Source organism: Nonomuraea sp. NPDC054003 (assembly GCF_055585125.1).
Genome location: NZ_JBVJKR010000011.1, coordinates 224,752 through 282,422, shown reverse-complemented (window position 1 = coordinate 282,422; position 57,671 = coordinate 224,752). Strand labels below are relative to the sequence as shown.

The following is a 57,671-nucleotide window of genomic DNA, read 5'->3' as shown; positions in this document are numbered from 1 at the left end:
GTGCTCCTTGAGGGTCTGCGCCCTGGCCTGGCCGGCGGGGACGATGTGCGTGTTGCGCGCGTCGTCGGGCATGTCGAGCACCCATCCGGGCCTGATCAGGTCGGCCATCCGCAGGCGCGCCCCGTCGGGCTGCTCCTTGTGCTGGTTGAGCCGGAAGATCTCGGGATAGCGCCGGCCGTCGCCGAGGCACTTCTCGGCGATCTCCCACAGGCTCTCGTGGTGACGGCCGTGCGGGGGCTGCACCACGTACACCTTCTTCGTCCGCTGGTTGTCGACCACCTGCTGCTCGACGACCGGGGCCGTGAACGCGACCGCCGTCACCGGCGGCATGGTGGGCGGCGGGGTGGCCAGCCTGGCGATCGGCGCCATCGCGGCGCCCGTGGTGAACAGCACGAGCGCGGCCGTGACCAGCTTGTTCACCAGCGCCTGCGTGCCGCCCGACAGCGGCACCCTGGCCGGCATCCCGACCCGGCGCACGCCCGCGTACACCTCGACCACCACGCAGGCGAACAGCTGCAGCCAGGCCAGCCAGACGAGCAGGATCAGCACCGCCGTGATCGTGCTGGGCCCGATGCGGGTGGTGAGCAGGTCCAGGTCGAGCAGCTCGGGGCCGATCGGCGGGCCGACGAAGAGCAGCAGCGCGTACGGGACGCCGCCGACGAGCGCCAGCAGTGACGCGAGCGCGCCGAGCCCGGCCAGCACATCGCCCAGGCGGCGCCTGCGGGGTATGCGCGCGGGCGTCCGCCTGCGCGCATGCTGGGCCGGACCTGACATCGTCACTCCCCTTTCACGTCCAGCGTCCCGACTCGCCGGTTTCTTCTCCACCGACCGGCCCGAATCGGTCTGGCTCACCGCGCCTCAGGAGCCGCGGCGGCCTCGGCCTCCATCTCGGAGCCCGGAAAGCCGATGGCGCCCAGGAAGAAAGCCGTCCAGGGCACCCGGACGGCGACCACGGCCTGGTCTCCGTCGACGGTGCAGCTCGCCAGCGCGATGCCGTCGTCGCCATGCGCGTCGAGCACCTCGCCGGCCCTGGCGCACACCTCGGCCTCGCCGAGCAGTTGGACCTGGCCGCCCTCCCGCAACTGGTCGACGTCCACCTGGTCGGCGGCGGCCCTGGCCGCCTGCTCGGCGATGTCGGCTGCGCGCAGCCGGGCGTTGATCGCCGCCCCGCCGTCCACGAGCAGCCCGGCCAGCAGGAACACCACCACGGAGAAGAGCACGGTGAACACCGACATCGACCCGCGCTCACGCCGCCTCAATCGACCCTCCTGAACTGCTCCAGCGGCACCACCGCGGTGCCGGTCATGGTCTTGGCCGCGCCGAACCCGAGGAAGCCCAGGTCCAGCTCGCAGGTGACCTCGGCGCGCACCTCGCCGCCCTCCTCCCAGCGGGAGCCGTCGAGCGAGACGGCGGGGCCCGCGCACTGCCCTTCGAGCGCGGCGGTGGCGATCTCCTCGGCCGCCGAGCGGGCCTCGTCGAGCGTCCGCTGGACGGAGGCGGCCCTGGCGGCGTCCCTGGCCGCGCCGTTCACCTCGCCCTGGGCCTCGACCAGCCGCCCGGCCCCGGCCAGGAACAGCAGGAACAGCACGAAGATCGGGGCCAGCAACACGGTCTCGACCGCCATCGAGCCGTGGTCCCCGCCGCTCAACCGCAGTCCTCTCCACCGTCGTCGGGCCGGAAGCACTCGACAGGGCCGCCGGCGGTGGCGGTGATCGTGAAGGCCAGCTCCGGCAGCAGCGGGATGACCTGGACGGCGCTGCCGGTCACGGTGACGTGGCGCTCGTCGGGCTCGCGTTCGGCGGTGGTGATCTCGGCGCCGGACAGCAACCGCGGGCCGATGGCCGCGACCACGTCCCTGGCCTGGGCCCTCGCCTGCTCCTCCCAGCCGTCCGAGTCGGTGGGGGCGGCGCGCGCCACACGGGCGCCCTCCCGCGCGGCCGCCTCGGCGACCTGGCGGCCGTGGAACCAGAGCGCCACCTGCACGATCAGCAGCACCACGGCGAGCACGACGGGCATCAGCAGGGCGAGCTCGATCACGCTCGCGCCGCCGTCGCGCCGCCGGCTCACTCGTCGCCACCGCCACCGCCACCGCCGCCCCCGCCGAAGGAGCCCTCGATCTCGGCCTGCTTGCTCTCGACGAGTGACCTGATCAGCGTGGCGAGGCCGAGCGCGACCCCGGCGACGATGGCCGTGATGATGACCCACTCCACGGCGGAGGCGCCGCGGCTCGGGGCGGTGCGGGCGCGGTGGATCCGCACGTGCAGCAGCGCGACGGTGTAGACGATCCACGGATGGTTCATTTATGACCCCAACATCTTCATAGCGGCCGGGAAACTGAGAAAGATCACGAAGCCGGCGCAGAGCAGGAGCTGGGCGACCAGCATCGACTGGGAGCGCTCGCCGGCCCGGCCCTCGATCTCCGCCAGCTCGCGGCGGCGCAGCGTGGCCGCCCGCGCCGTCAGGGAGGAGCGCACCTTGGCGCCGTCGTCGGCGACCAGGCCGAGCGCCGCCGACAGGTCGCGCAGCTCGTCGATGTTGATCTCCTCGCCGAGCTGGCCGAGCGCCTGCCAGGGGGTGATGCCGACGATCCTGGCGCCGCTGAGTGCGTCGCGGATGCGGGCCATGGCCCAGTTGGGCTGGTCGCCGCTGACGGAGACCGCCATCATGAGCGCCTCGGGCACGCCGCGGCCGCCGGCGAGGTTCATCGACACCAGGTCGAGGAACGCGCCGACGACGTGGCGGAAGTCGCGCCGCCGCGCCGCGGCCTCCTTGCGGACCTGCAGGTCGGGCAGGAAGAAGAAGACGGCCGCCGCCAGCACCGCCACCCAGAACGGGACGGCGGGCGACGCGCCCCACCCCATGAGCAGCAGCCAGCCGAACAGCAGCGGGAACGCCAGCAGCCCGCTGGCCGCCAGCAGCGCCTTGGTCGCCAGGAAGCCCTCGAAGGAGCGGCCCACCAGCGCCAGGTCCGCCCTGACCGACCGGGCCTCCCAGCCGCGCGCGGCGTACAGCGCCGCCAGCCGCGCGCCGAGCCCGCGGCGGAACGCGCCGACCGACTCCTCGGGGAGCAGCAGGCTGATGCGCGGGGCGTCGGTGCTCTCGCGGACCGCGTCCAGCGCCAGCAGCCGCGCCACCAGCCCAGGCCGGGCCGGGAAGATCGCCCGTACGAGCAGGAAGAGGCCGAGGCCCGCCAGGCCGCCGGCCAGCACGCCCTCAACCATGGTCGCCTCCCATCAGCAGCCGGCTGGGTTTGTCGAACCTGGCCAGCCGCCGCATCCAGGCGAACCCGGCGCCGAACAGGCCGGCGACCACCACGAGCACGGCCTGGCCGAGGGCGTTGTCGTACTCGTTCACGTACGAGGGGTTGAAGACGACGAGCAGGGCCGCGAAGGCGAGCGCGGTGCCCACCACGATCTGCACGCTGCGGCGGGTGGCGCGGCGCTCGGCCTCGACCCGGCGGCGCATGTCGAGCTCCTCGCGGGCCGACACGGCGAGCGCGCCGAGCACGTCGCGCAGGCCGGGGCCGCGCAGCTTGGAGTTGAGCACGAGCGCGGCGACGACCAGGTCGGCGGACGGGTCGTCGAGGTCGTCGGCGAACCGGCTGAGCGCTTCGGGCAGCGCCATCCTGGTGTGCAGGCGGTCGATCAGCGCGCGCAGGTGAGGGCGGAGCGAGGGCGCGGCGGCCCTGATGGAGGCCGGGATGGCCTGCTCCAGCCCGGCCGCGCCGGCGATGGTGTCGCGCAGCGACTCGGTCCAGGCGGCCAGCGCCTCCAGGCGGCGCATGGCGGCCCGCTCCTCGGCGGCGCCGCCGGACAGGCCGCGCCAGGCGAACACCAGCAGGACCGTGCCGACGGCCACCACGGGCCACCCGGTGACCACCAGGACCACGAGGGCGGCGATCGCGGCCACGGCCGTGCGGGTGGTCAGCTTCTGTACGAGGTGGCGCTTGGGCTGCGCGGGCCGGGGGCGCATCCCGTACAGGGAGACGATGAGCAGGAACAGGCCGCCCCCGGCGGCGGCGCCGGTCAGCAGGGCGAGCGGGTCGAGCCCCGGCATGGTCACCAGCCTCCCGGGTGGTAGCCGTGCGCCATGAGCTCCTCCAGGCAGGAGACCGGCGCGTGCGGCAGCCCGGCGCCGTCGGGGCCGGGGACGAAGATCTCGCTGGACAGCACGCGGCCGTCGCAGCCGTTGACCTCGCGGATGCTGGACACGTAGCGGCGCAGGGTGCCGCCGCGGTGGTAGTCGTTGCGCTTCTCGATGAAGACCACGAAGTCGATCGCGCCGGCGATGAGCATGTGGGTGGCGTCGATCGGCAGCCGCTCGCTCGCCTGGAGGGCGTAGGTGGCGATGCGGTTGAAGACCTCCATGCTGGAGTTCGCGTGGATGGTCGACAGGCTGCCGTCGTTGCCCTGGGTCATCGCGTTGAGCATCGTGACGATCTCGTCGCCGAGGACCTCGCCGACGATGACGCGGCTCGGGTTCATCCGCAGGGACCTGCGGACGAGCTCGGCCATGGTGATCTCGCCCTGGCCCTCGGAGTTGGGCAGGCGCTGCTCGAAGGCGACCACGTTCGGGTGGAGCTCGGCGAACTGGTCGAGGCCGAGCTCCAGGGCGCGCTCGACGGTGATGAGGCGCTCGCCCGCCGGGATCTCGTTGGCCAGCGCGCGCAGCAGGGTGGTCTTTCCGGCATTGGTGGAGCCGGCGATCATGATGTTTTTCCTGGCGGCGACGGCGGCCGTCAAGAAACGCCCGATCTCCGGGCTTATTGTGTTATTTCCGACTAAGTCAGAAAGAAAGACTTTGCCGAGCCGGGCACGCCTGATCGACACCGCGGGCCGTACCGTCACGTCCATCACCGCGCTCAACCGGGACCCGTCGGGCAGGCGCAGGTCGAGTTGCGGGTTGGCGGTGTCGAACGGCCGGCTCGACAGCCCCGAATAGGCCGCGAGGATCTGGATGAGCTCGGTCAGCTCCTCGTCGGACTCGGCCACCGGGTCGTGCATCAGCTCCTGGCCGTCGGCGTAGCTGACGAACACGCGGTCGCAGCCGTTGATGTCGATGTTCTCCACCTCGGGGTCGTCGAGCAGCGGCTGCAGGCGGCCCACGCCGAACAGCGCGGCGTGGATGCCGGCCGCGAGCGCCTCCTCCTCCTCGACGGTGGGCGGGGTGCGGCCGAGGCCGATCTCACCGCGCGCGTGCTCCTCCAGCACCTGGGAGATCAGCGCGCGGGCGAACTGGCGCTCGTCCTCCCCGGTCATCGGGGGCATGCCGTTGGCCTGGTCGAGCCTGCGCTGGTGGGCCAGCCGGTCGCCGACCTCCTGGCGGAACCTCTTGACGAGGGCGTGGTCGATCATCGGTGGGTCACCAGCCGTCCGGCGAGGTCGCGTGCGGTGCGGATGAGCAGCGAGCGGTCGAGCCTGCCGCCCCACTGGCCGCGCAGCAGCTCGGCGCCCTTCGGGTCGTGGGCCAGGCCGTGCACGAAGCCGACGTACGGGCCGACGATGCGGCGCACCTCCTCGATCGAGGCGCGGTAGCTGCGCGGGTCGGCGATCACCACGACGCCGTGGGCCTTGCTGATCGACAGGCGCTCGCGCAGGTGGGCGACGTGGTCGAGGGTGGCGCGGGCGAGCAGCACCACCTGGTCGGCCTCGGCCATCAGGTCGCCGAGCTGCGGGTGGGCGCCCAGCCGGCCGCAGTCGGCGATCACGTCGGCCTCGGGGATGCCGGCCAGCGCCCGGCCCAGCGGGCCCCACAGCCAGGTGAGCCCGGCCGCCTGCTCGCCGTGGGTGAGACCGACCAGCACGTCCAGCCCTCCGATCACCTTCTGCGTGTGTGCGGGGATCTGCGCGGGGTCCAGGCCGCGCCGGGCCGTCGCGCCCAGCGTGAGCAGGCCCTTGCCCGGGTTGAGCACGCCGCCGTCGACGGCCGGCAGCCGGTAGGCCAGGTCGCCGCCCGCCGGGTCGCACTCGGCCAGCAGCACCGGGCGCGGCCACACCGCGGCCAGCGCCGTGGCGGCGGTCGTCACACCGGGGGCGCCCTTGTCGGCGGCCAGCACGATCAGGGCCACCTCAGCGTTCTCCCGGCAGCTCGGCCACGGCGACCTCGCCGCTGGAGGCGAAGCGGAGCACCACCGGCGACACCTGCGTGTCGACGATCACGGTGATCTGCCCGGCGCCGGTGCGGCCGCGGTCGCCGACGCTGTGGACCAGGGCGTTCTGTACGAGGACGCGGCTCTCGTCGGCCGAGCCGCGGGCGGGCACGTACACCACCTGGACGCGGTCGCCCTCGCGCAGGCCCGTGGGCATCTGGCCGGGCTTGAGCGCCAGGCCCACCACGGCCTTGCCGGGGCCGAGCTCGGAGCTCTCCTTGACGCCCATCGCGTTCGTCAGGAGCGTGCCGGGCAGGATCGTGACGGCCGCGAAGCTGTCGAGCACCTGCTCGCGCTGCGACCAGCTGACGAAGTCGACGCCGGTCTCGGCGACCTGGACCTCTTCCAGCGCGTCGGCGGTGAACTGCTGGCCGGCGCCGATCTGCTGGGTGACGCGGATCGCGGAGACGCGGTCGCCGCTGCGCAGCACGAGGAGAGTGGTGGCCAGCGCGCCGCCCAGGATGAGGAGCACGGCGAGGGCGGCCAGGGCGGGCTTGCGCTCGCGCGGCGGCACGGGAAGCTTGCGCGAGGCCGGGCCTGACAAACCGGCCGTGGTGGCGGCGGGCTTTTCACTGGTCCTCAATCGGGCTCCCACGGGTGAATTGTCGTATGTCCGCCATTATGTGCATTGGGTTGCGGAAGTGGGGGGTGAATGCGAGGAACCATGCTGGTTTCGCAGGAGTAGGTGTGTCAACCAGTCATAATCAATGCCTATTGTTTCTACCGGGTTGACGGCTGTGATTGATCTGGCTATGGGACGCGAAGATATTGATCAGTGCTTTATTGCGGGACTTTTTGTGTTTTATCCCTACAACGTGCTCTGGCGTCGGCGGCGGTTGTCCACAGGGGCGGGAATCCATGCCATTGCCGTCAACCCGGGGGCCTAGCCTCGCTCCGGGCGTTACCTTGGCGCCCGAATCCGACCGAGGAGACGGCCCATGCGGATCATGCTCACCGTGCTCGGCGAGCAGGGCGACCGTGACGTCGTGATCGACGGCGACGACGACGCCACCGTGGCCACGGTGAGCGAAGCCCTCGGCGACCGGGGGCCGCTCGCCCCCGTCGTCCGCCTGCCCCGAGCCCGCGCCCCCTACGGCATGTCGCCCGCCGACGATCCACTGGGCCAGGTCCCCGGGCAGCGACGTCCCGCCCACGACGACCACCACCGCCCGCCCACCCCCGACTGGCCCCCAGGCGCCCCGGGCCACTTCCCCGGAAACCCCTTCCCCGGAGATTCCGGCACTGGGACCCCGTTCCCGGGCGATCCCGGCAGGTCTTCTGCGGACCCACCCGGCAGGTCTCCTGGGGACCCGTACGGGAGAGCTCCCGGAGCGGCCTCCGGCAGTCCCGGCCGTCCTCCCGGGCACCGTCGCCCCGGCACCTCCCCTCCCTACTCCGGCTCCCGCAACGGTTCAGGCGGCGCACCCCCACCGAACCCCCAACGGCCGGACAGTGCGTCCCCGCCGGGCTTCCCCCGACGGCCGGACGATGCCACGCCCCCGCCGGGCTTCCCGTACGGACCGGACAGGGGCTCGCGTTCGCCGGAGCGTCCCCACGCGCCGGACGGGGCCGCGTCCTCGACGGGCGTGCCCTACTGGCCGGACAAGGGCTCGCGTTCGCCGGAGGGTGCCGCGTTTCCGCCGGACTTTCCCTATGGACCGGGCGAGAGCTCGCGTCCGGCGGATGTTTCCGGTGCGGGGGCTGTCCCGTCGGGGCCCTTGGTGTTGTGGCGCAATGGGCGGCCTCTTGATCCGCGGGCTCCGGCGCGGGCCGTGCTGCGGGACGGCGACAAGGTCACGCTCGATGCGCGGCTGGCCCGTACGACGATCGTCGAGGAGCCCGCGGGGGTCGCCGAGGTGCGCGTGGTCGGCGGGCCGGCCGCCGGGGCGGTGCACCGGCTCGGCCTGGGCGCCCACGTCATCGGCGCCGACCCGTTGTGCGCCATCGCCGTGGCCGATCCCGAGCTCGCCCCCGAGGCGGTGACCGTCCGGGTGACGCCCGACGCCATCACGGTGGAGCGGGCCCTGCGCGCGGCTCCCGAACAGGCGCGGCTCAAGCTCAAGGGCCGCTGGGCCGACGAGGTCGCCGAGCTGTCGGCCCGGGTGGCGGAGCGTGAGGCCGCCGAGTTCGCCGCCGAGGCCGGCCGTCCGGCGCCCGAGCTGGGCTCCCTGCCGCTCGGCGAGGCCGTCGAGTGGCCGGAGGACACGCTGCTGGCCTGCGGCTCGTCGCTGTTCACGCTGACCGCCATCGAGCCGCGCGACGCCCACCTGACGCCCCGGCTGGAGGGCGGCGTCGCCTACAACCGCCCGCCCAGGCTGCGCCGTCCCGAGGGCCGCCGCACGTTCAAGAAGCCCAAGGAGCCCACCCGCGCGGAGGGCATGCGGCTGCAGCTGCTCGCCGCGTTCCTGCCCGCCGTGATCGGGGTCACGCTCGCGTACGTGCTCGACCAGTGGTACTTCCTGCTGTTCGCGCTGATGACGCCGGTCATCATGGTCGGCCAGTGGTGGAGCGACCGCCGCCACGGCAAGAAGCAGCACCGGAAGGCCATGAAGGAGTACCGCGCGCTGCTGGCCGCCCATGACGAGGAGGTGGAGGCGGCCAGGGCGGACGACGAGCGGCGGCGCCGGTCCGACTCGCCCGACCCGGCACAGGTGCTGCTGACCGCCATCGGCCCGCGCAGGCGGCTGTGGGAGCGCAGGATCCACGACGAGGATGCGCTCAGGCTGCGGATCGGGCTCGCCGACCTGCCCGCGAACCTGGAGCTGAGCGAGGAGCAGGGCGGTCCGATCGACCCGCCGGTCTGCCGCGCGGTGCCGGTCTGCCTGCCGATGCGCAGGCTCGGGGTCGCGGGCGTCACCGGCCCGCGCGACGCCGCCACCGGCCTGGCCGGATGGCTGGTCGGCCAGGCCGCGACCCTGCACAGTCCGCGCGACCTGGCCATCGTGATCCTCTCCGCGCACCCCGACGGCGAGCGCCGCTGGAGCTGGGCGCGCTGGCTGCCCCACTGCGCCCCGCGCGGCGGCGAGGAGTGCGTCGCGCTGATCGGCGCCGATCCGGAGTCGGCGGCCAAGCGGGTGGGCGAGCTGGCCGCCCTCATCGACGAACGCCAGAACACCTCGATCCCCGAGCTCGGCAAGGTCCCGACGGGGTGGGACGACCTGGGCGGGCCGGAGCCTCCGGCGTTCGCCGCGTTCGACACCCGCCCGTACGACGTGCTGGTCGTGGTCGACGGCGCCCAGGCGCTGCGTGGCCTGCCGGGCATGCCCCAGGTGCTGCGGCAGGGGCCCCGGGCGGGCGTCTACACGGTGGCCGTCGACGAGGACCAGCGGCTGCTGCCCGAGGAGTGCGCCACGGTCGCTGCCTGCGGTTCCGACGGCCGGGTGGTGCTGCGCGGCGGCGGTCTCGACGTCATCGGGCCCGTGCTGACCGATCTGGTGTCGGCGTCCTGGTGCGACCGCCTGGCCAGGTCGCTCGCCCCGATCCGCGACGTGAGCAGGCAGGACACCGAGGGCAACCTCCCCGACGCGGTGCGCCTGCTCGACCTGCTGGGCCTGCGCTCCGCCACGGGCCGGGAGCTGGCCGCCCGATGGCGCGGCCGGGGCTCCACCGAGGTGGTGATCGGCATGGACTCCGAGGGCCCGTTCGCGGTCGACCTGCGGCTGGACGGGCCGCACGCGCTGATCGCCGGCACCACCGGCGCGGGCAAGTCGGAGCTGCTGCAGACGCTCATCTGCGCGCTGGCCGCCGCCAACCGGCCCGACCAGCTCACGTTCGTGCTGATCGACTACAAGGGCGGCGCCGCCTTCAAGGAGTGCACCCGCCTGCCGCACACGGTCGGCATGGTGAGCGACCTCGACGGCCATCTGACGCAGCGCGCCCTCGACTCGCTGGCCGCCGAGCTCCGTCGGCGCGAGCGTCTCCTGTTCACCTCCGGCGCCAAGGACATCGAGGACTACGCGGGCTCCGAGCCGCTGCCCCGCCTGGTGCTCATCATCGACGAGTTCGCCGCGCTGGTGGCCGAGCTGCCGGACTTCGTCACCGGCCTGGTCGACATCGCCCGTCGTGGCCGGTCGCTGGGCATCCACCTGATCCTCGCCACCCAGCGGCCGGCGGGTGTGGTCACGGCCGACATCCAGGCCAACACCTCGCTCCGGATCGCGCTGCGGGTGACCGAGCCGGCCGAGTCCTCCGACGTGATCGACCTGCCGGACGCGGCGCACATCTCGAAGACCACGCCGGGCCGCTGCTACGTGCGTTCGGGGATGGGGGCGGCGAGCGCCGTGCAGACGGCTCGGGTCGGCGGCCGTGCCCCCGCGTCGGTCACGGGCCCCCACGACAGGCAGTCCGCCGCCGTCCGGGTGATCGACGTCGGCTGGCGCATGGTGGGGCGGCCGCTGCCCCGGCCTCCGGAGCCCGAGGAGGAAGCGACCGTCACCGACCTCACGCTGCTGGCCGACGCCCTGATCGAGGCGGCCCGCCTGGCGGGCGTCCCACCCCAGCCGAGCCCGTGGCTCGAACCTCTCCCCAGCCGGTTCGTCCTTCCCCTGCCGACAGACACCGCTCGTGACCTCGGTACGGGTGACGGCACTGCGGCCCTCGGCCCGAGGAGCGGAGCGGACACCGCTCGCGGCCCTGGAGCGTCCGGAAGTGCGGGACCGGTCTCCCTCACGGAAGGAGGGGGTGCCCAGAGTCCGGGTGGCCGCCAGACGGCGGCCACCCACCTCGCGGGGAGCGGGGACGCTCGCGGTCCCGGTGCGGGCGACAGGGACGCCGCTCGGGGTCGCGGTGCCGGTGACCGGGAGGTGGCGGCTTCCTCGGGCGGTGGGCGGGGGGTTCCGTTGCAGGCTTCGGGGGTTCCGTTCCGGGAGTTCAGTCCCGGCCGGGTGAAGGGGGACGGGGTGGTGGCCGAGGTGGCGCCGGTGGCGTTCGGGATCACCGATCGGCCGTGGGCTCAGGATCGGCGGCCGCTGGCGCTGGACCTGGCGCACGGCGGGCATCTGCTGATCGCGGGTGCCGCGCGGAGCGGCAGGTCGACGGCGTTGCGGACGATCGCCGGGTCCATCGCGGCGCACGTGTCCCCCGCCGACGCGCACGTGCACGCGATCGACTGCGGGTCGGGGGCGCTGCTGCCGCTGGTCGCGATGCCGCACTGCGGGGCGGTGGTGACCCGTGACCAGCTCGACCGGGTCGAGCGCCTGCTCGCCAGGCTCAGGGCCGAGATCGGCCGCCGCCAGCAGCTCCTCGCCGAGGCCGGGCACGCCTCCCTGGCCGAGTACCGGCAGGCGGGCCACCGGCTTCCCTGGATGGTGTTCATGCTCGACCGCTGGGAGGGTTTCGTGGCCGCGTTCGAGGGCTACGACTACGGCCGCCTGATCGAGGCGCTGCTCCAGCTCCTGCGCGAGGGACCGGCCGTGGGGTTCCGGGCGGTGATCACCAGTGACCGGTCGGGGCTGCTGGGCCAGGTGTCGACGGTGTTCGACGACCGGCTGCTCCTGCGCCTGTCCGATCCCTCCGACTACGGGCTGGCCGGTTTCCCGATCAAGGGCCTGCCCGCGTCGATACCGCCGGGCCGGGCGTTGTCCCTCGGCGACCACGGCATCGTCGAGCACCACATCGCCCTGCTCTCCCCCGATCCGGCCGGTCCGGCGCAGGTGGCGGCATTGCAGGCGCTCGCCCGTACCGTCAGTGACCGGATGCCGGTGGGCGGCGCGCCAGGGGCGGGACTGTCCCGTGCCGCAGGGCAGGGGCCGCTGCGTGTGGACGCGCTGCCGATGCGCATCACCGCGGCGGAGGCCCTGGAGCTCGACCCGTCGTTCAGCCCGCCGTCGCCGCTGTGGGCGCTGGTCGGGGCGGGCGGCGACGCGCTCGCGCCGCTGGGGCTCGACCTGCTGGCGCACGGTCCGGGCGCGGTGATCGCGGGCCCGGCCCGTTCCGGCCGTTCGTCGGCGCTCATGACGGCGGCGCGGTCCCTGATCGCGCGCGGCACCTCTGTCGTCGCCGTGGCACCGCGGCGCAGCCCGCTGCGGGAGCTGGACGGGGCGCTGGCGGTGCTCGACGGGAACGCGGACAACCTCGCCGAGGTGGTCGCCGACCGGCGTCACTACGTCGTGCTGGTGGACGACGCCGAGCTGGTCAACCCCGACTCCCCGCTGGGCGCCGCCCTGGAGGAGGTGCTCCGGTCCGGGAGGGACGGTGACCACGGCCTGCTCATCGCCGGCACGACCGGGGATCTGGCGGTCGCCTACCGCGGGTTCGCGGCCGAGACCCGGAAGTCCCGTACGGGGCTGCTGCTGGCGGTGCAGGGCCAGGCCGACGGCGACCTCTTCACCATCCGGCTGCCACGCGGCACGGTGGGCGGGCCGCCCGGTCGGGGGTTCCTCGTGACGACCGGCACCATCACGCCTGTCCAGGCGGCTCTGCCGGGCGACGCCTGAGGGGTCAGCCGATCCTGCTGTTCACCGAGCCGGTGTCGTCGCCCCACACGTCGTCGTCCTCGTGCAGCCACGTGGTGGACTCCCGGTCCCGGGAGTCGCCGCCGCCGCCCCCTCCGCCCATGCCGCCCATCGGGAGGAAGGGCATCCCGGCGCCGGTGCCGGAGCGGGTGCCGAGGCTGGTGCCCTGGCCGGGGCCGAGGGCTCCGCCGGTGCCGATGCCGGTGCCGCCGTAGGTGACGGGCGTGGCCGACGTGGTGGGCGTGGTGTATCCGGGGGTGGTCGCCGTCGTGGGCGTGGTGCCCGTCGGGGAGTAGCCGGACGTGGTCGGGTTGTAGTCCGCCAGGCTGGTGGTGCCGTCGGTGCCGGGCGGGTTCCGGTTCAGGCCGGCCGTGTCGACCGACGGCTGCGTGCCGTTGTCGGGGCCGGTGGTCGAGCCGACGGGGACGGTGCCTCCCGGGACGCTGGTTCCGGGGGGATAGTTGCCGTTCGGGTCATAGCCGTTGGGGTTCGTGCCGTTCGGGTCCACGCCGTTCGGGTTCGGGAGGCCGGTGCTCGGGTCGTAATCGGCGAAGGAGGGGCCGCCGGGGTTGCCCGTGCCGTCGGTGCCGCCGTTCAGGCCCAGGCCGGTGTTGGAGTACGGCGAGGGGTTGCCGGTGGGCAGGCCCGTGGGGTAGTCGACCTGCGTGGGATCGTCCTGCGGCATGCCGGGAGGCTTGATGTCGCGCAGGCTCTTGTCCACGGTGTCCGGGATGGCCTGGTGGACGACCACGAGGTCGTTGGTGAACGTCTGCAGGTGGAGTCCGGCCAGTTCGTCCGGGGAGCCGAAGTCGGTCTTGGCCTCGTTCAGGACCTTGCCGTCGCCGCCGTAGTAGCCCGCGTAGGCACTGTAGATGTCGGGGATGCTGTCATCCCAGGTGGCGCCGGTTCCTCCGCCGTTCGTCCAGGTCGGCAGGATGCCCTTCCACGAGTCCTCGACGAACGCCTGGTGCTCGCGGACCACGCTGGCGAGGTTGTCGACGGGCGTGTGCATCGCGCCGAGCTTGGTGGCCAGCTCGCCCATCGTCACGTAGAGGATGCCGAGGGCCGTCTGCGCCTCGACCGACGCCTCGCCCTCCCACACCTCGGCGAGCTTGATGGCCTGGGTCTTGATGGCCTCCCTGGCCGTCTCGACCGCCGTCTTGGCGTCCTCGTACGAACTCGCCGCCTGCGTGATGCTCGTGAGGTTGAAGCCCTTGATGAAGGTCACGACCTGCTCGACGCTGCGGCCTCCGGTCTCGACGGCCCAGCTGCCGCAGGAGGGCTTGATCAGGTGGATCTCGTGCTTGGTCCCACCCATGCCCCTCACACCCCCTGGTTGACGATGTCCGTCACTCTGTAGGTGCCGGCTCCGGCTTCCACCAGCGCGATCGCGGTGGAGAAGTTCTCCAGGACGTCCTCGTAGACGTCGAGGAACTCCCGGTGTGCCGTCTCCAGCGTCGTGGCGAACGACTCGGTGCCCTGGTTGCGGTCGATGCTGCGCAACTGGGTGCGCACGTCGGAAAGCGAGCCGTTGATGCTGAGGTCCTGGATCGAGCCCTGGTGCTCGCCGTAGCCGCCACCGTTGATCGGCTTCATGATCTCTCGCAACGCCTCGGCGACGTTCGTGATCTTCGTGGCGTCGTACCCGACGCCGTCCCGTTCGGCGACCAGGCCCGGCCAGTCCTCGGGCGGTTTTGCTGCTCCCACGAGACCTCCCCCCTTAGGGCACTCGATCATGCACCTTACTCGAACAGTTCCTTTTCCGTACAGAAGACACAGAGTCAACTTGCGTAACATATGGCGCTATGCAGACCCAGAAGGATCTCTATCAAGCGCATCGCCTCATGACACTGCGCCTGGGTCTGGCGCTGATGCAGGGGGAGCCCGATCTGCCCGAGTCGCCGATGCGCCGGCAGACCGTGGCGACGTTCGGAGGGATCCTGATCGCGATCCTGGTCGTGGCCGCGTTCGGGATCTGGGGGCTGCTCAGCCCGGGGAACGCCACCAAGCTGACCGACGCCGGGCAGCTGCTGATCGAGGAGGAGACCGGCGCCTCCTACGTCTACAACCAGCAGAGCCGCAAGCTGCAGCCGGTGGCCAACTACGTGTCCGCGCGGCTGCTGCTCGGCAACGACGAGATCAAGGTCAGGACGGTCTCGGCCGAGTCCCTGGCCGGTTTCGCCCGCGGGCAGAAGGTCGGCATCCAGGGGGCGCCGGACTCGCTGCCGGACAAGGAGCGGCTGGTCAAGGCCCCGTGGTCGGCGTGCGTCGCGGAGGGGACCGACGCGGCCGGGACGCGCAAGCCGTTCGTGACGCTGGTGGCCGGCACCGACCTCGGCGGGACGCCGGTGGGCGACGAGGCGCTGGTCGTCAGCGACGGGCAGCAGAACTGGGTGCTCTGGGCCAACCACCGCATGCGGGTGGCGAACGTGGCCCGGCTCACCGACCAGACGCCGCGCCGCGTGCCGGCCTCGTGGATCAACGCCATCCCGGCGGGGGTGGACTTCGCCGCGCCGAAGATCGCCCAGCGCGGCGACAAGGTCCGCGGGCCTGACGGCAGGGCGTCCAGGGTGGGACGGGTGTACAAGGTGGAGTCGGTGGCCGGCGCGGCCGAGCGGTGGTACGTGCTGCTCGCCGACGGCCTCGCGCCGATCGACCACACGCAGGCCATGCTCCTGCTCCTGGACCCGGCCAGCAAGCCCGCCTACGGCAGGCTCCCGGTCCGCGAGACGGTGATCGACGCGGCGACCGCCAACGCGGCCAGGGCGTCCGCGCGCCGCCTGCTGGACAGCGGGCTCCCGGCCACCATGCCGAGCTTCCGCTCGCCCGGCATGTCGGCCCCGCTCTGCGCGGTGTACGAGGACACCGTGAAGGGCTCGACCAAGGCGGTGCTGACCACGGGCAGCCGGATGGGCCTCCCGACCCCGGGGACGAGCGCCGGCGCGGACAAGGTCGACCAGGTGCTGCTGCCGCCGGGCAGCGCCGTGCTGGCGGGGACCCTGCCGGGCGAGGGGCAGCTGTCGTCGGTGCAGCAGTACTGGCTCGTCACCGACCAGGGCAAGCGGTTCCAGCTCACCTCGGCGGACACGGTGGGCAAGCTCGGGTACGAGGCCGCGGACGTCGCGCCGGTGCCCGCCCACCTGCTGCGGCTGATCCCGGACGGCCCCGCCCTGGACGAGGCGGCGGCCCGCACGCCGGTGCAGGACGTGCAGCCCATCCAGCAGGCCAGCCAGTGACGGCTAGACCTGCAGGTTGGTGTCCGGGCGGAGCTGACCGGTGTCCTCGTCGTAGACCAGGCCGTCGTTGGTGAACGGCTGCCGCATGCTCGTCGGGTCGCCGGTGTTGAGGACCGACATCTCCGACGGGATGGGGTCGACGGTGGGGAACATCTGGCCGGTCATCTGGGTGTACTGGACCGCCAGGAACATGATCCCGGCCAGGATCGCCGTCTTCTTCCAGTTGCTCGCCACGATCTTCTTGGTCGCGGCGAGGATGGCCTTCCCCAGAGCGGCGCTCATCCCGTACACGGTCACGGCGGAGACCGGATGCCATCGGGTCGCGAAGCAGAAGATGCCCCAGGCGAGCATGACGCCGGCGATGGCGAGCACGATATAGGAGACGATCTTCATGAAGTCGGCGGTCGAGGAGACGGCGTTACCGGTCTCGTCGCGGATGTTCTTGAGCTGCCCGATCGACTCGACGAAGCTGCCGTGGACGCCCGAGAACGACTGGAAGGCGCCCCCCTCCCACTTGCCCTCCTCCTTCAGCTGCGTCTTCAGCGCCTCCAGCTCCGTCACCAGGTTGTCGAGCTCGGTGGTCACTCCGTTCTGGTCCGTGGAGCGCCAGTTCGTGGCGGAGTCGTCCATGCCTTCGGGGTTGGAGACCAGCGTGCCGAAGGCGGCCGCGACGTAGAAGGCCCACGGTTGGGCGATCATGACCGCCGCCGTCAGGGACATCATGGCGGCGGCGCTGAAGGCGTCCTTGCCGTTCACAGCTCCTCCTGGCCGATCACCTGAGGCGCGATGTCCTCGTCGCCGCCCCAGACGCCCTCGTCCTCGGACAGCCCGACGGTCTTGTCGCGGTCGCGTTCCTCCCCGCTGCCCGCGCCCCCGCCGCCCATCGGCATCATGGGCATCATCGGCATGCCCGGGGCGCCCGCTCCGCCGCGCAGCCCGGCCGCGGCGCCCGGGGCGAGCCCGCCCCCGCCGGAGCCCGCGCCCATGCCGGTGCCGGTGCCGGGCACGCCGCCGAGCTGGTTCCCCGTACGGGTGCCCAGGCCGGTCGCGTTGGGGTCGAGGGACGGCACGTTCGGCGTCGTGGGCTGGTAGGACGACAGGTCGGTCTTGTTGGGGTTGTTCAGGGCCGAGTCGAGGTCGGGGACCCGCGTGTCCACCTGGTCGGTGTTGGGCAGGCCGGTGTTCGGCAGGCCGGTTCCCGGCAGATCCGTGCCCGGCAGGCCGGCCGACGGGTCCTGGGTTCCCGGCAGGTCGGTCCCCGGGAGATCAGTGCCGGGGAGATCGGTGCCCGGCAGGTCCGTCCCCGGCAGGTCCGTACCGGGGAGATCGGTGCCGGGGAGGTCGGCGCCGGGAACGTCGAGGCCGGGCACGGCGGCGCCCGGGATCTCGGGCTGAGGGCCGTCGAGTCCGGGCATCTTGGGGGCGGAGACCGGGCCGGGGCCGCCGGGGAGGTCGGGACCGCCGCTGTTGTCGTCGGCTTCCTTGTAGTTGTCGTCGGCCGCCCTGAGCGCGGGCTCCCAGCTCGCCAGCGCCTCCCTGGCCCGCTGCAGCGCCTCGCGCTGGGACTCGATGGCCGATTCGTGCGCGCCGTGCACGCCCATGCCGAGCACCCCGAAGTGGGGCCAGGGCACGCTCAGGTCGCCGGTCCTGCCCCCGAGGGTCTCGAGATAGGTGACATGGCCGCCGATCTGCCCCCCGGCGCGGTCGAGCTCCCCCTTGGTGAAGGAGACCCCGGACGACGGCGGGCCGTCGGAGCCGGGCGTGGGGAAGGTAGGCCAGGTGTTGCCCATCAGCTCATCCGATCACGGGTTCCGTCGTGTCATGGCCGGTCGTCCAGGAGTTGGGATCCTCGGAGAGGTACGTGGTGCGCTCGACGTCGCCGTAGTCACCACCGCCGCCGCCCGCGCCCCCCGCGCCGCCCATGAACGGCATGAGCGGCATGCCGCCCATCGGCCCGCCGAGTCCGCGCCCGGCGGCGCCCAGCGCGGACTGGCCGCCGAGCATGCCCGGGGAGCCGATCACCGAGGGGACGCCCGGGGTCGAGCCCACGGGAGTGAGGACCGAGGGCGGGGCCACCGTGGTGGTCACGGGCGCGAGCGTGGTGGGCGTGAACGTCAGGGTCTGCGGCGTGACGGTCGCGAGGTCGGTCTGGCGCGGGTCCGTGCGGGTCCCGCCGTCGGTGGTCGTACGGTCCTCGTTGCCGATGACCGACGGCGCGGTGCCGTCGCCGGTGCCAGTGCCGGGGTTCCGGCCCGGGTCCTGGTTCCCCGGGGCGCCGGGGTCAGGGGAGCCGGGGTTGTTCGGATCGTTCGGGTTGTTGGGATTGCTGGGGTCGTTCGGGTCCGTCCCGCCGGGGGTGGAGCCGTCCGGGTCGGTGCCTCCGGGGTCGGAGCCGCCGGGGTTCGTCCCGCCGGGGTTGGTGCCGCCCGGGTTCGTCCCGCCCGGGGCTCCGGCCCAGCCGCCGGAGCTGTCGTACGCCGTCGAGCCGAAGGTGGGCCCCCGCGTGCCGGAGCCGGTCGGGTAGCCGGGGTTCTCGTACCCGCCGCCCGTGCCGGGGAGGCTGACCGTCGGGAGCTCGTACATGATGTAGTCGGGGACTTCGCTGTCGAAGATCGTGACGATCTCCGTGTTCAGCTTGTGGATCGCGTCCTGCGCGATCATGTTCTTGGCGGCCTGCTCGATGTCGGGCTTCTCGGCGCCGGTCCCCTGCAGATGGTTGCCGTCGATCTCCGCGTCCGTCGGCGCGCGCTTGGCCTCCTCCCTGGCGGTCTCCAGGTGGCCCGCGTACGACTGCAGCGCGGTGCCCATCTGCTGCATCTTGGTCGACAGCTCCTGGCCGGAGGCGTGCAGGAGCTGCAGCGCCTGGCGGGCCTTGGAGGCGTCCGGGCCCTTCCAGATCTGGGCGATCCGGCCGGCGTGCTCCTCCAGGGAGCTGATCGCCTGCTCGACCTTGCTCGACGCAAAGGTGTACGTCTGACCGGCGCCCCGGACGTAGGCCGGATCGGTGCTGTTCAGCCAGGAGTTGATCTCCTGGCTGGTGGAGCAGGGCCGATCGCCGAAAGGCGCGCTGGCGTAGGACGTGATGGTGACGATTTCCTGCTTGCTCACCAGGCGATCATCCCTCGTTGGCCTGGCGCGCGCCGTCGTGGTTCGCGGCGCTGGCCTCCACCGCTTCGACCACGTCCCGGTACGCGTCGATGAACTTCTGGTAGACCTCGGCGAACTTCTGGCCCGCGTTCTGCGAGCCCACGGTCGCGGCGAGGGCCGAGGCGTCGTTCCACTGACCGATCTGGGAGGTGGTCAGCGGGATCTCCTCGTCCGCCGGACGGTCGCCGGTCGCGATCTGGTTGACGTTGCCGTTCGGCCGCTCGCCGTTGCCCAGCATGGCTTCGAGGCTGGCCCGCAGCTCCTGGGCGATGACCCGCATGCTGGCCGGCGAGTTCTCCCTCGCGTCGAACAGGTTGGGGTCGACCGGCAGCTCGGCACCGCGTTCGTCCGGCAGGGCCATACCCGTCATTCCTTTCCGCTAGCAGCAGTCCTCCCGGCCACCGGTCCGCGACGATGACCGAGAGGGGGTACGAGCCGGGCTAGTCCATCCAGATGCTGATGTTGCGCTGCTCGGCGGACTGGTAGTTGCCCTTGGCGACGTTGACGGCCTCGGCGGCCTTGAACAGCTGCTCGCCCATGGCCTTCTCGTGCTGGTTCCACTGCTGGCGCTTGGTCTCGAAGTAGGTTTCGGCGTCACCCTGCCAGCTCGCCCCGAGCTCCCGCTGGATGTCGGCGTAGAGGTCGTCGGTGGCCCTGTCGAGCTCGGTGATGACCTTCTTGAGCTCCTCGTAGGCCTGCTCCATGGAGCCGAACCGGACAAAGGTGTAGTCGTCAGGCATGGTCATGGCGTTGTCCGTCCTGCTCAGCGGTTGGCGTTGATGAGGGAGTCGATGCGACCGGCGCCGCCGTCGCCGACGAAGCCGCCCGCGATGTCCATGTTCTGGTCGGCCGCGTTGCGGTAGACGCCGGCACCGATGTTGAGCCGGTCGTAGATGTCCTCAAGGATCTTGATGACGCCCTTGAACTCCCCGTCCCACTGGTCCAGCGCCGCGCCGAACCGCTGCGCGGCGCCACCCTGCCAGCCCTGGCTGGTCAGGTCGGCCTTGATCTGCTGCACGCGCTGGCGCATGCCCTCGATGTACTGCGCGGTGTCCTGGCAGTAACCCGCCGCGTTGGTCAGCTGAGTCGGACTTGCCCCGTACAGAGCCACTGGACCTCCAAGTCGACATGGCGTTGTCCGTCACGTGGGCGCAGCATGCAACTGACCCCCATGAACAACATCAAATGCCATGTTAGTCAACATCAACCCCAGGATTCCCAGAAACATCAGATTACGGATTGGTCGCGCTGTGGCGTCGTTCGAGTGAACGCCCTGGTGGCGGAACCGCGGCTTTCTGACCCGGAGGACGTGCGGCTGTGGTGATCGGGGTCAGATCTCCAGCCGGCGGCGGATGCGGTCGAGTTCGCCCATGACGTCCGTGAACGCCCGGTCGTAGGCCGCCTCCGCATTCTTGATGTCGTTCAGCGCCGAGCTCGGGTCGGTGGCGAGCTTCATGGGGTTGCCCCGCTCGCCGAACGCCTCGCCCGCCATCTCGGTGAACTTCACCTGGAAGTCGGCCACGGCCTCGGCCAGCACGACCTTGATCAGGTCGGCCAGCTCGCCCGACGCCAGCCGCATGGCCTTGGGGTGCAGGTTCAGCTCGCGCAGGCCGGTCTGGTCGTACTCCACCGTGACCAGGCCGTCCTCGTCCTCGGCCCGGCCCACGCAGTCGCCGGCGCCGCGCTGGAACTTCTCCAGGCGGGCGATCTGGTCGTCCATGCCCTTGAGCAGCTTCTCGATGTCGATGTTGGCGAAGTCGCCGAACTCCTGCATGCCTTCAACCTCCCGTACGAGATCAGCCGGACAGCCCGCGCACCCACGTGTAGACCTCCAGGACCCCCAGCGCGAGCGGGAAGAGCTGGACGATCAGCGCCACGTCGAGGATGTCGGCCGCGCGCCCCCAGAACGGCGACGGCCTGCCCGTCGCCAGCCACAACCCGATGCCCACCGTCATCAGCGCCAGCCACAGGATCCCGGTGGCCACGGCCACCGAGCCGACGATCTCGCCCTGGCCGACCATCGACATCGCCAGCATGGCCAGGCCCGCCAGGCCCGTGCTGATCAGCCAGACGCGCTGGCCGAGCCCGCGGAACACCCGGGCTCGCATGATGAGTGTGAGCGACAGCGACACCGTCATGACGTCCGCCACCCAGCCGTCGGCGAGCACCAGCAACGCCAGGGCGATCAACGCCGAGAGCGCGATCGCGGCGACCATGCCGGTGGCGTAGCCCTGCGCGATCCGCGTGCGCTCCTGGATGGCCGGCGCGTCCAGGCGCTGGTTGTCGTTGCGGAGCTCCTCCGCGGTGGTCGGCATGGCCGGCAGCGGCACCTTGGCCAGCCGGAACGACAGCGTGGGCACCAGCGGGCTGAGCGCCAGCAGCAGCGCGATGGCCACCGCCGCCACCCCTGCCGGCGGCGGCGACCACACCATCACGACCGCCGAGCAGATCCCGCCCACCGTGGCCACGCCGGCCGTGCCGAGGAAGCCGGGCACGCCGTCGGAGATCAGCGCGCCGCCCACGGCGGCCACCAGGGCCAGGCAGGCCAGCGCCGCCAGCAGGTGCGGCGCGCCGAACCCGGCCGAGGTCCCCGGCGCGAACAGGCCGGCGACGAACCCGTACGGCAGCGCCGAGTGCCCGATCAGCGCCCCGGCCATCGAGTCGCCGACCGCCCTGGACAGCAGCGTGCCGGTGACGATCAGCAGCAGCGCCAGCAGCCCGGCCACGATGGTGACGGTCAGCGCCGGCATGCCGGACAGCGCCAGGCCCACCGCGCCCAGCACGAGCAGGGCCGTCGCGCCGCTCGCTCCCATGACCCTGGTCTGCGTGGCCGACCAGGCGCCGCGGCCCTCGCGCACGCCGGTGGCGACCACGTCCGCCACGTCGTCGAACAGGGCCGGCGGCAGGATCGCCTCACGCGGCCTGAGATAGAGGATCTCGCCGTCGAGCACGCCCAGCGAGCCGAGGCTCTGCCCCAGGTCGAACGGCTGGCCGCCGAGCCGCTGCAGCGTCCAGCCGGGCGCGGCGGCGGAGTCGCCGTTCACCTCGCCCAGCGCGCGCAGCAGGCTGGGCAGCACGTTCGGCAGCGGGATGTCGGCGGGCAGGGCCAGGTCGGCCTTGCGCCGGGGGCCGACGATCGTCACGTGGCACTGGGCCGGCAGCGGCACCGGAACCTGCGACAGGGCGCCCTGCTGGATCGGCCCGCGCGGCGGCCCCGGCGGCCCGGCGTATCCGGCGGGCCCCCGCGCGCCGGGTGGTGGCCCGTGCATCGGCGGCTGTCCAGGTGGTGGCCCTGGGATCGAAGCCGGCGGGCCGGGCAGAGGTCCCTGAACGATCTGTCCCATCTCTACTCTCCGTCCCCACCAATGGTCACGGACAACAGAGAACATATCGGGTCTCTTCTGGTAAGAACGTCTCGATGAGCATCGTCGTCGTACGCCGACCAGAACGCCGCCCGGGACCCAAACCGCCGCGCGGCGAGGTCCTGCTCGAATCTCCGCCCGAGATTCCCGAGGTCCAGCCGCAGGGCTTCTCGATGGCCCTCACCTACCTGCCGATGCTGGCGGGCGCGGCGGCGATGGCGCTCATGTTCACCGCCTTCGGCAACGCCAACCCGATCATGTACGTGGCCAGCGGCCTGTTCGCGCTGTCCATGGTCGGCATGACGGCGGGCCAGCTCACCCGCCAGCTCGGCGAGCGCAAGTACAAGCTCAACGGCGCCCGCCGCGACTACTTCCGCTATCTGGGCCAGGTGCGCAAGAAGACCCGGCGCGCGGCCAGGCAGCAGCGCGAGGCCCTGGAGTGGAGCGGGCCCGAGCCGGACGCCCTGTGGTGGATCGCCATGGGACCCCGGCTGTGGGAGCGCCGCCCGCGCGACGAGGACTTCGCCACCGTGCGGCTGGGCACCGGCGTCCAGAAGCTGGCCATCCAGCTCATCCCGCCGGACTCCAAGCCCGTCGAGGACCTGGACGCGCTGGCGGCAGGCGCGCTGCGCAGGTTCATCAGGGCGCACTCCACCGTGGCCGGGCTGCCGGTCGCCGTGGCGCTCGGCTCGTTCGCCAGGATCCGGATCGGCGGCGACCCCGGGACCGTGCGCGACCTGGTGCGTGCCATGATCGCCCAGCTGACCGTGTTCCACTCGCCCGACGACATGCGGATCATGGTGTGCGCCGGGAGCGAGTGGATGACGTACTGGGAATGGGTCAAGTGGCTGCCGCACGCGCTGCATCCCGAGGAGATGGACGCGGCCGGCCAGGTACGGCTGATGACCGACAACCTGGGCGAGCTGGACCGGCTGGTCGGCGGCGAGCTCAAGGAACGCGCCCGGTTCCGGCCCGGCGCGGCGGCCGAGTCGCTCCCGTACCACGTGCTCATCCTGGACGGCGGGCACGTCCCGCAGGACTCTCAGCTCGGCAGCGACGCCATCCAGGGCGTGACGGTCATCGACCTGTCGGGCTCGTCCGCCGACGTGGAGGAGAAGAGCACGCTGCGGCTGGACGTCCAGCCTGACGGGTTCCACATGGTGAAGCTCGACCACGCGGGCAAGGAGCACAGGACCCGGCTCGGCGATCCCGACGGCCTCGACTACCTGCGGGCCGAGGGCCTGGCCAGGCAGCTCGCGCCGTTACGCACCTCGGCGTCCGGCGGCGGCGACGCCGAGGACGTGCTGGCGGCCAACACCACGCTGACCGACCTGCTGGGCGTGGGCGATCCCGGCCTGCTGGACCCGGCGGTCGCCTGGCGTCCGCGGGCCGGCCGCAACAGGCTGCGGGTGCCGATCGGGCTCGGCGCCGACGGCCGGGTCGTGGAGCTGGACATCAAGGAGTCCGCGCAGGGCGGCATGGGGCCGCACGGGCTGGTCATCGGGGCCACCGGCTCCGGCAAGTCGGAGCTGCTGCGCACGCTGGTGCTGGGCCTGGCGGTGACGCACTCGTCCGAGATCCTCAACTTCGTCCTGGTCGACTTCAAGGGCGGCGCGACCTTCCTCGGGCTCGACTCCCTCTCCCACGTCTCGGCGGTCATCACCAACCTGGAGGACGAGCTCCCGCTGGTCGACCGCATGTACGACGCCCTGCACGGCGAGATGGTGCGCCGCCAGGAACTGCTGCGGTCGGCGGGCAACTACGCCTCGCTGCGCGACTACGAGCGGGCCAGGGAGCAGGGAGCGGACCTGGCGCCGATGCCGACGCTCTTCGTGGTGCTGGACGAGTTCAGCGAGCTGCTGTCGGCCAAGCCGGAGTTCGTCGAGCTGTTCGTCATGATCGGCCGGTTGGGCCGCTCGCTCGGCGTGCACCTGCTGCTGGCCTCGCAGCGCCTGGAGGAAGGGCGGCTGCGGGGCCTCGACACCCACCTGTCGTACCGGATCGGCCTGCGGACGTTCTCCGCCATGGAGAGCCGGGTCGTGCTCGGCGTGGCCGACGCCTACGAGCTGCCCTCCGCGCCGGGCAACGGTTACCTCAAGTTCGACACCACCGGCATGACCAGGTTCAAGGCCGCGTACGTGTCGGGCGCCTACCAGGCGGACGGCCGGCGCGTGAGCGGCGACGACGGCCACACGATCCTGCGCCAGGTCGTCGAGTACGGACCGGCGTACGTGCCGCTGCCCGTCAAGCCGAAGCCCAAGGAGGCCCCGGCGGCGGAGGTGGACGAGCGCTCCCCTTCGCAGACCAGCCTGCTCGACATCCTGGTGCGGCGCCTGCAGGGGCACGGACCCGCGGCCCACCGCATCTGGCTCCCGCCGCTCGGCGAGCCGCCCACGCTGGCGCACCTGCTGCCGCCGCTCTCGGTGACCCCCGAGCTCGGGCTGTCCACGCCGGGCTGGAACGGCAGGGGGACGCTGCACGCCGTCATCGGCATCATCGACAAGCCGTTCGAGCAGCGGCGCGACCCGTACTGGCTGGACCTGTCCGGCGCCGCCGGGCACGTCGGGGTGGCCGGCGGCCCGCAGAGCGGCAAGAGCAACGTGCTGCGCACGCTCGTCACCGGCATGGCGCTCACCCACACGCCGGCCGAGGTGCAGTTCTACTGCCTGGACTTCGGCGGCGGCGGCCTGGGCGCGCTGGAGGGGCTGCCGCACGTGGGCGGCGTGGCCACCAGGCTCGACGCCGACCGGGTACGCAGGACCGTGGCCGAGGTGTCGGGGATCCTGCGGCAGCGGGAGCGGGGGTTCGCCGAGCGCGGCATCGAGTCCATCGCCACCTACCGCAAGATGGTCGGCGAGGGCAGCGCCCAGAGCGACGGCTTCGGTGACGTGTTCCTGGTCATCGACGGATGGCTGACGATCAGGCAGGAGTTCGAGAGCCTGGAGGCCGTGATCACCGACCTGGCGGCCCGCGGGCTGGGTTACGGCATCCACGTCGTGGCCACGACCAACAAGTGGTCGGAGTTCCGGCCGGCCATCAGGGACCTGTTCGGCACCAGGATCGAGTTCAAGCTGGGTGACGCGTACGAGTCGGAGATCAGCAGGAAGGCGTCGCTCGCCGTGCCCGAAGAGTCGCCGGGACGCGGCCTGACCAGGGACGGCATGCACTTCCTCGCGGCGCTGCCGCGCATCGACGGGCGGCGCGGGGCGGACGACGTCTCCGACGGCATGCGTTCGCTGGTCGAGAACGTGCGCAAGGCGTGGCAGGGGCCGTCGGCGCCGCCGGTGCGCCTGCTGCCGTCGCTGCTGCCCGCGGCCGACCTGCCGGGGCCGGAGCAGACGGGCCCGCGCCGGATCGCGATCGGCATCGACGAGGACGCGCTGGCGCCCGTCGCGCTCGACTTCGAGACCGACCCGCACTTCGTGGTGTTCGGCGACAACGAGTGCGGCAAGTCCAACGTGCTCAAGCTGATCATGGAGGGCGTGGTCGCGCGGCAGACGCCGGGCGAGGCCATGATGATCGTGATCGACTACCGGCGGTCGCTGCTGGACACGGCGGTGACCGACCACCGCATCGGCTACGCCGCCTCCAGCACCGCGGCCAACGACCTGATCAAGGACGCCCGCTCGGCCCTGCTCAAGCGCCTGCCGCCCGCCGACCTCACGCCCGAGCAGCTCCGGTCGCGGAGCTGGTGGCAGGGCGCGGACCTGTACATCGTGGTGGACGACTACGACCTCGTGGCGACCTCCAACGCCAACCCGCTGGCGCACCTGGCCGACCTGCTGCCGCAGGCCCGGGACATCGGCCTGCATCTGGTGCTGGCCCGTCAGAGCGGCGGCGCCAGCCGGGCCATGTTCGACCAGGCCGTGCAGCGCCTGAAGGAGATGGCCAGCCCGGCGCTGATCATGTCGGGCAACCGGGAGGAGGGCCAGCTCTTCGGCAACGTCCGGCCGCAGCAGCTGCCCGTGGGGCGCGGCTTCTACGTCGACCGGCGGAACGGCTCGCGCCTGATCCAGACCGCGTACCTGGAGCAGGAGCAGCGGTGACGCCCTCCTGACGGCGAGGGCCGGGAAACGCCCGGTTACATGATCGTGAACGGCGAGCGCCTATTGCCCTTCACCTGGGCGAATGCCGATTTTTCAGGCTTATTCGGGTGGTACAAAGATCACGTGTCGACCGAAGAGGCATCCCCGCTGAGCCCGTGCCCGCACAACCCCGCGTGCCCGCCGCCCGTCTGCCTGCCGCCGTCGCTGCGGCCCACGGCGGCGACGGCGACGCCGGTCCGTCACGACCCCGCGGGCGGCACGAACCTGCCAGGCTACGAGACCCGGACCGGCCACATCGACGGGTTCGCCGGCACCATGAGCGGCACCGCCGACGGCGTGGGCCTGGTCAGGGAGCGGACCCCGCGCTTCGAAGGCTGGAACCTGGTCCCCCTGGCCGGCGTCCCCGTCATCGGCCTGATGTTCGTCAACCGCCTCAACACCATCTCCGACACCTGGCGCGACAGCGCGGGCATCCTGCGCGACGTGCTCCGTACGGACGCCGCCAAGGTCAGCAGGGCGGCCGCCAACTACCGGCAGGCGGAGAACCCCGGCGGGGAGAACTGAGAGATCATGGCGCCTGACCCCCGGCTGATCCTGCCCGGCCAGACCACTCCCCCGCAGGGCACCCAGCAGCTCCACCTCGCCAACAACCACGGCAACGTCACCAGGACCGTCCAGGTGCCGCCCGCCGCCACGCGCACCGACCCCGGCTTCTTCAAGCGCCTGGTCACCCAGCTCAACCCGCTGAGGCAGACGACCAGGGGCGCGATGATGCTCTCCGGCCTCGGCCTGGGCGCGCTCGCCATGGACGTCGCGGCCACGGCCAACCTGGGCAACCCGTTCCTGTTCTACGACCGGCGCGAGACCTGGAAGGAGATGTCCGGGTCGCTGGAGGGCAACCGGTCCAACCTGTGGCGTGGCTACTTCGACGACATCTCTCCGAACTGGAACGGCCAGGCCGCGGGCATGCTGCAGCAGTACGTCCGGTTCAACGTCAACGGCCTGTTCAGCCAGCTCGGCAAGGTCAGCGACGAGATGAGCGGCACGATGCACGGCCAGTACAAGGAGGTCCTGGAGTACGACCTGTCGGTCATGGGGCTGTACGCCGCCTCGGCGCCGATCCTGCGGACCCTGGCCGCCATGAGCGCGCACCCCGTCGCCAAGGTCGCCCTCGCGACCCAGGTCGGCGTGTTCACGACCGCGCTCGGCAACCTCGTCAAGCAGTTCGCCGACATCTACAACTCGTACGAGGGCGATCTCAACAAGCTGGAGCTGAAGCTCAACGACCTCAGGGGCGCCTTCTACAACTCCGGCGACCCGAATCTCGGGGCGCGCGAGCTGAACCTGTCGGACGCGATCGAGGACGCCACGGTGGACGACATGTGGGTGCCGGCGGTGCAGGACTGATGGGCGAGATCGACGCGTTCGCCGCGGGCCGGGAGGGCGACCTCGCCGCTCTGCTGCGCGAGATGGACGGCTGGACCGCCAGGGTCACCGGCATGTTGGAGGAGCTGGCGAGGGAGCGGCTGGAGGGCGCCGACGCGAGCGGCGTCGTCCGGGCCAGGGTCTCCGGCACGGGACGGCTGCTCGGGCTCGACATCGACGCCAGGGGCCTGCGCGACCTGGACCACGAGCGGCTGGCCGAGGCCGTCAAGGAGGCCGTCGGGGCGGCGCGGACCGCCATGGGCGACCGGCTGGCGGAGCTGACCGGCGATCCTGCCTCGGCCGCCGATCCGCTGGCGCCCCACGTCGAGCGCGTCATGCGGGAGGGCTGAGCGGTGCGGGAGATGGAAGAGGCGATGGCGCGCCTGGACGAGCTGGTCTCCACGGCCCGGCGGGCCGAGGAGGCGGCGGCCGAGTGGAGCGCGCGCCGGTTCACCGGGCGGGCCGACGAAGGCCGCGTCGTCGCCACGACGGACGCCCTCGGCGTCCTGCTCGACCTGCGGATCCATCCGGTGAGCCGGAGCCGGCTGGACGCCCGCCGGCTCGCCGACGAGATCCTCGCCGCCATCACCCGTGCGGAGGAAGAAGCCGAGAACGCCAGATCCCGTCTCCTGCCCGGCCTCCACTGACAGGAAAGAAAACCCCCTCCAGGGCCTCCTGGAGGGGGTTTCTGATACTCATCCCCCTCCGGCATCGCCGGTGGGGGTTTTCGCGTACCTGTCCCCCTCGGGCGTCAGCCGGTGGGGTTTCGAGTACGAGTCCCCTCCGGGGGTCACCCGGAGGGGGTTCTCGCTACCTGGGTCAGCCGCAGTTGCCCCAGCCGGTCCTCATGCCTTCGTCGCCGACGCTGCCGGCGAACCGGACGCACTTGCCCCTGGCGGGCAGCTTGATCGGTCCGGCGTAGTACTCGTAGTTGCCCAGAGCGGTCTTGGCCTCGCCGCCCTGCACTTCCAGCGTGACGCTCACCTCGGAGGCCTTGCCGACGTTCACCCGCTTCAGGGTGACCGCGCAGTTCTCACCGGTGGCGTTGTTCCAGAGCTGGTAGGTCTCGCCGCCCTTGAACGCCTGCTGGCGCTGCACGACGAAGCCGGAACCGCAGACCTGGACGGCCGTGTACGGGTTCTTCGCCGAGGGCGTCGCGGTCGGCTTCTTGGTCGGCGTCGCGGTCGGCTTGACCGTCGCCGTGGGCTTCGCCGTGGCCGTGGGCTTCGCCGTGGGCGGCGCGGTGTCCGCCGGGGGCGGCTCAGGCGTGGCGGTCTCCGTGACGGTCGGCGTCGGCGTGACCGTCACCGTGACCGTCGGGGAGGGCGTCGGGGTCGGGGTCGGCGTCTGCGTGACGGTGACCGTCGGCGTCGGATGGACCATGTCCTCCGACTTCGACGGGCGCGGCCTCGACCTCTCCGTCTGGGTCGCGTCGGAGGACTCCGTCACGGTCACCGTCGGCTGCGCCTGGGTCGGCTGCGTGACCGACTGGGTGGCGATCTGCACGGGCGTCGGCACGGTGCTCAGCTCCGGCGGCGCGGGCGACTGCGACTCCCAGTCGTTGGGCAGCACCATGGGGCCGACGTCGTTCGGGTTGCCGTTGGTCGGGCTGGCCCACGGCACCGTCACCTCGGGCTGGCTCTGCTGAGGCTCACCCTGCGGCGGCGGGTTCTGCTCCGCCTGCGCGACGCCGTTCTCCACCTTCTCGCTGCCGGAGCCCCGCCCGTCGGCCTGGTCCCCGGCCGCCGCCACCGGCTCGAAGCGCTGGGTCGAGGCGTACTGGTTGGCGCCCCAGAGCCCCACACCGGACAGCAGCGCCAGCGCGCCCACCGCGGCGACCAGACCCGCCGGGAACTTGCGCCGCGGGCTGGAGGACACCGTCTGCCCCGCCACGGGCGCCTGCCGCGTCTGCTCGCGCGGCGGCTCCCAGGCCGGGGCCGGCGGCGGCATCGGCACGCCCTGCATCGGCTCGGCGCTCCCCTGCAGCGCTCCCTGCGGAGGCACGCCGGGGTGCCCGCCCTGCTGGGGCACGGGCGGCGGCCCCCAGGACTGCTGCGGAGGCACGCCCTGAGGCGGCATCATCTGCGTCGGCACGCCGTCGAGCGGCACCCCCTGCACGGGCACGCCCTGCAGAGGCTCTCCGTCGGCCTGGGCGCCCTTCTGTGCGACGACCCCGCCGCGCTTGTCGCCGAGGAGCTGCAGCAGCGCCATGTACGTGGTCGGCCGCTGCGCGACGTCCTTGGACAGCGCCGACATCACCACCCGGCGCAGCGGCTCGGCCAGGTCGCCGAGCTCGGGCTGCGCGTTCAGCAGCGCGTCCTCGTCATGGCCGAACGGCGGCTGCCCGGTCGCGGCGAACACCACGGTCGCCGCCCAGGCGAACACGTCGGCGTAGGGCCCGTACGCCAGGCCCCTGACCTGCTCCGGAGCCCGGAAGCCCAGCTCGCCGACCGGCTCGCCCTGGTCCAAGTCGGTCACACGGGGGCCGTCGGCGCCGAGGATGACGTTGTGCGGGGTGAGACCCCGGTGGGTGATGCCGGCCAGGTGGACCGCGGTCAGCGCGGTGAGCACACCCACGGCCACCCGTTCCAGGCCGTCGCCGTCGAGCGGGCCGTCCTCGGCCACCACCTCGGCGAGCGTGCGGCCCTCGACGTACTCACGGGCCACGTAGAGGTGGTCGCCGTGCTCGCCGGCCTCCAAAGTCCTGGCGACGTACGCGCTGGACACGCGCTGCACCCCGGTGAGCCTCGCGACGCCGTCGTCGCCGCCCTCCGGCACTGGAGGCAATAACTTGATCACTGTCAGCGGCGCGTCATCGGACTCCTTGCCGAGGAACACCGCTCCGCGCGGCCCGTCAGCCAACCGTCCTGAGATGACGTACGCGCCCAGCTTTTCGGGATCACCCGGCAGCAGGGGGTGCATCTCCATCCCTTCAGTAAAACCATGATCTCGAAGGGACATTCAACCGCATCTACCACTTTTGCATCAGTAGTTTCACCGACGAATTGACAATTCACCCACAGGACAGCCTCAAGACGTACGGCCGGGCCGCCAGCCCCGGCGCCGGCCCAGCGGCACGAGCAGCGCCAGCGCCACCGCCACCATGGCGGCGAGCAGCGCCCCGCCCCCCACCGCCGTGGCGATGCCGATGGCGGTCTCGTCGCGGGGCGGGACCTTGGCGATGGCGTCGGCAGGCAGCGCGGTCGGCGGCGGATCGGCCACCACGGGCGCGTTGGCGGCCTCGTACGGCAGCACGGCCGTGACCGCGAGCACCGGGTTCACCATGCCCGCGCCGGTGCCCGCGCCGGCCGTGCCGTCGGCGGTGGCGATGATGCGCCGGCGCACCTGCTCCTGGTTGAGCCCCGGGAAGCGGGCCCGGACCAGGGCGGCGGTGCCGGCCACGTACGGGGTGGCGTAGCTGGTGCCCTCCAGGCCGCGCTTGTAGGCCTTGCCCGGCCAGGGGGCGGTGATGTCCGTGCCGGGGCCGACCACGCCGACCGGGGTGGCGGCGTTGGAGGAGTCGACGCGGCGGCCGTCGGGCGCGGCCCCGCCCACGGACAGCACGCCGTCGTAGGCCGCGGGATAGGCGGGCACGCTCTCGTCGTCGGGGCCGGTGACGTTGCCGGCGGCGGCCACCACGACGGCGTCGCTGGCCAGCGCCCGCTGCACCGCGGCCCGCAGGGACGTGTGGTCGGAGGCGCGCACGGAGACGTTGATCACATCGGCCCCGGCGTCGACCGCGTGGTTGATGGCGTCGACCAGCTTGCGGATGTCGCCGTCTCTCTTGTTGCTCTGCTTGAGCACGACGAGCCTGGCGTCGGGCGCGACGCCGTGGAAGGGGACGCCGGCCACGTAGCGGGCGGCGATGATGCCGGAGACGGCGGTGCCGTGGCCGACGCAGTCGTGGTGACCGGTGTGCGTCTCGTCGACGATCTTGGAGACGCGCAGCTGCGGGTGGCCGTAGTCGACGCCGCTGTCGATGACGGCGACCGTCACCCCGGCGCCCCTGGTCAGCCGCCAGGCGTTCTTGACGTCGAGACGTTTCTGCGCCCACGGCTCGCCGGCGGGCAGCTGGAGCGTGCCCTTCTCCGGTCTGCAGTCGTCGGGCGCGGCCGCCGCGGGAACCGCGGCGAGGTGCAGGGCGAGCAGGCTCGCCAGGAGGGCGCGACCGATCATGTCGGGAAAGCGTAGCGCGCCCGGGCCGGCGCGCGGAGGCCCCGACCCCGGACCGGGGCCTCCGCGGCGCCGCCGTCAGCGGGTCGCGGACTCGATGTTGCCCCGGTAGGTGTCGATGACCCGGGACGCCTCGACGAGCTCCTCGGTCATGCGCTGGAAGGCGGTCCGGTAGTTCTGCCAGGCGCCCTGGAACTTCTGGGCTCCCGGGCCGGTCCAGGCCGTGCCGACCTTGGCGGCCTCCTTGTCCAGCGCCGCCATCGTGGCGCGCACCGCCTCGGACTGCTGCTTGAACTGAGCGGACATCGCCTGCATCTCTGCAGGGTCGCCGCCGAGCATGCTCTGGCTCACGCAAACCTCCTGGTTGGGGACCTGGTTGGGGACGCTGAGTCGGACGGGGAAGCGCCCTCACCCTAGATGCGCCCCCACCGCCTCGTCGGCCTCCATACCGAGCGGCTATGGCCCCCTACGACCCGACCCACCTGCGGATGATCGATTTGCAGCACTTACACTCCCCTCAGTGCTCGCCGAGGAAGGATGGATGTCGGTGCAGAAGGTTCTCATCGCCAATCGCGGCGAGATCGCCGTACGGGTGGCTCGCGCGTGCAAGGACGCCGGGATCGGGAGCGTGGCCGTCTACGCCGAGCAGGACCGGGACGCCCTCCACGTGAAAGTCGCCGACGAGGCGTACGCGCTGGGCGGTCAGTCGCCCGCGGAGACCTACCTCGACTTCGGCAAGCTGCTCGACGTCGCGGCGCGGTCGGGAGCCGACGCGGTGCACCCCGGTTACGGCTTCCTGGCCGAGAACGCCGGCTTCGCCCAGGCGGTCATCGACGCGGGCCTGATCTGGATCGGCCCGCCGCCCTCCGCCATCGCCGCGCTCGGCGACAAGGTGCAGGCCAGGCACATCGCCCAGAAGGTGGGCGCGCCGCTGGTCGCCGGCACCAAGGACCCCGTGTCCGGGGCCGACGAGGTCGTCGCGTTCGCCGAGGAGCACGGCCTGCCGATCGCGATCAAGGCCGCTTACGGCGGCGGCGGGCGCGGCATCAAGGTCGCCCGCCGGCTGGAGGAGGTCGCCGAGCTGTACGAGTCGGCGGTGCGCGAGGCGGTGGCCGCCTTCGGCCGGGGCGAGTGCTTCGTCGAGCGCTACCTCGACCGGCCGCGGCACGTCGAGACCCAGTGCCTGGCCGACAGCCACGGCGACGTCGTCGTGGTCAGCACCCGCGACTGCTCCCTGCAGCGCCGCCACCAGAAGCTCGTGGAGGAGGCCCCCGCGCCCTTCCTCGACCAGGAGCAGCTCGACATCCTCTACGCCAGCTCCAAGGCCATTCTCAAGGAGGCCGGCTACGTGGGGGCCGGCACCTGCGAGTTCCTCGTCGGCCAGGACGGCACGATCTCCTTCCTGGAGGTCAACACCCGCCTCCAGGTCGAGCACCCGGTGACCGAGGAGGTCGCGGGGGTCGACCTCGTACGCGAGATGTTCCGGATCGCCGACGGCGAGCCGCTCGGCTACGGCGACCCCGAGCTGCGCGGCCACTCGATCGAGTTCCGCATCAACGCCGAGGACGCGGGCCGCAACTTCCTGCCCGCGCCGGGCACCCTCACCGCCATGCGGGCGCCGTCGGGTCCCGGCGTGCGGCTCGACGCCGGCTACGAGACCGGCATGACCGTGCCGGGCGCGTTCGACTCGCTCGTGGCCAAGCTGATCGTGACCGGCCGCACCCGCATGGAGGCCCTGGAGCGGTCGCGGCGCGCGCTGGCCGAGTTCGAGATCGACGGCATGCCGACGGTGCTGCCGTTCCACCGGGCGATCGTGTCGGACCCGGCGTTCACCTCCGACCCGTTCACCGTCCACACGCGGTGGATCGAGACCGAGTTCGACAACACCATCCCCCCGTACGCGGGAGAGACCCACGCCGACGAGCCCGAGCCGCGCGAGACGGTCACGGTCGAGGTCGGCGGCAAGCGGCTGGAGGTCGTGCTGCCCGCGGGCCTCGGCGCGGCCGCCCCGGCCGCGGCGGGCGCGAAGAAGCCCCGGCGCGCGGCGGGCGGCGCGAAGAAGGCGGCCGCGAGCGGCGACGCGCTGGTCTCCCCGATGCAGGGCACGATCGTCAAGGTCGTGGCCGGCGACGGAGCCACGGTCGCCGAGGGCGACACCGTGGTGGTGCTGGAGGCCATGAAGATGGAGCAGCCGCTGACGGCGCACAAGTCCGGCGTCATCACCGGTCTCTCCGCGGACGTCGGCCAGACGGTCACGTCCGGGGCGACGATCTGCGAGATCAAGGACACGTGACGGCGATATCGGGCCCCAGGCGGGCCCGATATCGGCGATGCCGGAAGTGCGGACCACCCGGCGTTCCCCAGATCCGCCGGGGGGCTCGCGCGCCGGGAGGGCTTCTGGCGGGTAACGTGCCCAGTGAGGAACTTTGCCGACCGCCCGTTCGTCCTCATGGGCGAAGGAGGCTTGCTGCCAATGACACATCCGCTGCGCCGCGCAGGGGCCGCGATCGCGGTTCTCGTCGCCGGTCTATTCGTCACTCTTGCGCTGTCCCCTGCGGCCATAGCCGCGGCGGCGCCGCCCGATGCCCAGACGGTGCTCTCCCATTGGAAGGGCGGCGACCCACTCTATGTGCAGTCCGGGTCCGCGCTGAGCTCTGACCAGCAGTCCGAGATCCGCGACGCGCTCAAGGACTCCAAGAACGACATCTATCTGGCCGCGCTGCCCGACGACACGGTGACCGACCCCGCCGGCTACATCAAGCAGCTCGGCGACGCGGTGTCCGAGGCCAAGAAGTCCTCGTCGGGCGGCCAGTGGACCGTCGCCGTGCTCGACGGCCCGACGCTGTTCGCCGCGTCCAACTTCGGCAAGGCCGGCATGACCGACCAGCTGTCGAAGCTCGCCGTGCGCAACAACGACGACGTCGTCTCCGGCATGGAGGACTTCATCGCCCGGGTCAACCTCATGGCCGAGGGCAAGACGCGCTCCGCGCTCGACTCCGGCCCGGTCAACGACGGCAGCGGCTTCGGCGCGCTGGCCACGCTGGGCGTGCTCGCGGTGGCCGGCGGTGGCGGCTACTTCCTCTACTCGCGCAACAAGAAGAAGAAGCAGGCCATCCAGGACGCCAAGGACCTGGCCGCGGTCAAGCAGACCGTCGAGGAGGACGTCACCAAGTTCGGTGAGGAGATCACCGCGCTCGACACCGACGTCGTGCTCTCCGGCGAGGGCGGCAAGCACATCGACGAGTGGGCGCAGGCCCTCGACTCCTACGAGAAGGCCAAGACCCAGCTCGCCGCGATCGAGCGGGCCGACCAGGTCCGCGAGGTCACCGGGACGCTCGAGGAGGGCCGCTACGCCCTCGCCGTGGTGAAGGCCAGGGTCGACAACCAGCCGGTGCCCGAGCGGCGCGCCCCCTGCTTCTTCAACCCGCAGCACGGCCCCTCCCTGCGCGACGTGCGCTGGGCCCCGCCCGGTGGCGTGGTCCGCGACGTGCCCGCCTGCAAGGCCGACGCCGAGGCGGTGGAGCGCGGCTTCGACCCGCAGATGCGCGAGGTCATGGTCGACGGTCAGCGCCGTCCCTACTACGACGCGGGCCCGGCCTACCAGCCGTACGCCTACGGCTACTACGGCGGCTTCGGCGACATCATGACCGGCATGTTCATCGGCACCATGATGGGCTCCATGATGGGCTGGGGCATGGGCGGCATGATGATGGGCGGCATGATGGGCGGCGGCTACGACGCCGGTGCCGGCGGTGACTTCGGCGGCGGTGGCGACTTCGGCGGTGGCGGAGACTTCGGCGGCGGTGGCGGCTGGGGCGACTTCGGCGGCGGCGACTTCGGTGGCGGCGACTGGTAGCCCACCCTCACTCACCAGCATGAGCGCGCTCCCTTCGGGGGGCGCGCTTTTCGCTGTCCGTCGCGGCGTTTTGGGGATACTCCGAAATTACGTAATATCGGAGTTATGAAGCGAGCAGCAGCCCTGGCCGCCCTAGTCGTGGCCGCCCTCGCCCTGTTCCCGGCCCCGAGCCCGCCCGTGCTGGGCCGGGCGACGACCGGCGACCCCGCCCTGGCGAAGCTGGTACGGAGCGCCGCCGGAGAGGGCGGATACCGGGGGCTGTCGGTCGCCCTCGTCGAGGACGGCCGGATCCGCCACGCCGGGGTGGGCGACACCGGCGGCCCCGACCCGCGCCCGGTGGACGAGCACACGTCCTACGAGCTCGGGTCGATCGCCAAGCCGATGACCGGGATGCTGCTGGCGAGCCTGGCCGAGGAAGGGCTCTCCCCCGGCACGCCGGTGCGCGAGAAGCTGCCGGGCGTCCGCTTCTCCGATCCCGCCGTCGGGTCGGCCACCCTCGCCGAGCTCTCCTCGCACCGCGCGGGGATGCCCAGCGTCCGCGTGACGCCGCTCTCGTTCCTCCGCTCGTACCTGTACGTCTTCGCCGGCCAGGACCCGTACGGCGCGGCGGGGACGCGGAGCATGCTGGACGACGCCGCGGCCGTCTCCGCCGAGGGCCGGGGCGAGGTCGCGTACTCCAACCTCGGCGTGGCGCTGCTCGGCCAGGCCCTGGCCGAGCACGCGGGCACCGGCTACGAGGACCTGCTGCGCGGGCGGATCCTCGCCCCGCTCGGCATGGACTCGACCGTCGTGCTCGGGCCGGACGAGCCGCTGCCCGCCGGTCACGCGCACGGCGAGGAGAAGAACGGGCTGCCCATGGAGCCGTGGCGCGACCACGGCCACGCGGGCGCGGGCGGCGCCGTCTGGTCCACCTCCCACGACGTGGCCCGGCTCGTCCAGGGCGTGATGGCGGGCTCCGCGCCGGGCGCGGACGCCGCGACGCCACGCTTCGACGCCGGCCGGGACGAGCGGATCGGCTACGGCTGGTTCACCACCCGGCACGGCGAGCGGGAGATCACCTGGCACAACGGCGGGACCGGCGGGTCCCGCACCTACGCGGGCTTCGACCGGGCGTCCGGCCGGGGCGTGGTGGTCATGGGCAACACCGGCACGCCGGTGGACGGCGTGGGCCTGCGCCTGCTCGGGGTCGAGGCGCCGGACGACGACGGCCCGGAGATCCGGCCGCTGGTCTTCGCCCTGACCTTCCCGTTCGCAGGGCTGGGCCTGCTCTATTCGGCGTTCCGCACGCCGGGGCTGGACCGGGTGTCGGTGGTGAGCCGCGTCCTGTACGGGATGCTGTTCCTCGGGCTGGGGCACACGGCGGGCGCCTGGGGGGTCGTCCCGCCGTTCGTGTGGGCCCTGGGGGCGGGGGTCCTGGGCGCGGCCACGGCCGCCGCGCTGACCCGCTGGCCCGGCCTGCCGCTCAGCGCGAAGCCGGTGAGGTGGCACACCTGGCTGTCCCCCGCGATCCCGGCCGCCCTGCTGATCGGTTTCGCGGTCGTCCTCGTGACCTGAGGTCAGGTGCTGGCGCGCAGGGCCAGGTGGGGGGTGAGCAGGGTGGCGTCGGGGGCGGGCTTGCCGTCGAGCTTGTCCATCACCAGCCGGACCGCCTCCCGGCCCACCTCCTCGGCCGGGATCAGGACCGAGGTGAGCGGAGGGCTGGCACGTTCCGCCACGTCGTCGGGGCAGATGGCGACCACCGCGACGTCCTCGGGGACACGCCTGCCGAGCTGGCGCAGGGCGCTGAGCACGTGGCCGACCGCGGCCTCGTTGTGCACGACGAGCCCGGAAAGGTCCGGCTGGTCCCTGAGCAGCCTGCTCAACGTCGAGTACACCTCGTCGAACGTCTCCTCGCACGGCAGCGCCACCCCGGTCACCCGGTGCGCGGCGACGGCGGCGACGAAGCCCTCGCGGGTGCGGCGGGCGAAGCCGGTGCCGCGCTCGTAGACGACGGCGGGCGCGCCCAGCAGGGCGATCCGGGAGTGGCCGCGCTCGGCCAGGTGGGCGACGCACTGCGCGCCGGCGGCGGCGAAGTCGAGGTCGACGCAGGTCAGGCCGGCGGGTTCGGCCGGGAAGCCGATGAGCACGCTGGGCTCGGCCAGCTCGCGCAGCAGCGGCACCCGGCTGTCGTCCAGCTCGACGTCCATCAGCACGAACGCGTCGACCAGCGCGCTGGCCGCCACCCGCCTGATGCCGTCGGTGCCCTCGTCGGCGGTCAGCAGCAGCACGTCGTGGTCGAAGCGGCGGGCGGCGGTGACGACGGCGCTGGCGAAGCGCATCAGCACCGGCACGTGCATGCCGGCGCGCAGCGGCAGCACCAGGGCGATCACGTTGGACCGCTTGCTGGCCAGCGCGCGGGCGCCGGCGTGCGGGTGGTAGCCGAGCGCGTCGATGCTGTCGAGCACCCGCCGCCTCGTGCCGGCCGAGATCGTGCGCTTGCCGCTGAGCACGTACGAGACGGTGCTGACGGCCACGCCGGCGTGCCGGGCGACCTCCGTGATGGTGACCGTGCGCCCGCTCAAGTCGCCGCTCCGAAGTCGATCTGGCTCAGCGTGACGCCCTCGTTCTCGAACACCACATAAAGATCGTGCACTCCCCGCGTGGCCGCAAGGGAGGTGACGATGGCGTGCAGGTCGTACCGTCCCGTGCGGGGCACGGGCAGGGTGGCGATCGGCTGCCCGTAGAGGGGGTCGCCGATCCGCAGCGTGATCATGCCGCCTTCGGTGCTGCCGAGCACGGCCAGGCAGGAGGCGGCGCCGTTGAGGTCCACCTGCCGGAACAGGATCCAGGCGCCCTCGGCGTCGGCGCGGACGGCGTCGCCGTTCTCGCGGCTCGCCTCGGTGAACGTGACCGCGTCGTACTCGTCGTGGTCGACGGCGCGCAGCAGCCCGCGGCGCGGCGGGATGGTCTCGCCGTCGACCTCGAAGCGGGCGGTGACGCGCAGGTCGGTGGCGCTGCGGCCGGCCATGAGCCGGTGCGGCGCGCGCTCCACGACGAACCGGCCGCTGGTCACGTCCCAGCAGGCCAGCTCGCGCACGGGCAGGTCGAGGCGGACGACGCGGCTCTCGCCCGGCGCGAGCCGCACCTTCTCGAAGCCGCGCAGCCGGCGCAGCGGCTGCTTGACGCGGGAGCGCTGCTGGTGGGTGTAGAACTGGACGACCTCGACGCCCTCGCGCGGCCCGGTGTTGGTCACGGTCACCGAGGCGCGCACCATGCCCCCGGGGTCCACCTCGACCGTCAGGCCGGAGTAGCCGAACTCGGTGTAGCCGAGCCCGTGCCCGAACGGGTAGCGCGGGATGCCCCGGAAGTACATGTAGGTGGCGTCGGCGGTGATGATGTCGTAGTCGAGCAGGTCGGGCAGCTCCTGCTCGGAGCGGTACCAGGTCTGGGTGAGGCGGCCCTCCGGGTCCGCGTCGCCGAGCAGCACCTCGGCCAGCGCGTGCCCGTACTCCTGCCCGCCGTGCGACGACCAGAGCACGGCCGGCACCCCGGAGGCGCCCCAGGTGAGCGGGTAGCCGCTGCTGATCACCATGACCGTGCGCGGGTTGGCGGCGAGCACGGCCTGGACCACCGCGTCCTGGGCGGGGGCGAGCGCGAGCGTGCTGCGGTCCTCGGTCTCGCGGCCGTTCACCAGCGGGTGGTCGCCCACGACCACGACGGCCACGTCGGCGGTCGCGGCCAGCTCGGCGGCCTGCCGCGCGCCGCTCCTGACCACCTCGGGCACCAGCCAGAGCGCCTGGTCGGCGTCGTCGACCAGGCGGAGCGTCCCGTCGGCCGCGGCGCCGACGTAACAGCCGGTGGAGATGTGCCGCAGCGCCACGGCCCCGCGCGGCCGCTCCTCCATCCGGAACGTCTGGCGCACCTCCCAGCCGTTCGGCCCCGGCTGGTCGTTGACCAGCACGCCGTCGTCCACGGACACGAACCGGCCGGTGGCCACCGCGCGCAGCGCGTAGGCGCCGCCGCCCCAGTCGAACACGTCGAACGTGCCGGGCTCGGACCCGAGGCTGAGCGGCCCGCCCGCCGGGTCGGCCGTCACGCAGCCCGCCTCGGCGGTCATCGTCACCCGGTCGACGCCCTCGCAGAACACGGTCGCGCACCGCTCGGCCAGCCCGGCGCGTGCGGTGACGGCGTACGGGAGCGTCCCGCTGTACCAGTCCTCCATGAGCGTGTCGCCGAGCTGGCCGATGACCGCGACGGTGGCGACGTCACGCAGCGGCAGCAGCCCGTCGTTCTCCAGCAGCACGAACGAGCGCCGCGCCGCCTCGCGGGCCAGGTCCTGGTGGCGCGGGCAGTTGACGACTTCCTCGGTGACGTCGTCGTACGGGGTCGCGGGGTCGAACTCGCCGAGCCGGAAGCGGATCGACAGCAGGTGACGCACGGCGGCGTCGATGTCGTCCTCGGCCAGCAGGCCGCGATCCAGGGCCTCCCTGACGTGCCCGAGCGTGGCCTCGGCCCGGTCGTCGTCCTGGGTGAAGCTGTCCAGCCCCGCTCTGATCGCGTGCGCGTACGCCTCGGCGGCGCTGTCGTGGTAGCCCTGCAGCGTGACCAGGTTGCCGGGCGCGTAGGCGTCGCTGACCACGAGGAGGTCGTCCGGCGCCCAGGCGCGCAGCGCCTCGCCGATGAGCGGGCTGAGGTGCGCGGGCCGGCCGTTGACCAGGTTGTAGGAGGGCATGACGGCCACCGCGGCGCCCTGCTCGATGGCGGGCCTGAAGGCGGGCAGCTCGTACTCGTGCAGCACCCGGGGCGGCACGTTGCTGGAGGTGACGCAGCGGTCGGTCTCGTTGTTGTAGGCGAGGAAGTGCTTGAGCGTGGGCGCGGTCTTCAGCACGTTGGGATCGCTCCCACGAAGGCCCCACGCGTACGCCGCGGCCAGCAGCCCGGTGAGCCACGGGTCCTCGGAGTAACCCTCCTCGTTGCGTCCCCAGCGCGGGTCGCGCAGCGGGTTGACGACGGGGGCCCACACGTTGCGCCCGGCGCCCGTCGGGTCCTTGTGGTGGAAGGCCAGCACCTCGTCGGAGGTGGCCTCGCCGACGCGGCGCAGCAGCTCCGGGTCCCAGGTGGAGGCCAGCCCGACGGCCTGCGGGAACACCGTGGCGGGGCCGAGCCAGGCCAGGCCGTGCAGGGCCTCGGTGCCGGTGCGGAACGCCGCCACGCCCAGCCGGTCGATCGGCGCCTGGTACTGGTGGAGCAGGCCGATCTTCTCCTCGAGCGTGAGCCTGCGCGACAGGTCGGCGATCCGGTCGGGAAGGGGGATCTCGGGGTCGCGGAAGGGTTCGTGCATGGCCATCCTCTGGGGGGAGTGTCGAAGCGCTTCGATGACCGGCCGGTGGAGTTACGTCGGTGTTTCTGGGGGTTTCATGAAGGGTGCACGCGTCTGTGAAGCTAGGTCAAGTGGTTCGTGAGATTCCGCCGGGCAATCTTCCCGAATCGAGCGAGTCGAGCACCCGCGCCGCCCCGCCCAGCGCCGCCGCGTCGTGACCGAGCGTGGAGGCCACCACCTCGCAGCCTCCGGCCTGCGGCGCGATGGAGCCGTCGCGCACCGCGGCGCGCACCGGCGGCAGCAGCCACGGGGCCAGCGCCACGTAGTAGCCGCCCAGGATGACCACCTGGGGGTTGAGCAGGTTGGCGATGATCGACACGCCCCTGCCCAGGCCGGCGCCCACGGCGGCGAGCGTCGCCAGCGTGGCCTCGTCGCCGGCCCGCGCGGACCTGACGACCTCCTCCAGCTCGATCTCGATCTCGGCCGGTGACGGGTCGGCCCGGCGGAGCACGGCGCCGATGCCGGCCATCGCCTCCAGGCACCCGCGCCGCCCGCAGCGGCAGGCGGGGCCCTCGGGGTCGAGCTGGACGTGGCCGAGCTCACCGCTGTAGCCGAGGCCGCCGCGGCGCAGCCGCCCGTCGAGGATGACGCCCGCCCCGACGCCCATCTGCCCGGTCAGGTAGACCAGGTCGTCGGCCCCCGCGTTGCCGCCGAAGCGCTGCTCGGCCAGCGCCGCCAGGTTGGCGTCGTTGTCGACCTGGATCGAGAAGCCGGGGTCGCGCAGCGCCTTGGCCAGGTCGCCGCCGATGTCGGCGTCGCGCCAGCCGAGGTTGGGCGCGATGCGCACCGTGCCCTGCACGTCGACCAGGCCGGGCACGGCCACGGCCAGGCCGAGGACCTGCCGCTCCTCCTTGGCCATGCGGTTGACCACCCGCCGGACGACGGCCGCGACGTTGGCCACGCCCTGGTTGACCGACTCCCCCGCGCTGAAGGAGCGCCGCCAGGCCAGCAGCCGCTGCCCCGCCAGGTCGGTGGCGACCGCGGCGACGTAGTCGACGTTGATCTCGACGCCGATCGCGGCGTACGGGGAGCCGTCGAGGACGAGCATGGTGGCGGGCCTGCCGACGCGGTTCTCGGTGAGCCCGGTCTCGCGCACCAGGCGGCGGTCGATCAGGTCGGCGACCAGGCTGGAGACGGTCGCCTTGTTGAGCCCCGTGTTGGCGGCGATGTCAGCGCGGGAGCACGGCGCGTGCTCGCGTACGAACCGGAGCACGACCGCGAGATTGGTGGCCCGGACGTCCGCGAAGTCGGCCGGCTGCGGGCCGGTCGTGGATGTGATCAATATCAGCCCCGTTCCCACCGAGAAGTGACCCCAGCATGCCGCATCGCGGGCTCCCTTCACCAACCTGTGACCGTGCCGCTCCCTTGTGGTAGCGGTCACAGTCTACTAATTTGTTTGGGCGTAATACCAACTAATTAATCCTAGTTGGCCATTCCCACTCGGAGAAGGGTGCGAGCGATGAATCCGACGACTCGCCGAGGGTTCCTCGGCCTGGTCGGCGCGGGCGTCCTGGCGGCGGCGACCGGCTGCGCCGAGAAGCGGGGGCCCGCCCAGGGCACCGCGGTCGCCGCCGACAAGCTGGCGGGCCTGGTGCCGACCCGTATGCCGTACGAGATCCCCGGCCTGCGGCCCGACCTGCCCGGCAACGAGTTCGTCGCCCCCGGCTTCCTCACCCGGCCCGCCCAGATGGTGCAGGCGGTCACCACCAAGCCGATCACCAGCGGCAAGGAGGTGACCGCGATGACCCCGCTGTGGGGCACGGTGCCTCCCGGCCTCGGCGACAACTCCTACTACGCGGCCGTCAACGAGCGGCTCGGCGGCACCGTCCGGTTCAACATCTCCGACGGCAACACCTACGTGCAGAAGGTCTCCACCCTCCTGGCCAGCGGCGACGTCCCCGAGCTGATGCAGATCCCCGGCTGGGAGCTGATCAAGATCGCCCGATTCACCGAGGCGGCCAACAAGCTCTTCGCCGACCTGTCGCCCTATCTCGCCGGCGACAAGGCCAAGGAGTTCCCGCTGCTGGCCAACTACGACACGGCCGCCTGGCAGTTCGGCGTGTTCGGCGGCGTGCTGCAGGGCATCCCCTGGCAGAACGAGCCCTTCCCGTTCGCCCTCTTCGTCCGCCAGGACATCCTCGACGAGCTGGGCCTGCCGCACCCCAAGAGCACCGACGACCTGCTCACCCTGGGCAAGGAGCTGACCGACGCGAAGAAGAAGCGCTGGGCCTTCGGCGGCGTCGACCAGGAGCTCCAGCGCGCCTTCGGCGCTCCCCGCGAGTGGCGCAAGACGGCCCAGGGCACGCTGGTCCACAAGTACGAGACCGACGAGTTCGCGGCGGCGGTGGAGTTCCTGACCAAGCTCTTCGAGAACGGCTGGGTGCACCCCGACATCGTGGCCAACGCGTTCGCCGACCAGAAGGCGCCGTTCGGCAGCGGCCAGCTCATGATGCTGAAGGACGGGCTCGGCTCCTGGCACGAGAACCTCGGCCGCTTCCTGCCGGACAACCCGAAGTTCGACCAGCAGCCCGTGGCGCCGTTCGCGGCCGCCGCCGGACAGGCCCCCATCGTCTGGCGCAACGAGCCCGCCAGCATGTTCTGCTTCGTCAAGAAGGGCCTGGGCGACGCCCGCACCCGCGAGCTGCTGGCCATCGCCGACTGGTGCTCGGCCCCGTTCGGGACCCAGGAGTACGAGCTGGTCAACAACGGCGTCGAGGGCGAGCACTACAAGGTCGAGGACGGCAAGGTGGCGCAGACCGCCCTGGGCCGCAAGGAGGTCGCGCCCACGTACATGTTCCTGTCGGGACGGCCGCCGGCGAACTCCATGAGCCAGTACGACGGCCTCGTCCAGTCGCTGTGGGACTGGCAGACCGGCGCGGCCAAGTATCTGGAGAACGACCCGTTCGTGGGGATCCGGGTGGAGGTGCCGTCGAAGATGGCGGGCCTGGTCCAGCCGACGGAGGACAAGCTCAACGAGATCTACCGCGGCAAGCGGCCGGTCTCCGAGTGGAAGACGATCGTGAAGGAATGGCAGGAGCAGGGCGGCAACGAGGCACGCGAGTTCTACAGCAAGGTCGCCAAGGAGAACGGCCGGCTGTGAGCTCCCCCGCCGTGACCGCCGAGAAGCCGGCCCGGCGCCGGGCCGGCGGGAAACGCGGCAGGAAACGCGGCAGGACCGCGGACTGGCGCGCCAAGCTGCGCCGCGACTGGCCGCTGCTGCTGATGAACCTGCCGATGCTGCTGCTCGTGGTGGCGTTCTGGTGGATCCCCGGGCTCGGCAACATCATCGCCTTCCAGGACTACAGCCCCTACTCGGGCGGCATCCTGGGCAGCCCGGTCATCGGCTTCACCAACTTCGCGCTGCTCTTCCAGGACCCGCAGTTCCTGCGCGCGATCGTCAACACGCTGTCGATCACCGCCTTCCAGCTGATCTTCTACTTCCCGGTGCCCATCATGCTGGCGCTGCTGCTCAACAGCGTGGTCTCGGCCAGGCTGCGGGCGTTCGTGCAGGGCGTCGTCTACCTGCCGTACTTCTTCTCCTGGGTGCTGGTGGTGGCCATCTTCCAGCAGATGTTCGGCGGCGCCGGCCTGCTGGCGCAGCTGCTGCGCGAGCGCGGGCACGAGGGCGTCGACTGGATGACGAACTCCGACACGTTCATCCTGCTGCTCACCACGCAGACGATCTGGAAGGACGCCGGCTGGGGGGCGATCATCTTCCTGGCCGCGCTGAGCACGATCAACCCCAGCCTGTACGAGGCCGCGGCGGTCGACGGCGCCAAGCGGTGGCGCCGGATGTGGCACATCACGCTCCCGGGGCTGCGGCCGGTGATCATCCTGCTGCTGATCCTGCGGCTGGGCGACGCGCTGAACGTCGGCTTCGAACAGTTCATGCTGCAGCGCGGCGCGGTCGGCAGCGAGGTGTCGGAAGTGTTCGACACGTTCGTCTTCTACTCGGGCCTGCGCACCGGGGATCTCGGCTACGGCGCGGCCGCCGGGCTGTTCAAGGGCCTGGTCGGGCTGCTGCTGATCGTCGCGGCCAACCGGGTGGCGCACGCGTTCGGCGAGCGAGGGGTGTATTCGAGATCATGACTCTGCTGGCGACGAGGAAGAAGCCGTCGGGCCTCGCGGCGTGGGAGGAGCCGCCCTCACCGGCCGGGCGGGTCGGCAAGGGCGCGGTGCTGACGGTCATCGTGCTGGCCGTGCTCCTGCCGCTCTACACGATCGTGCTGACGAGCCTGAGCTCCAAGGCCACGGTGAACCGGGTGGGCGGGCTGGTGCTGATCCCGGAGGGCATCACTTTCGACGCCTATATCCAGATATTTTCGGACACAGTGGTGCGGCGGGCCGTGCTGGTCGCCACCGGCGTCACCGTCGTCGGCACCGCCATCAGCCTGGGCGTGAGCATCCTCGGCGCGTACTCGCTGGCCCGGCCCGGCTCGTTCCTGCACCGGCCGCTGCTCTTCGCGGTGCTGCTGATGTTCGTGTTCTTCCCGGGCATCATCCCCGTCTACCTGATGGTCAGCGGGCTCGGGCTGAAGGACACCTACTGGTCGCTGATCCTGCCGACGGCGGTGTCGGCGTTCAACGTGGTGGTGATGCGGGCGTTCTTCATGAACATCCCCGGCGAGATCATGGACAGCGCCCGGATCGACGGGGCGGGCGAGTTCCGCATCCTGTGGCGGATCGTGCTGCCCATGTCGAAGGCCGTCACCGCCGTCGTCGGCCTGTTCTACGCGGTCGGCTACTGGAACGCCTGGTTCAACGCGATGCTCTACCTCGAGGACACCCGCAAGTGGCCGCTGGCGCTGGTGCTGCGGCAGTACGTGGTGGACTCCAACCCGCTGCCCACGGCGACCGTGGGCGTCACCGGCGCGGGCGACATGCCGCCGACGCTGGCCATCAAGATGGCGATCGTGGTGGTCGCCGTGGTCCCCGCGCTGGTCATCTACCCGTTCGTGCAGCGCCACTTCACCAAGGGCGTGCTGATCGGGGCCGTCAAGGGGTGAGGGCGCCCCCGGAGGGGCGCCCTCAGGCTAGACGGGCGTGCAGGTGAGGGCCGGCGTGGAGCCGGCGCTGGTCTGGCTGCCGTTGAAGCCGAACGACGTGGCCGCGTTCGGCGCCAGGTTGCCGTTGTAGCCGACGTTGGTCACGCTCACGTTCGCGCCCGACTGGGTGTGCGAGCCGCTCCAGAGCTGGCTGATCCTCTGGTCACCCGGCCAGGTCCAGGTCACCCGCCAGCCGGTGATGGCCGAGCCGCCGGTGTTGCGTACCGTGACCTCGGCCTGGAAGCCGCCGGGCCACTGGTTGCCCGCCTGGTAGGTGGCCGTGCAACCGGTGCCGGTGGTCGGGGTGACCGTGGGAGTCACCGTGGGGGTCACAGTCGGGGTGACCGTCGGCGTGACCGTGGGCGTCACGGTGACCGGCGGGCCTGTGCGGTCGCCGTAGATGATGCCGCGGCCGTTGGTGCCCAGGTAGACGCGGCCGTACACGCGCGGGTCACCCGTCAGCGCCTCGCCCATGTTGCCCCACTGGTGCTGGTCGTCGTTGATCCGGACCCAGTTCGCGCCGGTGTCGTCCGAGCGGTAGAGGCCGGTGACGCCGTCGATCGTGGCCACCGCGAAGATCGCCATATAGTTCGCGCCGGGCGCGGCCTTGCCGAAGCCGACGTTCACCGAGCCGGTGATCCCGGAGACCTTGGTGAAGGACGCGCCGCCGTTGGTCGAGCGCCACAGGCCGCCCTCGCCCGCCAGCCAGATGTGACCCTCGACGCCGGGCACGGCCTTGAACTTGCCGGTCGTGGGCAGCCCGGAGGCGGCGGTGGCGGTGAACGACGCGCCGCCGTTCGTGCTGGCGTAGAACCGGCCGCCGTCGAACCCGTAGAACTTCGAGGCGTTGACCCGGTCGGACTCGACGATCGCGCCCGTGGGCAGGCCCTGCACCTGGGTCCAGGAGTTGCCGAAGCCGACCGAGTAGTGCGGGGTGACGCCGCGCGGCGCCCACACGAAGCGGGAGCCGTCGGCCGCCGCCGCGACCGTGCCGCCCTCGTTGATCCCGCCGGGCTCGCTGCCCTGGAACCAGTTGGCGCCGCCGTCGGTGGAGAAGGCCACGTGGCTGTCGTTCGGCCGGTCGGCGTCGGTGAAGTTGCCGGCCCGCACCATCACGGACGGGTTCCGCTCGGCGTAGTCGAGGCTGGTCGTGGAGGTGAAGTTGGGCGAGGTGAACATCATCGGCGGCACCGCGTCCAGGTTCGTGTGCCGGAACCCGGCGATGTCACCCAGGCCGCTGATCAGCGGGGCGCCGCTGGGCGGGCTGATCAGGTCGAGCACCGCGGTCTCCTCCAGCCCGCGCACCATGGGCTTGATCGTGAACGTGCCGCCGGAGTCCCACTGGGTGAGGTTCTCGGTGCCGTAGATCGTGGCGCCGGTCCCGTACATCATCCGGTTGGAGTCGAACGGGTCGATCTCCAGCGACTCGGTCATCCAGCCGAGCTTGGGCGTGACCTCGGGCGGCTGCGGGTTGGTGCCGAAGGTCAGCCAGGGCACCTCGGAGACGTTCATCTGGTAGCGGAAGCTGCGGTTCGGGTACGAGGTCCAGTCCCAGACCCGGGTCCAGGTGGCGCCGGAGTCCGTCGACCTGAAGAAGATCACGTCAGGCCACCAGGAGATCTGGGTGGCGACCATCAGCGTGCCGGGGTCCTGCCGGTCCAGGGTGAGGCCGCTGTAGCCGAAGTAGTCGTCCGAGCTGGACGACGGCACCGGGCTGACCTGGGTCCACGTGCCTGTCGCGGTGTCGAGCCGCCACACGTCGCCCTTGGCGCCGTCGTACGGGCCGCTGGTGTCGCTGGTGGCGATGAACAGGTGGCCGTTCTGGGCGTCCAGCACGCCCTTGTGCGCGATGTAGCCGGTCGGCTGGCCCGCCACGCGCTGCCAGGTGGCCCCGGCGTCCGTGGTGCGGTAGACGGTGTTCTGCTTGTCGGCCACGCCCACGTAGATGGTCCTGGTGGCGGTGCCCGAGGAGGACGAGCGCGGGTCGTAGGTCACCCAGACGACGCCGGGGCGGTGGCTCTGGTAGCCGTTGGGGTCGCTCGGGTCGTCGGCGTGGTTGCCGGGGTTGGGGAAGCTCGTCACCTTCGCCCAGGTGGCGCCGTAGTCGGTGCTGCGCCACAGGCCGTTGCCGTTGGGGGCGCCGAAGTAGAGCACGCTGTTGCGGTTGGGGTCGACGGACAGCGCCTCGCCCATGCCGCGGCCGGGCATGTTGCCGCCGAGTTTGAACGGCAGCTGGGTGGCCTGCCAGGTGGCGCCCTTGTCGGTGGAGCGCAGGATGGCGCCGTTGTTCGGGTCCCAGTCGTTGGTGTACATGCCGACGGCCGCGTACAGGCGGTTGGTCTGCACGGGGTCGGTGGCGAGGCTGATCACGCCGTTCCAGCCCCATTTGTCCCAGCCCACCCAGTCGAGCAGCGGCGTCCAGGACTTCGACGACTGGTTCCAGCGGTACGCGCCGCCGATGTCGGTGCGGGCGTAGATCAGGTTGCGCTCCGTGGGGTTGAAGACGATGCCGGGCACGAACCCGCCGCCGTCGATCCGCACGTTCTTGTAGGTGTACGGGTCCGCCGCGACGGCGGAGACCGGAGTCATCCGCACCACTGCTGTGGCCAGCAGGACGGCGATGATCGCGAGCAGGCTGAGTAATGCCTTTCGCATGAGCGGCTCTCCCTTTCCTGGCACGCCGAAAGAGCGCACCTGAGGACAAACAGATGACCGCCATGCACGACCAGGTTGCAGGACCCTGACCATCGCCGCGCCCTCGCGCATGAGCAATTAGAGGCTCACACACGCCTCAACGGCCCGTCAATAGTTTGGACGCACAACCAAATAAGTCGGCCCGGCACGGAGCCATGCTCCCCGTGCCGGGCCGACGCTCTCTCACCGGGCCAGGGTCAGATCCCTGAGCCGGATCCCGCCCTTGAAGAGCACGTACAGGTCGCCCTTGCCGGGCTTGAGCCGCGCCGTGACCGTGGCGTACTCGTACACCCCGCCCGTGGCCGGCACCTGGACGGAGGCCAGCAGAGCGCCCTTCGGAGAGCCGCGGCGGAGCTCGATCGAGCCGCCCGCGACCGAGGCCACCCCGGCGCTGAGCTCGCCCCCGTAGACGGCGTCGGTGAACGAGATCCAGCCGCCGTCCGACCCAGCCACCACGTCGCCGCGCACCTTGTTCTCGTCGGCGAACGTGACGCCCGCGTAGTCGTCGAAGTTCATCGCCCTGGTCGGCTTCGTCAGGTCGCGCGGCGGCACCTTCTCCCCGCTCACCTTCAGCGTCGTACGCTGCCTGATCCTGTCGGAGGCGGAGCCCACGAGCACGTCGTGCGCGGCGTCCTCGACCACCCACGTGTCCCGCGTGTGGTCCCACACGGCCAGGTCGGACTTCTTCAGCGGGAACGTCACCGTCTTCGACTCGCCCGGAGCCAGCGCGATCCGCTGGAAGCCGCGCAACCGCTTGACCGGCTGGTCGAAGCGGGACTGCCGCTGGTGCGTGTAGAGCTGCACGACCTCCTCGCCCGCCACGCGGCCGGTGTTGGTGACCTTGACGCTCACCTGCTCGCCCTGCGCCTTCAGCCCCTGGTAGCCGAACGTGGTGTAGCTGAGCCCGTGGCCGAACGCGAACTGCGGCCGGCCCTCGTGGTACAGGTACGTCATCCCGGTCTTGGCCAGGTCGTAGTCCAGGATGCTCGGCAGCTCGCCACCGGCGTACCAGGTCTGGGTGAGCCGCCCGGCCGGGTTCACCTCGCCGAAGAGCACGTCGGCGACCGCGTGCCCGGTCTCCGCGCCCGCGTGCGTGGTCCACAGCAGCGCCGGGGCGTCCACGATCACGGGATAGCTGGTCTCCAGCACCACCACGGTCCTCGGGTTCGCCTTGCGCACGGCCTCGATCAGCCGCTTCTGCCCGTCGCCCAGCCGCAGGTCGTCACGGTCGTGGAACTCGCGGCCGTGCACCCACGGGTGGCTGCCGACGACCGCGACCGCGACCTCGGCCTTCCGGGCCTGCTCGGCCGCCGCGGCGATGCCGTCGGAGACGACCTCCTTGGCGAACCTCGCCGCCTCCGCCTTCGGGGCCAGCGCGAGCGCGCCGTCGGCGGTCACGGTCACGTACGGGTCGGGCAGCGCGTACCAGCCCTCGACCGCCTCGAACCCGGCGTACCGGATCAGGAAAGTCCCGTCGCCCTGCTTCTCCAGCGAGAACTGCTGCGACACGTACCAGCCGTTGGGGTCGTCGTCGTCGGTGTCGAGCGAGCGCCAGTCGCCGCCGAGCAGCTTGCCGTTGCCCGCGTTGCGCAGCGTCGAGATGTCGCTCACCCAGTCGGTCACGTCCCACTGCGAGGCGGGCGTCGGCGCGGTGTCGACGAGCGCGGCGTTGTCGTCGGGCCCGGTTCCGGTGGCCGTGACGTACTTGCCGGACTCGACGTGCTTGAGCGCGACGCGCTCCAGGCCCGCCCCGGTGGTCACGTCGGCGACCCGCTCCTTGATCCCGTCCAGCGGGGTCACCTCGTACGGCATCGTGCCCGCGTACCAGTCGCTGTAGAGCTCGTCCGCCAGCGGGCCGACCACGGCCGCCGACTTCGGCGACCTGAGCGGGAGCGTGCCGGAGTTCTTCAGCAGCACGGCGGCCTTGGCCGCGGTCTCGCGGTTGAGCGCGCGGTGCGCGGGGCTGTCGATCACGCCCGCGCCGATGCCCTTGTACGGGCCGCCGTCCGGGTCGAAGTGGCCCAGGCGGAACCGGATGGTCAGCGCCCGGCTGACGGACCGGTCGACGTCGGCCTCGGTGATCAGGCCGCGCTCCAGGGCCGTGGTGAGGTGCTGCACCATCGGGCCCTTGTCGCTGCCGTCGATGGTGAAGCTGTCCTGGCCGGACTTGAGCACGGCGGCGAACGCCTCGGCCTTGTCGTCGTAGTACCGCTCCAGGTCGGTGAGCGCGTGCGGGCCCCAGGCGTCGCTGACGTTGTAGAGCGTCTTGTCCGTCCAGGACCTGACGACCTCCTCCAGGTCGGAGTTGACGTGGTTGGGCCGGCCGTTCACCAGGTTGTACGAGGCCATGACCCCGGTCGCGGCGTCAGCCGAGATCGCCGACCTGAACGCCTGCTCGTAGTACTCGTGCTTGAGCCTGGGCGTCAGGTTGGACGAGGTGAGGCTGCGGTTCACCTCGTTGTTGTAGGCCAGGTAGTGCTTCAGCACCGGCGCGGTCTTCAGGTAGAACGGGTCGTCGCCCTGCAGGCCCTTGCCGTACGCGGTCGCGATGGCGCCGGTCAGCAGCGGGTCCTCGGAGTAGCCCTCCTCGTTGCGGCCCGCCCGGGGGTCGCGCAGCGGGTCCACCACCGGCGCCCAGACCTGCAGGCCCCACAGCGTCGGGTCGGTCGCGTTGTAGCCGCGCGCCTCGTCGCCGACGGCCGAGCCGACCCGCTTGATCAGCTCCGGGTCCCAGGTGCTGGCCAGGCCGACCGCCTGCGGGAACACGGTGCCCTTGGCCAGCTTCTGGTTCCAGTTGTCGTCGAGCGCGTTGGACCAGGCGACGCCGTGCAGCGCCTCGGTGCCGTTCTTGTGGTACGGGATGCCCAGGCGCGGGATGGCCTCCTGCGACTGGTGCAGCAGGCCCAGCTTCTCCTGCAAGGTGAGCCGGCCCAGCAGGTCGGCGACCCGCTGCTCCACCGGCAGCGACGGGTCGCGGAACGGTAACTCCGCCTGCGCCGCGGCCGGTGCCGCGAGCAGCGACGCGACCAGGGTCAACGCGATCAGGATCGGTTTCTTCATGGGGGGTTCTCCTCGGGAGGGAGGCTCACTTCACGGCGCCGACCGTGATGCCTCGGGTGAGCGTGCGCTGGAAGATCAGGAAGAACGCCACCGCCGGGACGATGCCGAGCAGGGCGGAGGCGCTGGACATGGTCGCGTCCATGTACCGCTCGCCCTGGAGCACGCCCAGCGCGACCGGCACGGTCTGGTTGTCGTTGGAGATGAGGAAGATCAGCGGCAGGAAGAACTCGTTCCAGGTCCAGATGAAGAAGAAGATCATCAGGACGCTGATCGTCGGCCTGCTGATCGGCACCACGACCCGGACCAGCGCCCTGAACCGGCCGGCCCCGTCGATCTCGGCCGCCTCCAGGATCTCCTTCGGGAACTGGCCGAGCACCGCGCTGAGCAGGTACGTGCCGAACGCCGCCTGGATCACGGTGAAGATGATGATCATCGACAGCCTGGTGTCGTACAACCCGGCTTCCTTGGCCAGGTAGTACAGCGGGTAGGCCAGCGCCTCCTGCGGCAGTGTGTTGGCCACCAGGAACAGCACCAGGATCGACAGCCGCCCGCGCACCCGCCCGATGCCGAGCGCGTACGCGTTGAGCACCGACAGCACGACCGCCAGCACCGCCACGGAGCCGCTGATGAGCAGGCTGTTCCAGAGCTTCTCGCCGAAGTCCACCCGGTTCCAGAAGTCCACGATGCCCTGGAGATAGAGCCCGCCGGGCAGCCCGAGCGGTCCCTCCGACGCGTACTCCTCGGGTGTCTTGACCGCGTTGAGCGCCACGAGGGCGAACGGGAACACCATCACCAGCGCCGCCACCGTCACCGACGCCAGGACGGCCCACCGGCCCGGCCCCCTCATGACTCACGCTCCTGCACCCGCAGGAACAGGAACGTCACCACGACGATGATCAGGGCCAGCACGGTCGCGATCGCGGACCCGTACCCGACGTTGCTCTTCTGGAAGAAGTTCAGGTACGAGAAGTACGACGGCACCAGCGTGGCGTTGCCGGGCCCGCCCCGGGTGAGCACGAAGATCGGCCCGAACACCTTGAGCGCGGCGATCGTGCAGGTGAGCAGCACCACGAAGATCTCCGGCCGGATCTGCGGGATCGTGATGTGCCACACCTTGCGCCACCACGACGCCCCGTCCAGCTCGGCCGCCTCGTAGTAGGCCGGGTCCACCCGCTGCAGCCCCGCCATGAAGATCACCACCGGGTAGCCGAGCTGGAACCACACCATCACCGCCATCACGGTGGCCAGCGCCAGGTCGGGGTCGCCCAGCCAGTCGAGCTCCAGGCCGAACGCCTGGTTGACCGCGCCGTACGACGGGTGCAGCATCCAGCCCCACACCACGCCGGCCACCGCCACGGGCAGCACCTGCGGCAGGTAGTACATGGCGCGTAGCGCCGAGGCGGTGCGCGGGCCGAACCGCCTGCCGATGTAGTCGAACAGCGCCGCCGCCAGGACCAGGCCGAGCACCGTGGGCACGATCGCCATCGCGAAGATCAGCGCCACGTTGTTCTGGAACGACAGCCAGAACCGCTCGTCCTCCAGTAACCGGGCGTAGTTCTCCAGCCCGACCCACCTGGGCGTGCCGACCCCCGACCAGCGGGTGAAGCTCACGCCCAGGTTCATCAGGAACGGCACCACGATGACGGCCAGGAACAGCACCAGGCTCGGCACCAGGTAGAGCCAGTAGCCCTTCTTACGGACGCGCATCTAGTTGCCGAGGTCGGCGAGGTTGTCCTCGTACGGCTGCGCGAGCTCGTCCAGCATCGCGGCGGGCTGCTTGCTGCCGTTGATGAGGTTCTGCGTGGCGGCGACCATGACGTCGTAGTAGCCGGGCGCCGGCCAGTCGGGGTAGAACGCCAGCCCGTCCCTGGCGGTCAGCGTGTTGAAGCTCTCGATCAGCTCCTTGCTCTTGGCGTCCGTGATCGCCGCCGGGTCGGCCGCGACCGGCACGCCGCCGGAGTTGCCCAGCAGGTTCTGGATGTCCTTGCTCATCGTGATGTCGATGAAGTCGTAGGCCAGGTCCTTGTTCTCGGACTTCTCCGGCACGACCCAGAGGTTGCCGCTGGAGCCGGGCGCCATCGTGGCCCCGGGCCACAGGAAGTGACCCCACTCGAAGTCCTTGATCTCCGAGGCGAACCGGCCGTACCACCAGCTTCCGCTGACCATCATCGGGTGCTCGCCCTTCATGAACGACACGCCCATGTCCTCGGCCTTGATACCGGAGGACTTCTTGTCGAGGTAGCCCTTGCCGACCCAGTCGGCGAACGTCTGCGCGCCGTAGGTGAACTGGGGGCCGTGGAAGTCGACCTTGCCCTGGTACGCCTGGAAGGCGTCCACCCAGGCCCGGTCGGCCTTGCTGAGCGCGAGCTGGTAGAAGATCTGCTGCGCTGGATACTCGGCCCCGGCGGTGCCGATCGGGGTCACCCCGGCCTTGACGAAGGTGTCGAGCGCGTCGGTGAACTCCTCGAAGGTCGTCGGCACCTCGACCTTGTGCTTCTCGAACAGGTCCTTGTTGTAGTAGACCATGACGAACTCGCCGTAGTTCGGGATGCCGTACCACTTGCCGGCGCCCATGACGCCCCGCTCGTCGTACTTGGCCGTGGTCTGCAGGCCGCCCGGCAGCAGCTTGTCCCAGCCGCGCCCGGTGACCTCGGCGCTCAGGTCGGCGAGCAGGCCCTGCTTGGACAGCAGGCCGGCGGTGGCGTTGCCCTTGTTGTACTCCATGAGGTCGGGCGCCTCGTCGGAGTTGAGCACCATGCTCGCCGTCTTCTGGATCTGCTCGAAACTCTTCTCCTCGAACTCCACCTTGACGTTCGGGTGGGACGCCTCGAACTTCTTGATCGCCTCGGCCCAGGCCTTGCCCATGGCGGACTCGGCGGCCTCGTAGTGCCAGAGCTTGAGCACGCGGGGCCCGTCGCTCTGCGCGGGCGGGCTCTCCGAGCCGGAACCGCAGGCCGAGAGGGCCAGCACCATGGCTGCCAGCGCCGCCACGCCAGACTTTTTGATCATATTTCCTCCTGGGTGATGACGGCCCGGCCGGGCGCGCCCGGCACCGGGGCGAACTCGACGGCGGCGACCCGCTTCGGCCCGGTGACGGTCACGCGCAGCGTGTCGCCCTCCAGGGTGGCCGTGACGGCGGTCTCTCCGTCGGTGTCGTGGATCCGCATGCGGCGGTCGCCGCTCCCGAAGGCGACCAGCGTGATCCGGTCCGGCGTCCGCACGGTGTCCCCCGGCTCGGCGACAGGGATCAAGGCACCGTACCGGACGAACAGCGGGAGCTCGGCGAGCGGCTTGACCACGCGGACGTAGCGGGAGCCGGCGTGCACCTCGCCCGTCCAGTAGTCCACCCACTCGCCCTCCGGCAGGTAGACCTCCCGCGCGCCCTCCGGCGAGGTCATCGGCGCCACCAGCAGGTCGCGGCCGAGCAGGTACTGCAGGTCCGCCTGCCAGGCGACCGGGTCGCCCGGGTGGTCGACGCAGAGCGCGCGCATCATCGGGGCGCCCGTCCTGGCGGCGTCCACGGCCGCCGAGTAGATGTAGGGCATCAGCCGGTAGCGCAGCCGGAGCGCGGCCACCGCGTGCTCCTCCACCGCCGGGAACTCCCACGGCTCCCTGCTGGTGGTGCCGTGCAGCCGCAGCAGCGGCGACAGCGCGCCGAACTGGGTCCACCGGACGAACAGGTCGTCGCTGGGCCTGCCGGTGAAGCCGCCCGCGTCGTGGCTCCAGAACGGCACCCCGGACAGGCCGTGCGCCAGCCCGCCCCGGATCGTGCTGCCCATCGCGGCGTAGCTCGTGTAGGTGTCGCCGCTCCACTGGGCGCTGTGCCGCTGCCCGCCGAGGAACGACGAGCGCGCCCACACCAGGCTGTGCCCGTGCACCTCCCTGGTGACCTCGGCGACGGCGTCGTTGAACAGCAGCGTGTAGACGTTGTGCAGGTCGGTGCCGGTCATCCCGTTGGCCGCGACCGCGTCGTGCGGCACGCCTTCGGCGAAGTCGGTCTTGAACGCCTGCACGCCCTGGTGCAGCAGCGCCCTGAGCCGGTCCTGGAACCAGCGGACGGCGTCGGGGTGGGTGAGGTCGAGGATGCCGCAGGCGGGGTAGGAGCCGTGCCAGGTGTCGGCCACGTACGGCTCACCATCGGGTTTCTTCAGGAAATATCCGGCATCGGCTGCTTCCTGGAACGCCGGGCTCTGATGGGAGATGTACGGGTTCATCCACAGGCAGACCTTGAACCCCATCCCGTCCAGCTCCGCCAGCATCGCCTCCGGCTCGGGGAAGTTGACCGGGTCCCAGCGCAGGTCCGACCAGTGGCCGTCGGTCTGCCAGTAGGTGTCCAGGTGCAGCACGTCGCACGGGATGCCGCGCTCCCTGATCGTGCGCGCCCTGGCCAGCACCCGCTCCTGGCTGTCGACGCAGAAGCCGGAGGAGATCCAGGTGCCGAACGCCCACTTCGGCGGCAGCACCGGCCGGCAGGTCAGCCCGTTGTAGCGCTCCAGCACCTCGGCCGGGGTCGGCCCGGCCAGCACGTAGTAGTCCATGACGTCGTCGGGCACCACGATCTGCACCGCGCTGTGCGTCGACTGGCACACGTCGAACTCGGTGGGCGCGCCGCTGTCGACCAGCACCCCGTACCCCTTGCTCGACACGTACAGCGGGATGTTCTTGTACGCGCGCTGCGACTCGGCGCCGAAGGCGTCGAAGTTCCACATCAGGGGCCGCTGACCGCGCTTGTCGAGCGGCGCGAACGACTCCCCGAACCCGGCGAACGCCTCGTCGGGCGCGACCTCGAAGCTCTCGTGGAAGGCCACGTGCGCGCCGCCCGCCGACGACCGGCCGAACGGCAGCGTACGCAGCCGGCCGCTGATGTCGGTGTGCCCCCGGTCCTGCTCCAGCAGCGGGGCGCCGGTGGCGTCGGTGAAGCGCAGGTGCCACGGCGCCAGCCTGATCTCGGCCCGCAGCGAGCCGGCGTCGATCACGATCGGCTCCCCCGGCGTCACCTCGGCCCGCGCTCCCGCGTACGAGCCCGGCGTCACCATCGCGATGGCCCGCTCCGAGCGGGGCCGGGCGTCGGCGTCCTCGCTCAGCCGGACCCGGATCACGCCCTCGCCCGCGACGCCGATCTGCACGACCAGGGTCTCCTCCGCCGTGGTGACGGCCTTCAGCATCACTCCCGCGCCGTCGGCGGCGACCAGCTCGGCGGCGGTCAGCGCGGACAGTCCACCCTCGCCGTGGGCGCGCACCGGCAGCTCGGGCGGGTCGGCGACGAAGTACTCGTGCGCGACGAGTGGGGGGCGGTAGGGCATGGACGCTCCTCTTCCAGACAGCGCAAAACTCGTGAATTAGTTTGGTGCCCATACCAACAAACGTCAACGGTATTCGTGAGCGCGATGAACACTTAGCCCTTGCGCTAACCATCAGCCTTCGCAATACTTAGCCGCATGGCACAGTATTCGGCACAACTGGACGGCGTTTTCGTCGCCCTGGCCGACCCGACCAGGCGGGCCGTCGTCCGGCGCCTCGGCCACGGGCCCACGAGCGTCGGCGACCTCGCCCGCGAGTTCCCGATGACCCTCCCCTCGTTCATGAAGCACGTGCGGACGCTCGAGTCGAACGGGCTCATCCGCACGGTCAAGTCCGGCCGGGTGCGCACGTGCGTGCTCAACCGCGA

46 protein-coding genes (2 of these 46 only partly in view) are annotated in these 57,671 nt (G+C 71.7%); 14 read left to right on the top strand and 32 right to left on the bottom strand.

Features of this window, described 5'->3' with window-relative positions; all coding sequences use genetic code 11:
- The 10 genes from ACZ6YG_RS28785 to ACZ6YG_RS28740 form a co-directional block, all read right to left on the bottom strand.
- Positions 1-774, bottom strand: the beginning of a protein-coding gene (locus ACZ6YG_RS28785; protein ID WP_466019696.1) for a BTAD domain-containing putative transcriptional regulator. The gene continues 2,037 nt to the left of window position 1, outside the view; only the first 774 of its 2,811 coding nucleotides appear in the window; the start codon lies at positions 772-774; its stop codon lies off the left edge, out of view.
- A 74-nt stretch (positions 775-848) separates the two neighbouring features.
- Positions 849-1,259, bottom strand: a complete 411-nt coding sequence (locus tag ACZ6YG_RS28780; protein WP_261809083.1) for a pilus assembly protein TadG-related protein — start codon at positions 1,257-1,259, stop codon at positions 849-851.
- The gene (locus ACZ6YG_RS28775; RefSeq protein ID WP_246639349.1) at positions 1,256-1,648 is read right to left on the bottom strand and encodes a TadE family protein; all 393 of its coding nucleotides are present in this window, start codon (positions 1,646-1,648) and stop codon (positions 1,256-1,258) included. The genes ACZ6YG_RS28780 and ACZ6YG_RS28775 overlap by 4 nt, the downstream gene beginning before the upstream one ends.
- Complete coding sequence (locus tag ACZ6YG_RS28770; protein ID WP_148037003.1) at positions 1,645-2,067, bottom strand: TadE/TadG family type IV pilus assembly protein; 423 nt, start codon at positions 2,065-2,067, stop codon at positions 1,645-1,647. The genes ACZ6YG_RS28775 and ACZ6YG_RS28770 overlap by 4 nt, the downstream gene beginning before the upstream one ends.
- On the bottom strand, positions 2,064-2,300 hold the full coding sequence (locus ACZ6YG_RS28765; RefSeq protein WP_148037002.1) for a hypothetical protein: 237 nt from the start codon (positions 2,298-2,300) through the stop codon (positions 2,064-2,066). The genes ACZ6YG_RS28770 and ACZ6YG_RS28765 overlap by 4 nt, the downstream gene beginning before the upstream one ends.
- Positions 2,301-3,221: a type II secretion system F family protein gene (locus ACZ6YG_RS28760; RefSeq protein WP_148037001.1), complete on the bottom strand. Its 921-nt coding sequence runs from the start codon at positions 3,219-3,221 to the stop codon at positions 2,301-2,303.
- Positions 3,214-4,056, bottom strand: coding sequence for a type II secretion system F family protein (locus ACZ6YG_RS28755; protein WP_148037000.1), 843 nt, complete (start codon positions 4,054-4,056; stop codon positions 3,214-3,216). The genes ACZ6YG_RS28760 and ACZ6YG_RS28755 overlap by 8 nt, the downstream gene beginning before the upstream one ends.
- Before the next feature lie 2 nt (positions 4,057-4,058).
- Positions 4,059-5,354, bottom strand: a complete 1,296-nt coding sequence (locus ACZ6YG_RS28750) for a CpaF family protein (protein ID WP_148036999.1) — start codon at positions 5,352-5,354, stop codon at positions 4,059-4,061.
- A complete protein-coding gene (locus ACZ6YG_RS28745; RefSeq protein ID WP_466019695.1) occupies positions 5,351-6,067 on the bottom strand; it encodes a hypothetical protein in 717 nt (238 codons plus the stop codon). Before ACZ6YG_RS28745 ends, ACZ6YG_RS28750 begins: the two co-directional genes overlap by 4 nt.
- Position 6,068: 1 nt before the next feature.
- Positions 6,069-6,731 carry a CpaB family protein gene (locus ACZ6YG_RS28740; RefSeq protein WP_148036997.1) on the bottom strand — a complete coding sequence of 221 codons (663 nt, stop codon included), beginning with the start codon at positions 6,729-6,731 and terminating at the stop codon, positions 6,069-6,071.
- Between the two features lie 1,189 nt (positions 6,732-7,920).
- Here ACZ6YG_RS28740 and ACZ6YG_RS28735 point away from each other — a divergent pair.
- Positions 7,921-12,582, top strand: coding sequence for an FtsK/SpoIIIE domain-containing protein (locus ACZ6YG_RS28735; RefSeq protein WP_466019694.1), 4,662 nt, complete (start codon positions 7,921-7,923; stop codon positions 12,580-12,582).
- Between the two features lie 4 nt (positions 12,583-12,586).
- On the opposite strand, the gene ACZ6YG_RS28730 is transcribed toward ACZ6YG_RS28735, so the two are convergent.
- On the bottom strand, positions 12,587-13,918 hold the full coding sequence (locus ACZ6YG_RS28730) for a WXG100 family type VII secretion target (RefSeq protein WP_466019693.1): 1,332 nt from the start codon (positions 13,916-13,918) through the stop codon (positions 12,587-12,589).
- A gap of 5 nt (positions 13,919-13,923) precedes the next feature.
- A complete protein-coding gene (locus ACZ6YG_RS28725) occupies positions 13,924-14,307 on the bottom strand; it encodes a hypothetical protein (protein ID WP_148036996.1) in 384 nt (127 codons plus the stop codon).
- 98 nt (positions 14,308-14,405) lie between these two features.
- Here ACZ6YG_RS28725 and eccB point away from each other — a divergent pair, with 98 nt between their 5' ends.
- Positions 14,406-15,836, top strand: a complete 1,431-nt coding sequence (gene eccB / locus ACZ6YG_RS28720; RefSeq protein ID WP_219543635.1) for a type VII secretion protein EccB — start codon at positions 14,406-14,408, stop codon at positions 15,834-15,836.
- Between the two features lie 3 nt (positions 15,837-15,839).
- On the opposite strand, the gene ACZ6YG_RS28715 is transcribed toward eccB, so the two are convergent.
- The 8 genes from ACZ6YG_RS28715 to eccD form a co-directional block, all read right to left on the bottom strand.
- Positions 15,840-16,592, bottom strand: a complete 753-nt coding sequence (locus ACZ6YG_RS28715; protein WP_466019692.1) for a WXG100 family type VII secretion target — start codon at positions 16,590-16,592, stop codon at positions 15,840-15,842.
- Positions 16,589-17,626 carry a pentapeptide repeat-containing protein gene (locus tag ACZ6YG_RS28710; RefSeq protein WP_466019691.1) on the bottom strand — a complete coding sequence of 346 codons (1,038 nt, stop codon included), beginning with the start codon at positions 17,624-17,626 and terminating at the stop codon, positions 16,589-16,591. The genes ACZ6YG_RS28715 and ACZ6YG_RS28710 overlap by 4 nt, the downstream gene beginning before the upstream one ends.
- Before the next feature lie 4 nt (positions 17,627-17,630).
- A complete protein-coding gene (locus tag ACZ6YG_RS28705; RefSeq protein ID WP_466019690.1) occupies positions 17,631-18,944 on the bottom strand; it encodes a WXG100-like domain-containing protein in 1,314 nt (437 codons plus the stop codon).
- A gap of 7 nt (positions 18,945-18,951) precedes the next feature.
- Positions 18,952-19,344 (bottom strand): hypothetical protein, encoded by a 393-nt coding sequence (locus tag ACZ6YG_RS28700; RefSeq protein WP_148036991.1) that lies wholly within the window; start codon positions 19,342-19,344, stop codon positions 18,952-18,954.
- Between the two features lie 79 nt (positions 19,345-19,423).
- A complete protein-coding gene (locus ACZ6YG_RS28695) occupies positions 19,424-19,729 on the bottom strand; it encodes a WXG100 family type VII secretion target (protein ID WP_148036990.1) in 306 nt (101 codons plus the stop codon).
- 17 nt (positions 19,730-19,746) lie between these two features.
- Positions 19,747-20,094 carry a WXG100 family type VII secretion target gene (locus ACZ6YG_RS28690; RefSeq protein WP_148036989.1) on the bottom strand — a complete coding sequence of 116 codons (348 nt, stop codon included), beginning with the start codon at positions 20,092-20,094 and terminating at the stop codon, positions 19,747-19,749.
- Between the two features lie 219 nt (positions 20,095-20,313).
- Positions 20,314-20,757, bottom strand: a complete 444-nt coding sequence (locus tag ACZ6YG_RS28685; RefSeq protein ID WP_148036988.1) for a YbaB/EbfC family DNA-binding protein — start codon at positions 20,755-20,757, stop codon at positions 20,314-20,316.
- Positions 20,758-20,779: 22 nt separating this feature from the next.
- Positions 20,780-22,252: a type VII secretion integral membrane protein EccD gene (gene eccD / locus ACZ6YG_RS28680; RefSeq protein ID WP_148036987.1), complete on the bottom strand. Its 1,473-nt coding sequence runs from the start codon at positions 22,250-22,252 to the stop codon at positions 20,780-20,782.
- Between the two features lie 149 nt (positions 22,253-22,401).
- Here eccD and eccCa point away from each other — a divergent pair, with 149 nt between their 5' ends.
- The 5 genes from eccCa (at position 22,402) to ACZ6YG_RS28655 (ending at position 28,463) form a co-directional block, all read left to right on the top strand.
- Positions 22,402-26,391 carry a type VII secretion protein EccCa gene (eccCa, locus tag ACZ6YG_RS28675; RefSeq protein WP_466019689.1) on the top strand — a complete coding sequence of 1,330 codons (3,990 nt, stop codon included), beginning with the start codon at positions 22,402-22,404 and terminating at the stop codon, positions 26,389-26,391.
- Between the two features lie 123 nt (positions 26,392-26,514).
- Entirely contained in the window at positions 26,515-26,955 is a 441-nt protein-coding gene (locus tag ACZ6YG_RS28670; protein ID WP_148036985.1) for a hypothetical protein, read from the top strand.
- A 6-nt stretch (positions 26,956-26,961) separates the two neighbouring features.
- Positions 26,962-27,798 carry a hypothetical protein gene (locus ACZ6YG_RS28665; protein WP_397198522.1) on the top strand — a complete coding sequence of 279 codons (837 nt, stop codon included), beginning with the start codon at positions 26,962-26,964 and terminating at the stop codon, positions 27,796-27,798.
- Positions 27,798-28,166, top strand: coding sequence for a YbaB/EbfC family nucleoid-associated protein (locus ACZ6YG_RS28660; RefSeq protein WP_219543641.1), 369 nt, complete (start codon positions 27,798-27,800; stop codon positions 28,164-28,166). The genes ACZ6YG_RS28665 and ACZ6YG_RS28660 overlap by 1 nt, the downstream gene beginning before the upstream one ends.
- A gap of 12 nt (positions 28,167-28,178) precedes the next feature.
- A complete protein-coding gene (locus ACZ6YG_RS28655) occupies positions 28,179-28,463 on the top strand; it encodes a YbaB/EbfC family nucleoid-associated protein (RefSeq protein ID WP_261809123.1) in 285 nt (94 codons plus the stop codon).
- A 172-nt stretch (positions 28,464-28,635) separates the two neighbouring features.
- On the opposite strand, the gene ACZ6YG_RS28650 is transcribed toward ACZ6YG_RS28655, so the two are convergent.
- From ACZ6YG_RS28650 to ACZ6YG_RS28640, 3 genes are all read right to left on the bottom strand, one after another.
- The gene (locus tag ACZ6YG_RS28650) at positions 28,636-30,744 is read right to left on the bottom strand and encodes a serine/threonine protein kinase (protein WP_466019688.1); all 2,109 of its coding nucleotides are present in this window, start codon (positions 30,742-30,744) and stop codon (positions 28,636-28,638) included.
- A 102-nt stretch (positions 30,745-30,846) separates the two neighbouring features.
- On the bottom strand, positions 30,847-31,992 hold the full coding sequence (locus tag ACZ6YG_RS28645) for a S8 family serine peptidase (protein WP_466019687.1): 1,146 nt from the start codon (positions 31,990-31,992) through the stop codon (positions 30,847-30,849).
- Between the two features lie 75 nt (positions 31,993-32,067).
- Positions 32,068-32,340, bottom strand: coding sequence for a WXG100 family type VII secretion target (locus ACZ6YG_RS28640; RefSeq protein ID WP_261809082.1), 273 nt, complete (start codon positions 32,338-32,340; stop codon positions 32,068-32,070).
- Between the two features lie 196 nt (positions 32,341-32,536).
- Between ACZ6YG_RS28640 and ACZ6YG_RS28635 the strand changes: the two genes are divergently transcribed.
- The 3 genes from ACZ6YG_RS28635 (at position 32,537) to ACZ6YG_RS28625 (ending at position 37,399) form a co-directional block, all read left to right on the top strand.
- Positions 32,537-34,282 carry an acetyl/propionyl/methylcrotonyl-CoA carboxylase subunit alpha gene (locus ACZ6YG_RS28635; RefSeq protein ID WP_466019686.1) on the top strand — a complete coding sequence of 582 codons (1,746 nt, stop codon included), beginning with the start codon at positions 32,537-32,539 and terminating at the stop codon, positions 34,280-34,282.
- A 180-nt stretch (positions 34,283-34,462) separates the two neighbouring features.
- A complete protein-coding gene (locus ACZ6YG_RS28630) occupies positions 34,463-35,845 on the top strand; it encodes a hypothetical protein (RefSeq protein ID WP_261809081.1) in 1,383 nt (460 codons plus the stop codon).
- Between the two features lie 105 nt (positions 35,846-35,950).
- Complete coding sequence (locus ACZ6YG_RS28625; protein ID WP_466019685.1) at positions 35,951-37,399, top strand: serine hydrolase domain-containing protein; 1,449 nt, start codon at positions 35,951-35,953, stop codon at positions 37,397-37,399.
- Positions 37,400-37,401: 2 nt separating this feature from the next.
- Here the strand turns inward: ACZ6YG_RS28625 and ACZ6YG_RS28620 are convergent, their stop codons facing one another.
- From ACZ6YG_RS28620 to ACZ6YG_RS28610, 3 genes are all read right to left on the bottom strand, one after another.
- On the bottom strand, positions 37,402-38,406 hold the full coding sequence (locus ACZ6YG_RS28620; protein ID WP_219543646.1) for a LacI family DNA-binding transcriptional regulator: 1,005 nt from the start codon (positions 38,404-38,406) through the stop codon (positions 37,402-37,404).
- A complete protein-coding gene (locus tag ACZ6YG_RS28615) occupies positions 38,403-41,165 on the bottom strand; it encodes a glycoside hydrolase family 3 protein (protein WP_271279934.1) in 2,763 nt (920 codons plus the stop codon). Before ACZ6YG_RS28615 ends, ACZ6YG_RS28620 begins: the two co-directional genes overlap by 4 nt.
- 106 nt (positions 41,166-41,271) lie before the next feature.
- Complete coding sequence (locus ACZ6YG_RS28610) at positions 41,272-42,486, bottom strand: ROK family transcriptional regulator (protein WP_148036976.1); 1,215 nt, start codon at positions 42,484-42,486, stop codon at positions 41,272-41,274.
- Positions 42,487-42,663: 177 nt separating this feature from the next.
- On the opposite strand from ACZ6YG_RS28610, the gene ACZ6YG_RS28605 reads away from it, so the two are divergent.
- From ACZ6YG_RS28605 to ACZ6YG_RS28595, 3 genes are read left to right on the top strand one after another with little or no spacing between them, the layout of a single operon-like run.
- On the top strand, positions 42,664-44,304 hold the full coding sequence (locus ACZ6YG_RS28605; protein ID WP_271279933.1) for an extracellular solute-binding protein: 1,641 nt from the start codon (positions 42,664-42,666) through the stop codon (positions 44,302-44,304).
- Positions 44,232-45,293: an ABC transporter permease gene (locus ACZ6YG_RS28600; RefSeq protein WP_148036974.1), complete on the top strand. Its 1,062-nt coding sequence runs from the start codon at positions 44,232-44,234 to the stop codon at positions 45,291-45,293. The genes ACZ6YG_RS28605 and ACZ6YG_RS28600 overlap by 73 nt, the downstream gene beginning before the upstream one ends.
- Positions 45,290-46,210 (top strand): carbohydrate ABC transporter permease, encoded by a 921-nt coding sequence (locus tag ACZ6YG_RS28595; protein ID WP_466019684.1) that lies wholly within the window; start codon positions 45,290-45,292, stop codon positions 46,208-46,210. Before ACZ6YG_RS28600 ends, ACZ6YG_RS28595 begins: the two co-directional genes overlap by 4 nt.
- A gap of 27 nt (positions 46,211-46,237) precedes the next feature.
- Here the strand turns inward: ACZ6YG_RS28595 and ACZ6YG_RS28590 are convergent, their stop codons facing one another.
- The 6 genes from ACZ6YG_RS28590 to ACZ6YG_RS28565 all read right to left on the bottom strand — a co-directional run bounded on the left by ACZ6YG_RS28590 (position 46,238) and on the right by ACZ6YG_RS28565 (position 57,306).
- Positions 46,238-48,904, bottom strand: coding sequence for a cellulose binding domain-containing protein (locus tag ACZ6YG_RS28590; RefSeq protein WP_466019683.1), 2,667 nt, complete (start codon positions 48,902-48,904; stop codon positions 46,238-46,240).
- A 222-nt stretch (positions 48,905-49,126) separates the two neighbouring features.
- The gene (locus ACZ6YG_RS28585; RefSeq protein WP_466019682.1) at positions 49,127-52,003 is read right to left on the bottom strand and encodes a glycoside hydrolase family 3 C-terminal domain-containing protein; all 2,877 of its coding nucleotides are present in this window, start codon (positions 52,001-52,003) and stop codon (positions 49,127-49,129) included.
- A gap of 25 nt (positions 52,004-52,028) precedes the next feature.
- Entirely contained in the window at positions 52,029-52,850 is an 822-nt protein-coding gene (locus ACZ6YG_RS28580; protein ID WP_466019681.1) for a carbohydrate ABC transporter permease, read from the bottom strand.
- Entirely contained in the window at positions 52,847-53,710 is an 864-nt protein-coding gene (locus ACZ6YG_RS28575) for a carbohydrate ABC transporter permease (RefSeq protein ID WP_148036969.1), read from the bottom strand. Before ACZ6YG_RS28575 ends, ACZ6YG_RS28580 begins: the two co-directional genes overlap by 4 nt.
- Positions 53,711-55,012, bottom strand: a complete 1,302-nt coding sequence (locus ACZ6YG_RS28570; RefSeq protein WP_466019680.1) for an ABC transporter substrate-binding protein — start codon at positions 55,010-55,012, stop codon at positions 53,711-53,713.
- Positions 55,009-57,306, bottom strand: coding sequence for a TIM-barrel domain-containing protein (locus ACZ6YG_RS28565; RefSeq protein WP_397198529.1), 2,298 nt, complete (start codon positions 57,304-57,306; stop codon positions 55,009-55,011). The genes ACZ6YG_RS28570 and ACZ6YG_RS28565 overlap by 4 nt, the downstream gene beginning before the upstream one ends.
- 135 nt (positions 57,307-57,441) lie before the next feature.
- Here ACZ6YG_RS28565 and ACZ6YG_RS28560 point away from each other — a divergent pair, with 135 nt between their 5' ends.
- On the top strand, positions 57,442-57,671 hold the 5' portion of the coding sequence (locus ACZ6YG_RS28560) for an ArsR/SmtB family transcription factor (RefSeq protein ID WP_148036966.1). The gene runs 100 nt beyond the window's last position; 230 of the gene's 330 nt are visible here — the first part of the coding sequence; its start codon is at positions 57,442-57,444; the stop codon falls past the right edge of the window.

Bases quoted from the DNA above. Each gene is read 5' to 3' on its own strand.
- ACZ6YG_RS28765 (WP_148037002.1), bottom strand. From the start codon at position 2,300: ATGAACCATCCGTGGATCGTCTACACCGTCGCGCTGCTGCACGTGCGG.
- ACZ6YG_RS28760 (WP_148037001.1), bottom strand. From the start codon at position 3,221: ATGGTTGAGGGCGTGCTGGCCGGCGGCCTGGCGGGCCTCGGCCTCTTC.
- ACZ6YG_RS28755 (WP_148037000.1), bottom strand. From the start codon at position 4,056: ATGCCGGGGCTCGACCCGCTCGCCCTGCTGACCGGCGCCGCCGCCGGG.
- ACZ6YG_RS28750 (WP_148036999.1), bottom strand. From the start codon at position 5,354: ATGATCGACCACGCCCTCGTCAAGAGGTTCCGCCAGGAGGTCGGCGAC.
- ACZ6YG_RS28730 (WP_466019693.1), bottom strand. From the start codon at position 13,918: ATGGGTGGGACCAAGCACGAGATCCACCTGATCAAGCCCTCCTGCGGC.
- eccB (WP_219543635.1), top strand. From the start codon at position 14,406: ATGCAGACCCAGAAGGATCTCTATCAAGCGCATCGCCTCATGACACTG.
- ACZ6YG_RS28710 (WP_466019691.1), bottom strand. From the start codon at position 17,626: ATGGGCAACACCTGGCCTACCTTCCCCACGCCCGGCTCCGACGGCCCG.
- ACZ6YG_RS28700 (WP_148036991.1), bottom strand. From the start codon at position 19,344: ATGGCCCTGCCGGACGAACGCGGTGCCGAGCTGCCGGTCGACCCCAAC.
- ACZ6YG_RS28695 (WP_148036990.1), bottom strand. From the start codon at position 19,729: ATGACCATGCCTGACGACTACACCTTTGTCCGGTTCGGCTCCATGGAG.
- ACZ6YG_RS28685 (WP_148036988.1), bottom strand. From the start codon at position 20,757: ATGCAGGAGTTCGGCGACTTCGCCAACATCGACATCGAGAAGCTGCTC.
- eccD (WP_148036987.1), bottom strand. From the start codon at position 22,252: ATGCACGGGCCACCACCCGGCGCGCGGGGGCCCGCCGGATACGCCGGG.
- eccCa (WP_466019689.1), top strand. From the start codon at position 22,402: ATGAGCATCGTCGTCGTACGCCGACCAGAACGCCGCCCGGGACCCAAA.
- ACZ6YG_RS28665 (WP_397198522.1), top strand. From the start codon at position 26,962: ATGGCGCCTGACCCCCGGCTGATCCTGCCCGGCCAGACCACTCCCCCG.
- ACZ6YG_RS28660 (WP_219543641.1), top strand. From the start codon at position 27,798: ATGGGCGAGATCGACGCGTTCGCCGCGGGCCGGGAGGGCGACCTCGCC.
- ACZ6YG_RS28655 (WP_261809123.1), top strand. From the start codon at position 28,179: ATGGAAGAGGCGATGGCGCGCCTGGACGAGCTGGTCTCCACGGCCCGG.
- ACZ6YG_RS28650 (WP_466019688.1), bottom strand. From the start codon at position 30,744: ATGGAGATGCACCCCCTGCTGCCGGGTGATCCCGAAAAGCTGGGCGCG.
- ACZ6YG_RS28645 (WP_466019687.1), bottom strand. From the start codon at position 31,992: ATGATCGGTCGCGCCCTCCTGGCGAGCCTGCTCGCCCTGCACCTCGCC.
- ACZ6YG_RS28630 (WP_261809081.1), top strand. From the start codon at position 34,463: ATGACACATCCGCTGCGCCGCGCAGGGGCCGCGATCGCGGTTCTCGTC.
- ACZ6YG_RS28625 (WP_466019685.1), top strand. From the start codon at position 35,951: ATGAAGCGAGCAGCAGCCCTGGCCGCCCTAGTCGTGGCCGCCCTCGCC.
- ACZ6YG_RS28615 (WP_271279934.1), bottom strand. From the start codon at position 41,165: ATGCACGAACCCTTCCGCGACCCCGAGATCCCCCTTCCCGACCGGATC.
- ACZ6YG_RS28605 (WP_271279933.1), top strand. From the start codon at position 42,664: ATGAATCCGACGACTCGCCGAGGGTTCCTCGGCCTGGTCGGCGCGGGC.
- ACZ6YG_RS28600 (WP_148036974.1), top strand. From the start codon at position 44,232: ATGGCAGGAGCAGGGCGGCAACGAGGCACGCGAGTTCTACAGCAAGGT.
- ACZ6YG_RS28595 (WP_466019684.1), top strand. From the start codon at position 45,290: ATGACTCTGCTGGCGACGAGGAAGAAGCCGTCGGGCCTCGCGGCGTGG.
- ACZ6YG_RS28590 (WP_466019683.1), bottom strand. From the start codon at position 48,904: ATGCGAAAGGCATTACTCAGCCTGCTCGCGATCATCGCCGTCCTGCTG.
- ACZ6YG_RS28585 (WP_466019682.1), bottom strand. From the start codon at position 52,003: ATGAAGAAACCGATCCTGATCGCGTTGACCCTGGTCGCGTCGCTGCTC.
- ACZ6YG_RS28580 (WP_466019681.1), bottom strand. From the start codon at position 52,850: ATGAGGGGGCCGGGCCGGTGGGCCGTCCTGGCGTCGGTGACGGTGGCG.
- ACZ6YG_RS28575 (WP_148036969.1), bottom strand. From the start codon at position 53,710: ATGCGCGTCCGTAAGAAGGGCTACTGGCTCTACCTGGTGCCGAGCCTG.
- ACZ6YG_RS28570 (WP_466019680.1), bottom strand. From the start codon at position 55,012: ATGATCAAAAAGTCTGGCGTGGCGGCGCTGGCAGCCATGGTGCTGGCC.
- ACZ6YG_RS28565 (WP_397198529.1), bottom strand. From the start codon at position 57,306: ATGCCCTACCGCCCCCCACTCGTCGCGCACGAGTACTTCGTCGCCGAC.